This window comes from Pseudomonas sp. A125 (assembly GCF_055409485.1).
The window spans coordinates 1-57,671 of sequence record NZ_JBUZVP010000028.1 but is presented as its reverse complement, the minus strand read 5'-3'; the positions used below and the strand labels follow the sequence as shown (position 1 = coordinate 57,671).

General features: G+C 58.9%; 47 protein-coding genes and 9 pseudogenes (1 of these 56 running past the window's edge). 34 read left to right on the top strand and 22 right to left on the bottom strand.

Features of this window, described 5'->3' with window-relative positions:
- The 3 genes in view from ACZRN6_RS28820 to ACZRN6_RS28810 are tightly spaced (at most 3 nt apart) and all read left to right on the top strand, a layout consistent with a single transcriptional unit that may run on beyond the window.
- Positions 1–138, top strand: partial view of a sarcosine oxidase subunit delta gene (locus tag ACZRN6_RS28820; protein ID WP_322144584.1) — the end only. Its footprint begins 162 nt before the window's first position; only the last 138 of its 300 coding nucleotides appear in the window; its start codon lies off the left edge, out of view; its stop codon occupies positions 136–138.
- Complete coding sequence (locus tag ACZRN6_RS28815) at positions 135–3,032, top strand: 2Fe-2S iron-sulfur cluster-binding protein (RefSeq protein WP_464009426.1); 2,898 nt, start codon at positions 135–137, stop codon at positions 3,030–3,032. Before ACZRN6_RS28820 ends, ACZRN6_RS28815 begins: the two co-directional genes overlap by 4 nt.
- Before the next feature lie 3 nt (positions 3,033–3,035).
- Positions 3,036–3,599 (top strand): sarcosine oxidase subunit gamma, encoded by a 564-nt coding sequence (locus tag ACZRN6_RS28810; RefSeq protein WP_464009425.1) that lies wholly within the window; start codon positions 3,036–3,038, stop codon positions 3,597–3,599.
- A 90-nt stretch (positions 3,600–3,689) separates the two neighbouring features.
- Here the strand turns inward: ACZRN6_RS28810 and ACZRN6_RS28805 are convergent, their stop codons facing one another.
- A complete protein-coding gene (locus ACZRN6_RS28805) occupies positions 3,690–5,096 on the bottom strand; it encodes a purine-cytosine permease family protein (protein WP_322144581.1) in 1,407 nt (468 codons plus the stop codon).
- 336 nt (positions 5,097–5,432) lie between these two features.
- Between ACZRN6_RS28805 and ACZRN6_RS28800 the strand changes: the two genes are divergently transcribed.
- On the top strand, positions 5,433–5,918 hold the full coding sequence (locus tag ACZRN6_RS28800) for a flavin reductase family protein (RefSeq protein WP_177089399.1): 486 nt from the start codon (positions 5,433–5,435) through the stop codon (positions 5,916–5,918).
- Between the two features lie 86 nt (positions 5,919–6,004).
- Here the strand turns inward: ACZRN6_RS28800 and ACZRN6_RS28795 are convergent.
- Positions 6,005–6,601: pseudogene (locus tag ACZRN6_RS28795) on the bottom strand (methyl-accepting chemotaxis protein); the annotation flags it as partial.
- A gap of 309 nt (positions 6,602–6,910) precedes the next feature.
- Positions 6,911–7,795, bottom strand: a pseudogene (locus ACZRN6_RS28790) (cache domain-containing protein); the annotation flags it as partial.
- Between the two features lie 343 nt (positions 7,796–8,138).
- Between ACZRN6_RS28790 and ACZRN6_RS28785 the strand changes: the two are divergent.
- The gene (locus tag ACZRN6_RS28785; RefSeq protein ID WP_322144579.1) at positions 8,139–9,182 is read left to right on the top strand and encodes an LLM class flavin-dependent oxidoreductase; all 1,044 of its coding nucleotides are present in this window, start codon (positions 8,139–8,141) and stop codon (positions 9,180–9,182) included.
- Between the two features lie 155 nt (positions 9,183–9,337).
- Here ACZRN6_RS28785 and ACZRN6_RS28780 read toward each other — a convergent pair.
- Positions 9,338–9,640, bottom strand: a pseudogene (locus tag ACZRN6_RS28780) (ANTAR domain-containing response regulator); the annotation flags it as partial.
- Positions 9,641–9,702: 62 nt separating this feature from the next.
- Positions 9,703–10,476 carry a GntR family transcriptional regulator gene (locus ACZRN6_RS28775; RefSeq protein ID WP_464009424.1) on the bottom strand — a complete coding sequence of 258 codons (774 nt, stop codon included), beginning with the start codon at positions 10,474–10,476 and terminating at the stop codon, positions 9,703–9,705.
- A gap of 70 nt (positions 10,477–10,546) precedes the next feature.
- Here ACZRN6_RS28775 and ACZRN6_RS28770 point away from each other — a divergent pair, with 70 nt between their 5' ends.
- The 8 genes and pseudogenes from ACZRN6_RS28770 to ACZRN6_RS28735 all read left to right on the top strand — a co-directional run.
- Positions 10,547–11,839 (top strand): M20 family metallopeptidase, encoded by a 1,293-nt coding sequence (locus ACZRN6_RS28770; protein ID WP_464009423.1) that lies wholly within the window; start codon positions 10,547–10,549, stop codon positions 11,837–11,839.
- Between the two features lie 96 nt (positions 11,840–11,935).
- Positions 11,936–13,507, top strand: coding sequence for an ABC transporter substrate-binding protein (locus tag ACZRN6_RS28765; RefSeq protein ID WP_464009422.1), 1,572 nt, complete (start codon positions 11,936–11,938; stop codon positions 13,505–13,507).
- Between the two features lie 15 nt (positions 13,508–13,522).
- Positions 13,523–14,470 (top strand): ABC transporter permease, encoded by a 948-nt coding sequence (locus ACZRN6_RS28760; protein WP_322144575.1) that lies wholly within the window; start codon positions 13,523–13,525, stop codon positions 14,468–14,470.
- Positions 14,463–15,293: an ABC transporter permease gene (locus ACZRN6_RS28755; protein WP_322144574.1), complete on the top strand. Its 831-nt coding sequence runs from the start codon at positions 14,463–14,465 to the stop codon at positions 15,291–15,293. Before ACZRN6_RS28760 ends, ACZRN6_RS28755 begins: the two co-directional genes overlap by 8 nt.
- Positions 15,293–16,918 carry a nickel ABC transporter ATP-binding protein NikE gene (nikE, locus tag ACZRN6_RS28750; protein WP_464009421.1) on the top strand — a complete coding sequence of 542 codons (1,626 nt, stop codon included), beginning with the start codon at positions 15,293–15,295 and terminating at the stop codon, positions 16,916–16,918. The genes ACZRN6_RS28755 and nikE overlap by 1 nt, the downstream gene beginning before the upstream one ends.
- Positions 16,918–18,141 (top strand): M20 family metallopeptidase, encoded by a 1,224-nt coding sequence (locus ACZRN6_RS28745; protein ID WP_464009420.1) that lies wholly within the window; start codon positions 16,918–16,920, stop codon positions 18,139–18,141. The genes nikE and ACZRN6_RS28745 overlap by 1 nt, the downstream gene beginning before the upstream one ends.
- 91 nt (positions 18,142–18,232) lie before the next feature.
- Positions 18,233–19,480, top strand: coding sequence for an OprD family porin (locus ACZRN6_RS28740; RefSeq protein ID WP_322144571.1), 1,248 nt, complete (start codon positions 18,233–18,235; stop codon positions 19,478–19,480).
- A 31-nt stretch (positions 19,481–19,511) separates the two neighbouring features.
- A pseudogene (locus ACZRN6_RS28735) lies at positions 19,512–19,874 on the top strand (conjugal transfer protein TraG N-terminal domain-containing protein); the annotation flags it as partial.
- A 2-nt stretch (positions 19,875–19,876) separates the two neighbouring features.
- Here the strand turns inward: ACZRN6_RS28735 and ACZRN6_RS28730 are convergent.
- Positions 19,877–20,008: pseudogene (locus ACZRN6_RS28730) on the bottom strand (integrase); the annotation flags it as partial.
- 609 nt (positions 20,009–20,617) lie between these two features.
- Here ACZRN6_RS28730 and ACZRN6_RS28725 point away from each other — a divergent pair.
- Both ACZRN6_RS28725 and rpe read left to right on the top strand, forming a co-directional pair.
- A pseudogene (locus ACZRN6_RS28725) lies at positions 20,618–21,001 on the top strand (ABC transporter permease); the annotation flags it as partial.
- A 145-nt stretch (positions 21,002–21,146) separates the two neighbouring features.
- Entirely contained in the window at positions 21,147–21,821 is a 675-nt protein-coding gene (gene rpe, locus ACZRN6_RS28720; protein ID WP_464009419.1) for a ribulose-phosphate 3-epimerase, read from the top strand.
- 217 nt (positions 21,822–22,038) lie between these two features.
- Here rpe and ACZRN6_RS28715 read toward each other — a convergent pair.
- Positions 22,039–22,445, bottom strand: a pseudogene (locus tag ACZRN6_RS28715) (IS1595 family transposase); the annotation flags it as partial.
- Positions 22,446–22,784: 339 nt separating this feature from the next.
- Between ACZRN6_RS28715 and ACZRN6_RS28710 the strand changes: the two are divergent.
- The 5 genes from ACZRN6_RS28710 to ACZRN6_RS28690 all read left to right on the top strand — a co-directional run bounded on the left by ACZRN6_RS28710 (position 22,785) and on the right by ACZRN6_RS28690 (position 27,011).
- Entirely contained in the window at positions 22,785–23,195 is a 411-nt protein-coding gene (locus tag ACZRN6_RS28710) for a hypothetical protein (protein WP_464009418.1), read from the top strand.
- A 388-nt stretch (positions 23,196–23,583) separates the two neighbouring features.
- Positions 23,584–24,168 carry a hypothetical protein gene (locus ACZRN6_RS28705; protein WP_464009417.1) on the top strand — a complete coding sequence of 195 codons (585 nt, stop codon included), beginning with the start codon at positions 23,584–23,586 and terminating at the stop codon, positions 24,166–24,168.
- A gap of 261 nt (positions 24,169–24,429) precedes the next feature.
- The gene (gene gpmA, locus ACZRN6_RS28700) at positions 24,430–25,122 is read left to right on the top strand and encodes a 2,3-diphosphoglycerate-dependent phosphoglycerate mutase (RefSeq protein WP_464009416.1); all 693 of its coding nucleotides are present in this window, start codon (positions 24,430–24,432) and stop codon (positions 25,120–25,122) included.
- 571 nt (positions 25,123–25,693) lie between these two features.
- Positions 25,694–26,566 (top strand): hypothetical protein, encoded by an 873-nt coding sequence (locus ACZRN6_RS28695; RefSeq protein ID WP_464009415.1) that lies wholly within the window; start codon positions 25,694–25,696, stop codon positions 26,564–26,566.
- Positions 26,567–26,684: 118 nt separating this feature from the next.
- Positions 26,685–27,011: a hypothetical protein gene (locus ACZRN6_RS28690; protein ID WP_464009414.1), complete on the top strand. Its 327-nt coding sequence runs from the start codon at positions 26,685–26,687 to the stop codon at positions 27,009–27,011.
- 208 nt (positions 27,012–27,219) lie between these two features.
- On the opposite strand, the gene ACZRN6_RS28685 is transcribed toward ACZRN6_RS28690, so the two are convergent.
- The 10 genes from ACZRN6_RS28685 to ACZRN6_RS28640 form a co-directional block, all read right to left on the bottom strand.
- On the bottom strand, positions 27,220–27,576 hold the full coding sequence (locus ACZRN6_RS28685; RefSeq protein WP_464009413.1) for a hypothetical protein: 357 nt from the start codon (positions 27,574–27,576) through the stop codon (positions 27,220–27,222).
- Between the two features lie 181 nt (positions 27,577–27,757).
- Entirely contained in the window at positions 27,758–28,516 is a 759-nt protein-coding gene (locus ACZRN6_RS28680) for an iron ABC transporter ATP-binding protein (protein ID WP_464009412.1), read from the bottom strand.
- A complete protein-coding gene (locus ACZRN6_RS28675) occupies positions 28,513–29,475 on the bottom strand; it encodes an iron chelate uptake ABC transporter family permease subunit (RefSeq protein WP_464009411.1) in 963 nt (320 codons plus the stop codon). Before ACZRN6_RS28675 ends, ACZRN6_RS28680 begins: the two co-directional genes overlap by 4 nt.
- Positions 29,468–30,460, bottom strand: a complete 993-nt coding sequence (locus tag ACZRN6_RS28670; protein WP_464009410.1) for an ABC transporter permease — start codon at positions 30,458–30,460, stop codon at positions 29,468–29,470. Before ACZRN6_RS28670 ends, ACZRN6_RS28675 begins: the two co-directional genes overlap by 8 nt.
- A gap of 2 nt (positions 30,461–30,462) precedes the next feature.
- Positions 30,463–31,386, bottom strand: coding sequence for a siderophore ABC transporter substrate-binding protein (locus ACZRN6_RS28665; RefSeq protein ID WP_464009409.1), 924 nt, complete (start codon positions 31,384–31,386; stop codon positions 30,463–30,465).
- A 96-nt stretch (positions 31,387–31,482) separates the two neighbouring features.
- Positions 31,483–32,154 carry a siderophore-interacting protein gene (locus ACZRN6_RS28660; protein WP_464009408.1) on the bottom strand — a complete coding sequence of 224 codons (672 nt, stop codon included), beginning with the start codon at positions 32,152–32,154 and terminating at the stop codon, positions 31,483–31,485.
- Between the two features lie 161 nt (positions 32,155–32,315).
- Positions 32,316–32,468, bottom strand: coding sequence for a hypothetical protein (locus tag ACZRN6_RS28655; protein WP_464009407.1), 153 nt, complete (start codon positions 32,466–32,468; stop codon positions 32,316–32,318).
- A gap of 205 nt (positions 32,469–32,673) precedes the next feature.
- The gene (locus ACZRN6_RS28650) at positions 32,674–33,060 is read right to left on the bottom strand and encodes a hypothetical protein (RefSeq protein WP_464009406.1); all 387 of its coding nucleotides are present in this window, start codon (positions 33,058–33,060) and stop codon (positions 32,674–32,676) included.
- Positions 33,053–33,298 (bottom strand): hypothetical protein, encoded by a 246-nt coding sequence (locus ACZRN6_RS28645; RefSeq protein WP_464009405.1) that lies wholly within the window; start codon positions 33,296–33,298, stop codon positions 33,053–33,055. Before ACZRN6_RS28645 ends, ACZRN6_RS28650 begins: the two co-directional genes overlap by 8 nt.
- Before the next feature lie 241 nt (positions 33,299–33,539).
- Positions 33,540–35,798 (bottom strand): TonB-dependent siderophore receptor, encoded by a 2,259-nt coding sequence (locus ACZRN6_RS28640; protein WP_464009404.1) that lies wholly within the window; start codon positions 35,796–35,798, stop codon positions 33,540–33,542.
- A 552-nt stretch (positions 35,799–36,350) separates the two neighbouring features.
- Between ACZRN6_RS28640 and ACZRN6_RS28635 the strand changes: the two genes are divergently transcribed.
- The 4 genes from ACZRN6_RS28635 (at position 36,351) to ACZRN6_RS28620 (ending at position 42,774) form a co-directional block, all read left to right on the top strand.
- On the top strand, positions 36,351–37,496 hold the full coding sequence (locus ACZRN6_RS28635) for an efflux RND transporter periplasmic adaptor subunit (protein WP_464009403.1): 1,146 nt from the start codon (positions 36,351–36,353) through the stop codon (positions 37,494–37,496).
- A gap of 12 nt (positions 37,497–37,508) precedes the next feature.
- A complete protein-coding gene (locus ACZRN6_RS28630) occupies positions 37,509–40,601 on the top strand; it encodes an efflux RND transporter permease subunit (protein WP_464009402.1) in 3,093 nt (1,030 codons plus the stop codon).
- Positions 40,588–42,069 carry an efflux transporter outer membrane subunit gene (locus tag ACZRN6_RS28625; protein WP_464009401.1) on the top strand — a complete coding sequence of 494 codons (1,482 nt, stop codon included), beginning with the start codon at positions 40,588–40,590 and terminating at the stop codon, positions 42,067–42,069. Before ACZRN6_RS28630 ends, ACZRN6_RS28625 begins: the two co-directional genes overlap by 14 nt.
- A 123-nt stretch (positions 42,070–42,192) precedes the next feature.
- On the top strand, positions 42,193–42,774 hold the full coding sequence (locus ACZRN6_RS28620) for a Fur family transcriptional regulator (protein ID WP_464009400.1): 582 nt from the start codon (positions 42,193–42,195) through the stop codon (positions 42,772–42,774).
- A gap of 176 nt (positions 42,775–42,950) precedes the next feature.
- On the opposite strand, the gene ACZRN6_RS28615 is transcribed toward ACZRN6_RS28620, so the two are convergent.
- Both ACZRN6_RS28615 and ACZRN6_RS28610 read right to left on the bottom strand, forming a co-directional pair.
- Complete coding sequence (locus ACZRN6_RS28615; protein ID WP_464009399.1) at positions 42,951–43,745, bottom strand: SDR family NAD(P)-dependent oxidoreductase; 795 nt, start codon at positions 43,743–43,745, stop codon at positions 42,951–42,953.
- Positions 43,746–44,011: 266 nt separating this feature from the next.
- The gene (locus ACZRN6_RS28610) at positions 44,012–44,869 is read right to left on the bottom strand and encodes an AraC family transcriptional regulator (protein WP_464009398.1); all 858 of its coding nucleotides are present in this window, start codon (positions 44,867–44,869) and stop codon (positions 44,012–44,014) included.
- Between the two features lie 142 nt (positions 44,870–45,011).
- On the opposite strand from ACZRN6_RS28610, the gene ACZRN6_RS28605 reads away from it, so the two are divergent.
- The 6 genes and pseudogenes from ACZRN6_RS28605 to ACZRN6_RS28580 form a co-directional block, all read left to right on the top strand.
- On the top strand, positions 45,012–45,494 hold the full coding sequence (locus tag ACZRN6_RS28605) for a hypothetical protein (RefSeq protein WP_464009397.1): 483 nt from the start codon (positions 45,012–45,014) through the stop codon (positions 45,492–45,494).
- A gap of 265 nt (positions 45,495–45,759) precedes the next feature.
- Positions 45,760–45,867, top strand: a pseudogene (locus tag ACZRN6_RS28600) (PFL_4669 family integrating conjugative element protein); the annotation flags it as partial.
- 230 nt (positions 45,868–46,097) lie between these two features.
- Entirely contained in the window at positions 46,098–47,603 is a 1,506-nt protein-coding gene (locus ACZRN6_RS28595; RefSeq protein WP_464009396.1) for a CoA-acylating methylmalonate-semialdehyde dehydrogenase, read from the top strand.
- Between the two features lie 62 nt (positions 47,604–47,665).
- Complete coding sequence (locus ACZRN6_RS28590) at positions 47,666–48,724, top strand: enoyl-CoA hydratase/isomerase family protein (RefSeq protein ID WP_464009395.1); 1,059 nt, start codon at positions 47,666–47,668, stop codon at positions 48,722–48,724.
- A 48-nt stretch (positions 48,725–48,772) separates the two neighbouring features.
- Positions 48,773–49,924 carry an acyl-CoA dehydrogenase family protein gene (locus tag ACZRN6_RS28585; RefSeq protein WP_464009394.1) on the top strand — a complete coding sequence of 384 codons (1,152 nt, stop codon included), beginning with the start codon at positions 48,773–48,775 and terminating at the stop codon, positions 49,922–49,924.
- Positions 49,925–49,933: 9 nt separating this feature from the next.
- A pseudogene (locus ACZRN6_RS28580) lies at positions 49,934–50,518 on the top strand (enoyl-CoA hydratase); the annotation flags it as partial.
- 165 nt (positions 50,519–50,683) lie between these two features.
- Here ACZRN6_RS28580 and istB read toward each other — a convergent pair.
- Complete coding sequence (gene istB / locus ACZRN6_RS28575) at positions 50,684–51,487, bottom strand: IS21-like element ISPsy20 family helper ATPase IstB (protein ID WP_464009393.1); 804 nt, start codon at positions 51,485–51,487, stop codon at positions 50,684–50,686.
- A complete protein-coding gene (gene istA, locus ACZRN6_RS28570; RefSeq protein WP_464009439.1) occupies positions 51,480–52,979 on the bottom strand; it encodes an IS21 family transposase in 1,500 nt (499 codons plus the stop codon). Before istA ends, istB begins: the two co-directional genes overlap by 8 nt.
- A 302-nt stretch (positions 52,980–53,281) precedes the next feature.
- Between istA and ACZRN6_RS28565 the strand changes: the two genes are divergently transcribed.
- The 4 genes from ACZRN6_RS28565 (at position 53,282) to gfa (ending at position 56,093) form a co-directional block, all read left to right on the top strand.
- Positions 53,282–53,683, top strand: a complete 402-nt coding sequence (locus ACZRN6_RS28565) for a DoxX family protein (RefSeq protein WP_464009392.1) — start codon at positions 53,282–53,284, stop codon at positions 53,681–53,683.
- 322 nt (positions 53,684–54,005) lie between these two features.
- Positions 54,006–54,281, top strand: coding sequence for a formaldehyde-responsive transcriptional repressor FrmR (gene frmR, locus ACZRN6_RS28560; protein ID WP_200656216.1), 276 nt, complete (start codon positions 54,006–54,008; stop codon positions 54,279–54,281).
- 65 nt (positions 54,282–54,346) lie between these two features.
- Positions 54,347–55,456, top strand: a complete 1,110-nt coding sequence (locus ACZRN6_RS28555) for an S-(hydroxymethyl)glutathione dehydrogenase/class III alcohol dehydrogenase (protein WP_200656217.1) — start codon at positions 54,347–54,349, stop codon at positions 55,454–55,456.
- Positions 55,457–55,523: 67 nt separating this feature from the next.
- On the top strand, positions 55,524–56,093 hold the full coding sequence (gfa, locus tag ACZRN6_RS28550) for an S-(hydroxymethyl)glutathione synthase (protein WP_200656218.1): 570 nt from the start codon (positions 55,524–55,526) through the stop codon (positions 56,091–56,093).
- A 42-nt stretch (positions 56,094–56,135) separates the two neighbouring features.
- Here the strand turns inward: gfa and ACZRN6_RS28545 are convergent.
- Positions 56,136–57,355 (bottom strand): IS3 family transposase gene (locus ACZRN6_RS28545; RefSeq protein WP_464009391.1). Its coding sequence is split into 2 segments (ribosomal slippage): positions 56,136–57,010 and positions 57,010–57,355, totalling 1,221 coding nucleotides; the frame shifts between segments, so codons are not numbered across the junction.
- Positions 57,356–57,671 lie beyond the last annotated feature (316 nt).

Below are 57,671 nucleotides of genomic sequence, written 5' to 3'. Positions count from 1 at the left end.
TGGATGCACACGCCATCGAGCTATTGGTTCCTCGCCGAGCGCCACACCGTCACCGATGAGATCCAGCGCACCTTCGACCCCAAGGAACTGTTCAGTACTCGCGTCGACTTCAACACCGCCCAGGAGATCGCCGGATGAACCGCCTACCCGCCCCCATGGGCTTGCTGATCCAGCGCGATCAGTTGCTCGACTTCAGCTTCGACGGCCAACGCTACCAGGGCTTGCAAGGCGACAGCATCGCCAGCGCGCTGTTGGCCAACGGGCGCTTCCTGATCTCCCGCTCGTTCAAATACCACCGCCCGCGCGGCCCGTTGACCATGGCCGGCCAGGACGCCAACAGCCTGGTGCAGTTGCCCCAGGAGCCGAACGTGCTGGCCGACGCCCACCCCTTGTCTGGCGGCTTGCAGGTGAGCGCGCAGAACGTCAACGGCTCGCTGGACAACGACCGCGATGCCTACCTGGGCAAGTTCTCCAAATTCATGCCGGTGGGGTTCTACTACCGCTCGTTCTACAAGCCCAAGGGCATGTGGAAGGTATGGGAACCGATCATCCGCAAAAAAGCCGGCCTGGGTGTGCTCGACCTGAAGTTCCAGCCCGAGTACTACGACAAGGCCTACCTGTTTACCGACCTTGCGGTGATCGGCGCCGGCCCCGCCGGTTTGCAGGCGGCCCTCACCGCCGCGAATGCCGGGGCCAAGGTATTGCTGATCGAGCAGCAGCCGATCCTGGGCGGTTCGCTGGCCTATGCCCGCTTCGATATCGAGGGCACGCGCGCCGAATCCCTGCGCCGCGAACTGCTCGGCGCGGTGCAGCAACACGCCAATATCCAGGTGCTCACCGAGGCCACCTGCAACGCCTGGTTCACCGACAACTACCTGCCGGTGATCCAGGGCAAGCGGATATACAAGGTGCGCGCGCGCCAGTGCCTGGTGTGCAGCGGCTCCTTCGACCAGCCGGTGATCTTTCGCAATAACGACTTGCCGGGCGTAATGCTCACCAGTGCCGCGCAACGCCTGATGAAGCTGTACGCGGTCAAGCCCGGCAAACGTGCCGTGGTGCTGACCGGCAACGATGACGGTTACCTCGCAGCCCTCGACCTGCACGACCAGGGCGTGCAGGTGGCTGCCGTGATCGACCTGCGCCAGGCCCCCGCCGACAAAGCGCTGCCAGCCGCGCTGGCCCTGCGCAACATCCGTTGCCTGACCAACAGCACAGTGTTCGAGGCCTTGCATGAAAAGGGCATGCGCCACGTGAAGGGCGTCGACGTACGCCAGATCACCGGCCAGGGCCAGGTCAGCGACAGTGGGCAACTGATTGACTGCGACCTGTTGTGCATGTCGGCCGGCTACATGCCGGTCTATCAACTGCTGTGCCAGGCCGGCGGCAAGCTGGCTTACGACGACCAGCGTGCAGCGTTCAGCCTCAGCGGTTTGCCGCACAACCTGAACGTGGCGGGCTCCGTCCACGGTCGGCATCAGTTGGACAACGTATTGGTGGACGCAACCAATGCCGCGGCCAACAGTGTGCTTGCCCTCGGCTTGAGTACCGCCAGCCCTCAGTTGCCGTTGCGCAGCGAAGCCCAGGTGAATTTCAACTGGCCGATCTTCCCGCACCCCAAAGGCAAGGATTTCGTCGACTTCGACGAGGACCTGCAAGTGGCGGATATCGTCAACGCCACCCGCATCGGTTACCGCGACGTGCAACTGGTCAAACGCTACTCCACCGTGGGCATGGGCCCGTCCCAGGGCCGCCACTCGGCACTGCCCACAGCGCGGCTGGTGGCGTGGGCCACCCAACGCAACATCAGTGAAACCGGAGTGACCACCGCGCGGCCGCCGTTTGTGGCGGAAAAACTGGCGCACGTCGCCGGGCGCGCCTTCGACCCTTACCGTCAAACACCGATGCATGCCAGGCACCTGCAGGCAGGGGCGAAGATGATGCCCGCCGGCATCTGGCAACGCCCGGCGTATTACGGCAAACCCCAGGACCGCGAGGCATGCATGCAGGCCGAAGCCCTGCATGTGCGCAACAAGGTCGGCCTGATCGATGTATCGACCCTGGGCGGCCTGGATGTACGCGGCCCGGACGCCGCCGAATTGCTTAACCGGATGTACACCTTCGCGTTTCTCAAGCAGCCGGTGGGCCGTTCCCGCTATGCACTGATGACCAATGAGCACGGCGTAGTCATCGACGATGGCGTGTGCGCGCGGCTTGGCGACAACCACTTCTACGTCACCGCCACCACCAGCGGCGTCGACCGGATCTACCAGCAAATGCTCAAGTGGAATGCACAATGGCGCCTGGACGTGGATGTGGCCAACGTCACCGCTGCGATTTGTGCCGTGAACGTCGCCGGGCCGGATTCGCGCAAAGTGCTGGAGCAGGTGTGCACCGACCTCGACCTGAGCGCCGAAGGTTTTCCGTATCTGGGTGTACGCCAGGGCACCGTCGCCGGGATCAAGGCCCGCTTGCTGCGGGTGGGTTTTGTCGGCGAGCTGGGCTATGAAATCCACGTGCCTGCACGCCATGGCCTGGCGCTCTGGGATACATTGATGGCAGCGGGCAAAGCCCATGAGATTCGCCCCTTCGGCGTCGAAACCCAACGCCTGCTGCGCCTGGAAAAAGGCCACGTGATCATCAGCCAGGACACCGACGGCATGACCCACCCGGCAGAAATCGACATGGGCTGGGCGGTGAGCCGCAACAAGCCATTCTTCGTCGGCCGCCGCTCGGTGGACATCCTCGAAGCCCAGCCGTTGAAACGCAAACTGGTGGGTTTCACCTTGCCCCAGGGCAGCGTGCAACCGCTGGAAGGCCACCTGGTGCTTAACGGCCCGGACATCAGCGGCAATGTCACCTCCTGCGAGTACTCAAGCTCCCTGGGCAAAATAGTCGGCCTGGCCTATGCCGGTATCGACCAGAGCACGCCGGGGCAGCGGATTCCGATTCGCGTCGAGGGCGGCATTGTCGTCCAGGCCGAGGTGGTGCCACTGCCCTTTTTCGACCCTACCAACCAACGCCAGGAGGGTTAAGCCATGACCAGTCTGAAAGCACACGAGATATTCACGCCGCCATGCCGCCTGGTCGACCAGACCGACCTGCCAAGGGTTGGCTTTCGCGGCAGCCAGAGCGCCGAGTACCTGAGCGCGCGCGGTTTCAGCCTGCCGGAAGCGCCCAACCAGGCCACCGCGCAGGCGGACGGCAGTTGGGTAGCGCGCCTGTCACAGAGTGAATACCTGGTGTTGGGCAGCCCGCTGGACCAAGGCCAGCGCATCGCCGATGAAGAAGCACGCTGGGAGCTGGACCACCGCGCCAACTACCTGCTGCCCCGCCAGGACAGCCACGCCTGCGTATTGTTCAGCGGCGATGTGATTGCCCAGGTGATGGCGAAGCTCTGTGGTGTCGACCTCAGCGCTGCGGCCTTCAAGCCGGGGGCAGTGGCGCAGACGTCGGTGGCGCGGGCCAATGCGATCGTCATCCACTCGGGCAGTGTGGATGCACCGGCGTTTCATATCCTGTGGGATCGCGCCTCGAAGGAATACTTCATGAGTGCACTGCTGGATGCATTGGAGGAGTTTGGCGGGGGTAATGTGCTCTGAATATGCAGCGGGTTTGAAGTCGACCCCGACCAAAAATGTGAGAGCGGGCTTGCTCGCTCCTACATTTGGACCGCGCGGCACTCGCCAGGGTCAGTCGGTATAGCCCAACCTCGCCGCCCTGACCTTTTGCGTGCGTTGACGTGTCGCCAGGCAGTAATACAACGGGCACGTCACCACCAACCCCACCAGCCACGACAGGTCTGCGCCTTCCACCAGGTTGGCGTAAGGCCCCACATACAGCGACGTATTGGCAAACGGCAGTTGCACGATGATGCCGATGAAATACGCCACGATCGCATGCAGGTTAAAGCGCCCGTAGATCCCGCCGTCCGCCTGGAAGATCGAGGCAATGTCATAGGCGCCACGCTTGATGAGGTAGAAGTCGATCAGGTTGATCGACGCCCACGGCACCAGCACCACCAGCAGCGCGAGGATCAGGCCGATGAACTGCGAGATGAAGTCCGCCGACGCGCCCAACGCCACCACACAGCAACCGGCGAGTACCACGCTGGACAGCATCACGCGCACCTTGATGCTGGGCGTCCAGTGGCTGGCGAAGGTCTGGATCGACGTGATGATCGACAGCACCGCACCGTACAGATTCAGGGCGTTGTGGCTGATGATATTGAGCAGGAACAGCACCATCAGGATCGGCCCAAGCGTGCCTGTGGCCTGCTTGACCGCGACCATCGCTTCAGTGCCTTCGGGCGTTGCCAGGGCGGCAACCAGGCCAAAGGAGAACGACAAAATGGTGCCGAGGGTGGCGCCCAGGTAGGTGGCGACAAAGGGCCGGGTGATGCCGATATCCGCCGGTAGGTAGCGCGAATAGTCACTGGTATAGGGCGAAAAGCTGATTTGCCAGATCACCCCCAACGACACCGTCGCCAGCCAGCCGGCCAGGTTGAAGCCGCCACGGGTGAGGAAGTCTGCCGGCAGGTCATGGGCAAAAATGTAGAGAAAGCCCGCCAGCAATGCGCTGCCCATCACCCAGGTGCCGATGCGGTTCAGTGTATGGATAAAGCGGTAGCCGATCACGCCGATGGCGGTGGCACTGAGCGCGCCAATCAGGATGCTGGCCGGCACCGGCACGGACGGCACGATGCCGACGATGGACTTACCGGCCAGCACGATGTTGGAGATAAAAAAGCCGATGTAGATCAGCGCCGCGAAAAACACGATCAGCAGTGCGCCGAAACGCCCGAACTGGCCCCGGCTCTGCACCATCTGCGGGATGCCCATGCGCGGGCCCTGGGCCGAGGCGAGGGCAATCACGATGCCGCCGAGCAGGTGCCCGAGGGCAATCGCCAGCAGCCCCCACACCAGGTTGAGATGGAACACCTGGGCCACCATGGCGCCGGTGACGATGGGCAGCGGTGCAATGTTGGTGCTGAACCATAAGGTGAACAGGTCGCGGGCCTTTCCATGGCGCTCCGCGAGGGGGACGTAATCGACCGTGTGATTCTCGATCAGGGGGTCTTGCCGGGACATTTGGGGCATGGAAATGCACTCGCGTTGGTCTGATCTTATAGTTGTTTGACGCCAAACCGGGGGCGCTCTCTGGCCGCCCCTCAGATGAACACCATATTATGGTATTCCAACATTTTCACAAGACTGATCCGTAGTCTCAAGCTGCATCTGATCCGTAATTGTGCCACATGCCCCTTCACCTATTCTCGCCTCAACCCCCGTATTTATTGGTTATAAGACCAAAGGCCAACGTTTGTCGGCGGTTTTAAAAAGCTCTTGATTTGATTGTATTACGGTATACCATCAGACCTACAAAATCATAAAACCCGCTTTGCCGTCCCCACTCCACCTCAAGAGGACTGTCCCATGATCGACGCCGCCATCTACAAACAAGTGATGGGCTCGTTCCCGTCCGGGGTCACCGTGATCACCACGCTCGACGACGACGGGCAAATTGTCGGTCTGACCGCCAGCGCTTTCAGCTCGTTGTCCATGGACCCAGCCCTGGTGCTGTTTTGCCCCAACTACAGCTCCGATTCCTACCCGGTGCTGATCAAGAACAAACGCTTTGCCATTCATGTGCTGTCCGGCGGGCAGCAGAGCGAAGCCTATGCCTTTGCGCGCAAGGGCAAAGACAAGGCGCAGGGCATCGAATGGACCTTGAGCGAACGGGGCAACCCGATACTGGCCAATGCCACGGCGGTGATCGAATGCGAGTTGTGGCGTGAATACGAAGGCGGTGACCACGCGATCATGGTCGGTTCGGTGAAGAACCTGATCGTGCCCCAGCAGAACGCCGGGCCACTGGTGTATTGCCACGGCAAGATGGGCGCGTTGCCCATGCCGGCCTAAGCAACACCTGAATCCAATGTGGGCAATGTGGGAGGGGGCAAGCCCCCTCCCACATTTGGATTGCTGTGTGTCAGTTCCATCTGTTGTCAGGTACGAAAACGGCTGACCAACTGATTCAACGTCTGCGACAACGCCGTCAATTGCTGCGCATCCTGGCGCGTGGAATCGGCCAGGCTCGCCACCAACTGCGCATCCCCGTGAATTTGGCTGATATGCCGATTGATGTCTTCAGCCACCTGGTGCTGCTCTTCGGCGGCCGTGGCAATTTGCGTGTTCATGTCGCGGATCACGTCCACCGACTCGCGAATCAACCCAAAGCTGGCCCGTGCCTCGTTGATCGACACCACCGTTTCCTGGGAAACCTCCAGGCTGGCATGCATCTGCTTGCCCATCTGATGAGTGCGCCGCGCCAGGTTGCCCAGCAGCCCGTCGATCTCGCCGGTGGAGTCCGAGGTGCGCTTGGCCAGGGCGCGCACTTCGTCCGCCACCACGGCAAAACCACGGCCCTGTTCACCGGCACGCGCTGCTTCGATGGCGGCGTTCAGCGCCAGCAGGTTGGTCTGCTCGGCGATGGAACGGATGGTGCCGAGGATCGACTGGATGTCGTTACTGTCTTTTTCCAGTTGCTCCATGGACTGGGCAGAATGGCCGATTTCTTCGCTCAGGCGCCCTACGCTGTTTACCGCCGCGTCGATCTGCTGCTGGCCGGTGTGCGCCTGGCGCTGGCCGTTGTCGGCCGAATCGGCGGCCTGGCTGCAGGAACGCGCGACTTCATTGGAAGTGGCGACCATTTCATGAAACGCGGTGGACACCATGTCAACGGCTTCGCGTTGGCGCGAGGCGACTTCGGCCATTTCCACCGAGACCTCCATGGCGCTTCCCGAGCTGCTGTGGATCTGCCCGGCGGCCTGGCCGATGCGCTGGATCAGCGTACGGATCGCTTCGAGGAACTGGTTGAACCAGCCGGCCAGTTGCGCCGTCTCGTCGCGGCCCTTTACCGGCAGGCGCGCCGTCAGGTCGCCTTCGCCCTGGGCGATGCCTTCCAGGCCGCTGGCCACGCCACGAATCGGCTTGACGATCAGCCCGGCAAACCAGGCACCCACCACGGCAAACAACACGGCGCATACCAGCGCGATCGCCGCGATCAGCCAGGTGAGGCGCGCCGCGCCGGCCATCACCTCGCTTTCGCGCACTACCCCAACGAACCGCCAGCCCAACGCCTTCGACGGCCAAACAAACGCCATGTAGCGTTCCCCGGCCAACTCGACCTGCACCAAACCTTGGCCGGCCTCGCTCAACTGCCGGTAACCCTCGCCCAACTCACTGAGTTTTTTGAAGTTGTGGGACGGGTCATTCGGGTCCACCAGCACCGTGTTATTGGCCTCCATCAACATCAGGTAGCCGCTGTCACCCAACTTGATCTGTTTGACCAGGTCGGTCAGTTGCTTGAGGGACACATCGATGTTCACCACCCCGCCGGCCTTGCCCTGGCGATCGTTGAAGCTTTGCACGGTGCTGACCAGCACCACGTCATCGGCAGCCCAGTAATAGGCTTCGGTGCGCAGCATGGTGCCCGGGTGCGCCATGGCCGTCTTGTACCAGGGCCGGGTGCGCGGGTCGTAACCGGCAAGCTTGGGGTCGCCGGGCCAGAACACATAACCGCCGTCTTCGGTACCCAATGACAAGTAGGTGTAGGCCGCATGGCTTTTGGCCAAGCCCTCGAACAGCTTGAACAGCTGCTGGTCGCGCTCGCCGGGCGCGACCTGGGCCGCGTCGCTGGCCAGATAGCGTTTCACGTCGCCATTAATGCTCTGCAACTGCGGGTGCGCCGCCAGGTACGCGACATTCTGGCTGATGCCTTCAAAGAACAGCTGCATCGCGTTGTCGACCTGGCGAATCTCACGTTCGCTGCCGTCGATAAAGCCGTCACGTGCCTCATGGCGCACGTTGAGGATGATCATCACAGCCACCAGAATGACCGGTAGGCTGGCGATCACCGCAAACGCCAGGATCAATTTTTGTTTTATGTTCATCTAGCTCGCCTTCCTTGTGAGGTGAGTGTGCGACCGTTGGAGAGAAAAGTTTTGCGGATATTCCGTATTATGGTATACCAACAATCAATCCGCCGAATAGCCGTCATTACTGGCACGCTTCACATTGGCGAGAGCACTTAAGGGCCGCAGTCGACAGGCCGATCACAATAGATCCGAGGTAAGCGTCATGAAATTTTCCCTGTTCGTGCACATGGAACGCTGGGATGAAAGTGTCAGCCATCGCCAGTTGTTCGAAGACTTGACCGAACTGACCCTGATGGCCGAAGCGGGTGGTTTCAGCACCGTCTGGATTGGCGAACACCACGCCATGGAATACACCATCTCGCCCAGCCCGATGCCGCTGCTGGCTTACCTCGCGGCCAAGACCACGACCATTCACCTGGGCGCCGGTACCATCATCGCGCCGTTCTGGCACCCGTTGCGGGTAGCGGGCGAATGCGCGCTGCTCGACGTTATCAGTAACGGGCGCATGGAAGTCGGCCTGGCCCGTGGCGCCTACCAGGTGGAGTTCGACCGCATGGCCGGCGGCATGCCCGCATCTAGCGGTGGCCAAGCCCTGCGCGAGATGGTGCCGGTGGTGCGTGCACTGTGGAAAGGCGACTACGCCCATGACGGTGACATCTGGAAGTTCCCGACTTCCACCAGCGTGCCCAAGCCGATCCAGCAGCCCAACCCGCCGATGTGGATTGCCGCGCGCGACCCAGACTCGCATAACTTTGCGGTGGCTAACGGCTGCAACGTCATGGTGACCCCGTTGATGAAGGGCGACGAAGAAGTCCTCGACCTGAAGAACAAGTTCCAGGCCGCGCTGGACAACAACCCGGATGTGCCACGCCCGCAACTGATGGTGCTGCGCCACACCCACGTGCATGCGGTGGACGACCCTGAAGGCTGGAAAGTCGGGGCCAAGGCGATCGCCCGGTTTTATCGCACCTTCGATGCCTGGTTCGGCAACAAGACCGTGCCGGTCAACGGCTTCCTCGAGCCGAGCCCGGAAGAAAAATTCGCCGCCCGCCCGGAGTTCGAACTGGAAAGCCTGCACAAGACCGCGATGATTGGCACGCCGGAAGAAATCATCCCGCGCATCCGGTACTACCAGGAACTGGGAGTGGACGAGTTCAGCTTCTGGTGTGACAACAGCCTGCCCCACGCAGAGAAGAAAAAGTCCCTGGAGCTGTTTATCAAGCACGTGGTGCCGGCGTTTCGCTGAGGATAAGCGTTGAAACAACAACGCCGGCATTTGCCGGCGTTGTTGTTTCAGCAGACGACGAAGTCTGCAGATACCGAGGGATGTTCAGTGGTGGCAAAAAACAGCCCATAGCCAAATCGGCTCTCATTAGCGAGTTGTACTGCTGGCGTACTAACTCAAGAAATTAACTTAACACGCCAGTAACAGAGCACCCGCACCAGCCGAAACCAGGCCCGCAACTCGTGGGCCTTGACCAGCGCTTCAGCGATTTTTTCCACCGGCTCGCGTTTGGCCATGGCTTGATCTCGCAACGCGTTGTAGGCGTCGGTCTCCGACATGCCCTTGGTTTCGATGAGGATTATTTTGGCCTGCTGCACGGTGCGCATTACCGCCATGCGCCCTTCCAGGCGCTTGACGTGCCTTTCCCGTTCGCGGGCCTTGCGTGACTGACTGAGCGTGATCGCCAAAGCGGTGAGAATGGCCGTTCGCGAAATCTCAGCTGCGCGACTCCAGCAATGCGGCTCAAGCAGCCGCAGCTTCCTTAGCGTATTTCGTTAACATACATGAAGTGCTCAGTGCTGACACGCTGGTGGGTCATCATCACCGGCGTTGCAGCCTGATCGAACGATACTGCGTCGATAATCATCACCGCGTGTGGCGCGGTCAGTTCCAGCAGGCGGCAATCCTCCTCATTGGCCAACCCCGCAGTCAGTTGCTCGCGCACGGCAGCCACCCTTAGCCCGTACTGCTCAAGCAGGTAACGGTAAAGCAGCTCCGGCAACTCGTCGGGGCCAGGGAAGTCCGGCACCTTGCTGGCGACCACGGTAAAGCGCTCGTGCATCGCTGCCACGCCTTCAATGCTGCGCAAGCGGTGCAAGCGATAGACCGGGCTGCCCTCTTCGATCAACAGCTTTTGCGCGTCCAGCGCAGTCGCCTCGCCGAGCTGGTAATCGAGCAAGGCGGTGCGCGATTTCAGCAGTGCGCCTTCCTTATTGTGCAAACGGAAATACTGAAAGAAGTAGCGCAGGTTATGCAGCGGCGCCCAGCCCGTCACTACCGTGCCGGTCTTGCGCCGGCGCATCAGCATCCCCTCCGACACCAACTCCGCCAGCGCACGCCGCACAGTCCCTACGGACACGCCAAAATCATTGGCCAGGGCATTTTCGCTGGGTATCACCGTGCCGCTGGGCCACTCCCCGATCAGGATCGCTTCCGAGATATGGCGCTTGACCACTTCATACAATGGCGCGCTGTCGTGCTCGCTCAGGCGCGAAAAAGAACTGGCAGGCGCAGACGGCGCGTTGCTATCGGTCATATTTTTTCCTTGACGGGCAATATCGAGATACTTAACTATAAACTATATAGAAATACAACGAGACCCAAAAATGCCCATCCATGCAGCTCTGACGCAGGCACTTGAGTCGATCGAGGCGGATCATGATTCGCTGATCGATGATCTGCAACGAATGATCGCAGTCGACACCTGTTTTCCACCCGGCGCAGGCTACGGCGCGTTTGCCGACCTCATGGAAACGCTGGTGGCACCGCTGGGTTTGCAGACCCGCCGCGTCACGGTGCCAGAAGCCTTGTGGCAGACCCGCAGCGGTGAAGCCCATGGCGAACGCATCAACCTGATCGCGCGCCAACCGGGCGAACAGGAAGTATGCAGCCTGTATTTTCACGTCGACACCGTACCGCCAGGCGATGGCTGGACCCAACCACCGCTGCAATTGACTGAAGTCGGCGGCAAGCTCATCGGGCGCGGCACCGCCGACATGAAAGGCAGCGTGGCCGCCACCCTCGCCGCCCTGCGCGCTGCCCAACGCTTCAACCTGCCGCTGCGCTTCTGCCCGTCGCTATTGCTGTGTACCGATGAAGAAGGTGGTCTGTACCCCGGCATTCGCTACCTGGCCGAACAGCAACTGGTAGAAGGCCACATCCTCAGTTTTAACGGAGGCGCCGCGCCGCGTATCTGGGCGGGTTGCTTCGGCAGCATCGACCTGAAGATTACCGTCAAGGGGCGCTCATCGCATTCCGGCGAACCGGTGGATGCCATTAACGCTATCGAACAAAGCCTGCCGCTGCTCAACGCCCTGAACAGCCTGAAACACCAGGTGCAGCAACGCAGTTGGCCGATGCCGGCGCCGCCCCACTACCACGGCGCGCCGCTGATTTCACGCATGACCCTGGCCGCAGCTCACGGCGGCAGCAAGGGCTCGACCATCCCGGCGCAGTTCGAAATATTGATCAATCGCCGCTACGCGCCCCAGGAACCGTTCGAGTCGGTGATGGCCGAGCTGCAACAGTGCATCGACACGGCCATGGCCGGTACCGAAGCGTTGTCCGTAGAACACGAAGTGATCGGCCATCTGGCGCCGGTCGCCGACCCCACCGGGCCGCACTGGCCACGCTGGCAGGCGGCGCTGGGAGTTGGCTTCGGTTTTACCCAGGAGCAATTCCAGTGCTACGGCTCGTCCAGCAGCTCGGACATGGGCTGGGTCCAGCAAGCCGGGATTCAGGAAATCCTGCTGGGCGGGCTGATACGCCCGGAAAGCCAGATCCATGCCGCCGACGAATACACCACGCGCAGCGACCTGGTCGCCCTGGCGCAATCGATCCTGGCCTACCTGGCTGAAGATTTCACCCCGCAATCGAGCACCACCGCCCAGCCTGGCTGAGCAAAATACCCCCCCGAAGACTGGCGCCAAGACTGGTCATCGGCTTTTTTTACGTAGCTGCCCCACGCTTCTCTCATTGCCATGTGGAGTATTGCCATGAATACCGTCTTCAGGCTGAATCGCCGTCGCTTTCTGACCACTTCCGCCATCGTCACCGGCGCCGCCATGCTGCCGTTTTCCAGCACCCTGTGGGCCGCTGCGGCCGCGCAAAAAGGTGGGACCTTGCGCATCAGCGTCGACCAGGCGGTCGGCATGCTCAACCCGCTGCTGGCCAGGGTCAACCCCGAGTACTTGCTCAGCGAACTGCTCTACAACGGCCTCACCCGCCTGAGCCAGGACATGCAAGCCGAGCCCGACCTGGCGCAGTCCTGGAGCCATAACGCCGACCTCACCGAGTGGACCTTCACCCTGCGCGGCAACCTGAAATTCCACGATGGCAGCGCCTGCACCGCTAAAGACGTCGCCGCCAGCCTGCAAGCCGTGCTCGACCCCAAAACCGCCTCCCCCGGCCTGCGCAATATCGGCCCGATCAAAAGCGTCGAGGCGCTGGACGACCTGCACATCAAGCTGACCACCACCGCCCCCTATGCCGACTTGCCGGTAAGCCTTGCCTACCCGGACGCCAAGATCGTCCCGGCCGCGATCCTGCAAAGCGACATGACGCGGCTGTCTCGCGAAGCCATCGGCACCGGCCCATTCAAGCTGGTGTCGTTCGAGCCGGAACGCATGGTGGTAGTCACTCGCAACGAACACTTCTACGACCCGCAACGCCCGCACCTGGACCGCGTCGAAATCCGCGTCTACCCAGACCCCGCCTCGGAAGGCTCGGCACTGATGTCCGGCGACATCGACCTGATGCTCTCGGCCCAGGCCACCGAATTCACCCGCCTCAGTGAGGCGAATGGCGTCAAGGGCCTGCGCGTGGCGTCCGGGCAGTTCCTGAACATCAACATGGGTTGCGATCAACCACCCTTTAATGACGTGCGCGTGCGCCAGGCGTTGTCGTTGTGCGTCGATCGTTCGGCCATGGTGGACTTTGTCGCAGAAGGCTTTGGCACACCGGGCAACGACACGCCGCTGAATGCCGCCTACCGCTACTACAGCGACATTGAGCTGCGCCAAGCCAACCTGACCCAAGCGAAAAAACTGCTGGCCGACGCCGGCTACCCCAACGGGCTGGACATCACCCTGGTGGCCTCGGACAAACCGTCTACCCGCACCCAACTGGGGATTGCCGTGCGCGAAATGGCCAAGCCTGCCGGTTTCAACATAACCGTTGCGACCATGGCCAACAGCACCTACCTGGACCAGGTGTGGAAGAAGGGCAACTTCTACGTCGGTTTCTACAACATGCAGCCTTCGGCCGATGCGGTGTTCTCGCTGCTCTACACCTCCGATGCAGCATGGAACGAAACCCGCTGGAACAACGCTGAATTCGACGCTGCCGTGGCCGCCGCCCGTGGCACCGACGACCCGGTCAAGCGCAGCGCGCTGTACGCCAAAGCGCAACAGTTGATGCACGAGCAAGTGCCCTCGCTGATCCCGACCTTCTTCGACGTGCTGGCCGCCCAGCGCACCTATGTTCAGGGCTACCAACTGCACCCACGCGGCGCAGTCTTCCGTCTGGACCAGGCCTGGCTTGACGACAGCGCTCCGAAGCGCGGATGACCCGAGGATGAACCTGTGACTGCTGCTTACCTGACCAAGCGATTGCTGTTGGTGGTGTACACCTTGCTGATCGTTTCGCTGTTGGTCTTCGCGATTACCCAACTGTTGCCCGCCGATGCGGCGGTGACGCTGCTGGGCCAAAGCGCCACGCCCGAAGCCCTGGCTGCCCTGCGCGCCAGGCTCGGCCTGGACCAACCCGCCTGGGTGCAATTCAGCCATTGGCTGATGGCGGTGCTGCACGGCGACCTCGGCGTGTCGATGCGCAACGGCCAGCCGGTGCTCGGCTCGCTGCTGGATGCCCTCGGCCGCTCACTGTTACTGGCGGGTTGCTCGTTGCTGTTGATGCTGCTGATTGCAATCCCGCTGGGCATCGTCGCGGCCGTGCGCCGTGGCCGTCCGGTGGACCTGATTATCGGTGTGCTGTCGTACATCGGCGTGTCATTGCCGGAGTTTGTGACGGCCACGCTGCTGGTCCTGCTGTTCGCGGACTTCTGGCAACTGCTGCCGGCCACCGGCTATGTGCCTCTTGCCGATAATTTCGGTGAAGGCATTCGCCACTTGATCCTGCCGACGCTGACGGTGTCGATGATCATGGTCGCCCATGTGTCGCGCATGGTGCGCTCGGAAATGATCGACGTGCTGGAAACCGACTACATCCGCGCCGCACGCCTCAAGGGCCTGTCACGGCGCCGGGTGCTGCTGCGCCATGCGTTGCGCAACGGCTTGTTGCCGACCATCACCATTGTCGCCCTGGATGTCGGCTATTTGCTGGGCGGAATTGTGGTGGTCGAAGAGATCTTCAACATCCCCGGCATCGGCCGCGAACTGCTGGTAGCGGTCGCCGCCCGCGACCTGCCGGCGATTCAGGGGGGCGTGCTGATCCTCGCCGCCACCTACTGCCTGGTCAACTTCGTGGCTGACCTGGCCTATGCCTATCTCGACCGGCGAATTCAATATGCGTAATGTTTTCTACCGCCTGCTGGCGACTCCCCAGGGTTTGCTGGGCAGCCTGATCCTGCTGCTGGCCGTGGTGCTGGTGTGCGCCGGCCCCGCATTGGCGCCCTTCGACCCGGAAGCCATTTCGATTCTTGCGCGCTACAAGGCGCCAAGCCTGGTGCACTGGTTTGGCACGGACCAACTGGGCCGCGACATCTTCAGCCGCCTGCTGATCGGCGCCCGCGCAACAATCTCGCTGTCGGTCATGGCCACCGCCATGGCGATGCTGGTCGGTGCGCTGTTGGGCACCGTCAGCGGCTACCTCGGCGGGCGCATCGACGAAGCGCTGATGCGTACCCTGGATGCGGTGATGTCGATCCCCACCCTGCTGTTCGCCCTGCTGATCGTCAGTACTCTGGGCCGCAGCGACTTCAACGCGGTTTTGGCGATCACCATTGCCTTTGTTCCGAGCATGGCGCGCATCGCCCGCAGCGTCGCCCTCGCCGCTCGGCGCCAGGACTACGTGAATGCCGCGATCGCCCGTGGAGAATCGACGGTGTACATCGTGGTGCGCGAAATGCTGCCCAATATCGTCGCGCCGATCATCGTCGAAGCGACCATCCGCGTGGCCTTCGCCATCATGCTCTTCGCCACCCTCAGCTTCCTCGGGCTGGGCGCACAACCGCCGCAGCCGGAATGGGGCCTGATGGTCGCTGAAGCGCGGCGCTATTTCTTCCAGGCACCGTGGATGATGCTCATGCCAGGCCTGGCCATCGCCACCGTGGCGATCGGTTTCAATCTGTTGGGCGATGGCTTGCGCGATGCCCTCAATCCAAAGGGGCAGCGCTGATGAGTACCGTATTGAAAGTGGCTGATTACAGCCTCGACTATCAATTGCCCGGCGGCGCGCTGCACGTCCTGCAAAACATCGACTTCAGCGTGGCCGCTGGTGAAGTGGTCGGGCTGGTGGACGAGTCCGGCTCGGGCAAGACCACCCTCGGCTGGGCAATCATGCGCTACCTGGCCGGCAACGCGCGGGAGATCGGCGGCAGCATCAGCTTGCAGGGCGAGAACCTGCTACAGATGCCGCAACGCCAGGTCGAACAACTGCGCGGTGGCCGCCTGGGCATGATCTTCCAGGACCCCAGCGCCTCCCTCAACCCGACCCTGAGCCTGGGCGAGCAGGTGGTGGAAGTCCTCACCCGCCATCGGAACCTGAGCTACCGCGACGCCTGGGCCCTGGGCGAACAGCTGCTGGCTGACGTCGACCTCAAAGACCCGGCAGCCATGATGAAGCGCTTTCCCCACGAAGCCTCGGGGGGCGAAAAGCAGCGCGTGCTGATTGCGACGGCCTTTGCCTGTCGCCCGCAATGTTTGATTTTTGATGAGCCGACCACTGCACTCGACGTGATCAGCTCGGCGCAAATCCTGCAACTGTTCCGCCGCCTGCGGGAAGAAACCGGGGTCGCCTCGCTGTACATCTCCCACGACCTGGCGCTGGTGTCGCGGGTGGCTGACCGGGTGTGCGTGCTCAACCAGGGACGCATCGTCGAACAGGCCCGTGGCGGGCGGATTTTCAGCGCGCCGAAGGATACCTACACCCAACGCCTGGTGGCAGCGGTGCCGGCCGCCGACAAACGCCTGCTGGACGAACCCACCGCCAGCGGCGAACCGCTGTTGCGCGTAAGCGACCTCAACGTGCGCTATGGCCGCCCCGCCCTGCTCGACAGCCTGTTGCGGCGCAAATCGGCGCCATCCATGGGCGCTCGCGACATGAGCCTGAGCATGGCGCGCGGTGAAATCCTTGGCATCATTGGCGAATCCGGCTCCGGCAAATCCACCCTGGCCAAAGCCCTCACCGGCTTGACTCCGTTCACCGGCGCGGTGCATTTCGACGGTGCGCCGATCCACGGTCCGGCGCAGATGAACCGCGACTACCGGCGCAAGGTGCAGATCATCTTCCAGCACCCGGACGCGTCGTTGAACCCACGCCAGACCATCGGCCAGATCCTCTCGCGACCATTGCGCCTCTACGGCCTGGCCGAGGGTGAAACCGAAGTCCAGGCGATTGCCCGCCTGCTGCGCGAGGTGCGCCTGCCCGAAGACTTTGCCAGCCGCTATCCCCATGAGTTGTCCGGCGGGCAAAAGCAGCGCGTGGCGATTGCCCGCGCCTTCGCCGCCCGCCCGGAACTAGTGATTTGCGACGAAATCACCGCTGCGCTGGATGTCTCGGTGCAAGCCACGGTGATCGAGCTGCTGCTGGAACTGCGGCGCCAGCACGGCACCGCCTACCTGTTCATCACCCATGACCTCAACCTGATCCGCCAGATCGCCCACCGCATCGGCGTGATGTACCGCGGCGACCTGCTGGAGATTCTGCCGGCGGTGGGCATGGCCGCCCAAGCCACTCACCCCTACACCCGCGCCCTGCTCGACGCAGTGCCGCAGCCCCTGACCGAACCGGAGCCGATTTGATGACGCCTGAAGCGCTACTCGACCGTATTGACGAGGCGTATTGCCTGGATTTTCTCGCGCGCATGGTGCAGCACAAAAGCTACAGCGCCACCCCGGAAGAACGCCAACTGGCCGAATACATGGCCGGGCAGATGCAGGAGCTGGGCCTGCACGCCGAACTGATGCCGGTGCCCGGCGGGCGCCTGAATGCCATCGGCACCCTGAAGGGCCAGGGCGGTGGCCACAGCCTGTTGTTCAACGGGCACCTTGATACCAACCCGGTCACCGAAGGCTGGACCGTAGACCCGTGGGCCGGAAAGATTGATGACGAGTTCATCTACGGCATCGGTGTGTCGAACATGAAGGCCGGCGACGCCGCCTATTTCTGCGCGCTGAAGACCCTGATCGATGCCGGCATCAAGCTCAAGGGCGACGTGGTCCTGACCTATGTGGTGGGCGAGTTGCAGGGTGGCATCGGCACCATCGCCGCCATCGAACAGGGGGTGAAGGCTGACTACTTCATCAACTCCGAACCCACCGACCTGCAAGCCGTGACCCTGCACGTAGGCTCGCTGATGTTCGTCATCGAACTGACCGGCGACACTCGCCACCTGTCCAAGCGCGAAGAAGCAGTCGACGTCATCACCGCCGCCGTGCAACTGATTCCGCAGATCAACGGGATCACCTTCAGCGGCGCCCGCTCGCCGGAACATGCCAAGGTCAATCGTGGGCACATCGGCGTGATCCGCGGTGCCCTTGGTCGTGACCTTGAAGAGTGGCGCCCACCGCAAGTGGCGGATTTTCTGCGCCTGCGCGGCTCGGCCCGCTACACGCCGGGGCAGACCGTGGAATCGGTATTGGCAGACTTGCAACACCTGCTCGACCAGCTCTGCGAGCAGTTTCCCGGCCTGCAGGCAACGCTGATCAATGACAGTGACAACCAGCCGCTGATGCCACCGTTCGAGGTGTCCCACGACTCGCCGATCGTCAAAGCGGTGAACGCTGCCTATCAGCGGGTACGTGGCGAACCACAGGCCACCGGCATCATCACCCCGCCCTCGTATTTCGGCACCGACGCCGCGCACTTTTACCAACGCCTGGGCATGCAAGGCGTGGTCTGCGGCCCTGGCGGCAAGTTCAACACCATGCCGGATGAGCGCGTACACAAACGCGACTATCTGGACATGGTGCGCGTTTACATCCTGGCCATTCTGAGCATCTGCGAGGTGGCCGAAGCACCCTGATTCATAAGCGAGAAGCACGGATGCCAATAACAAAAACAACACTTTTATGACTTCGCCATCTGCTGATTATTTTTTGATAAGGGCTTAAACCATGAGATCAGCTTTCAAGCTTGGCAGTGCAACGCTGTGCGCGGCTATTTCCTGCGCAGCGTTTGGGGATGACGTTCAGGACAATCCGTTCTTCAAGGACAGCACCACCTCGGTGCTCGCGCGAAACTTCTATTTCAACCGCGACTTCCGGGATGCGGCGCACACCGCACAAAGCTATCGCGGTGAATGGGCACAGGGTTTCATCGGTACATTCACCTCGGGGTTCACCCCCGGCACCATTGGCCTGGGTATCGATGCTATTGGCCTGTATGGCATGAAGCTCGACAGCAGTTCGGACCGCATCAACAGCGGCCTGCTGCCCAGCAGCGGTAACCATGTTCCCGGTGTGGACCATGCGGCGGATGACTACTCGCGGGCGGCAGTGGCGGTGAAGATCAAGGTCTCCAAGACCGTGCTCAAGTACGGCCAGCAAACGCTCAACCTGCCGGTGTTCTCAACCGGCGACAGTCGCTTGCTGCCGGAAACCACCGAAGGGTTCTACCTGAGCAGCAAGGAGATCGACAACCTGCGCGTGGACGTGGCGCACCTCACTTCCCTGAGCACCTACAACCAAAGCGCGCACAACGCCGGCGCCATGACCAAGGCGGATGTGGTCGGCGCCACCTACAACTTCACCCCCAACCTCACCGGCGCGCTGTATGCCTCTGAGGTCGAAGACCTGTGGAAGAAGAAATACGCCGGCCTGAGCTGGGTCAAACCGATCGATGCCAAGCAGACGTTCTCCACCGATTTTCGCTTCTATAACCAGAAGAGCATCGGTGCGGAAAATGGCGGTGTGATCGACAGCAACGCGTTCAGCATCAAGGGCGCCTATGCCTATGGCCCGCATAAAGTGACCCTGGCTTACCAGGCAATCACTGGCAAGAACGGCTACGTGTTCTACACCGACGGTGGCAACACCGACTACCTGGCCAACTACGTGCAATACGCCGAGTTCACCCGTGAGGACGAGCGCTCGTGGCAAGCGCGCTACGACTTCAACTTCGCGGCGTTCGGCCTGCCAGGGCTGGACGTGTTTGCCCGCTACATCAAGGGCAGCAACATCACCTTGGCCAACGGCACCACCAACCAGAACGAATGGGAGCGTGACCTGGAAGCCGCTTATGTGATCCAGAGCGGGCCATTGAAAGACCTCTCGTTCCGCTTGCGCCAAGCGACCTATCGCAACTCGTTCAATAACGATGTTGACGACGTGAGGTTCATTACGCAGTACCCAATCAACCTTTAAGGTGAAGGCCCGGCGGCGGTCGCCTCCGGGCCACTTCCAGGCAATGAATGCACTACGCGCCGCCTTGCCAATGGTGCAGGCCTCCCTGACCATGGGCATCATCATCAGCTTGCCGCTGATCCTGCTGGTCAGTACCTATCAGCTGAAGACCGTCATGACCGTGACGTTCGCGCTGTTCACCTTACACATGCTGACCTTCTGGTGGGAACTGGCGCGCTGGGTCGACTCCAGCATGCTCGACAGCTTGTACAACCAAGTTTTGAGCTGGGCAGGATATAGCGTTGGCTCAATTGCCGACGGCATGCTTGGCAAAGGCGCGGCTCAAGCGCAGGACGCTGGTGCAAGGGGCGCTGGAGCTCTGATGTCTGCTGGGAAGGCCTTAAGGAAGGGGTGAAGCTGTTCGATCCTGCTCAACAAATCCAGCAGATCGTGACGATTGATATCGTAGACGGACCGCCCACCAAGCGATGGCAGGATGTCTTTATTGAAGATTCTTAAGATTTGCGAGAGCGTGCTCTGGCGGCCTTGCGAGCTCCTGAACAGAGTCAGGGCCAGATGCTCATTTCGCTATCCAACTGTTCCAGCAACAAACCGATTCATTACTCATCCAAATTCAAGATTCCCATCGGGACTTAAATCGGGACTTAAACGCACCGGATAATGCTGGATTTCAGTGGTTCCCGCCGGAACGAAAAAAGGACCCGAAGGTCCTGATTTCAATCACTTACAGAATTCAGTGGAACTCTGCAGCGCAATATTTGGAGCGGGAAACGAGACTCTAATCTAGCCCCTAACCATTTGATTAACAAAGGGTTTCCAGCTTTCCTATCTCAGGAATGGACGCAATTCTGGACTTGTTTGGCAGGTCTGTCAACAGCCCGGGGGAAATTATTCCAAGCTGCACCACTTGGCGCCACCCGCAACCAGTCAATGTCACACCCAGGCCGACGCTATCGATAATTTGGATCCCATAGAGAAACAGGAACTGTCGGAACACATACTTCTTACTCGTCTGCCATAGCTCAAACTGAATCATCTCCGAGTGGTTGACGAGCTCCGCAGTAGGCGGACAGATTACTAGGAGATAAAACTGCTCATGCACTCGGTACTCCCGCCCTAAATCGGGCACCAGCTGTCGTGTTGGGTCTGCCGTTTGTGATCATTACCGTGTCGGTCTCGTTGCAAGGCTTTAACCATAACCTGCCCCGTGCTGCGGCCACCCTTGGGGCATCGCCGCTGACGGCGTTCCACCCGTGTGACGTTGCCGCTGATCGCACCAAGGATGATTCCTGTGCGCTGTTCGCCTTTGCGACGTCGTTCGATGACATAGTGGTGACGCTGTTTCTCGCCGCGCCCGGATAAACCATGCTGCCGCCTCGGATGTTTAGCAGTATCCGGGAAAACCTCAGCCCGACCATTGCCGCTGCCGCGACTCTGCTCATCGGCTTCTCGGTAGTGCTGTTGCTGGCGCTGGAGTGGTTACGCGTTCGCAGTGAAAAGTTGCGTATCTTGGTGGTTTGATCGCACTCGACTGCTGTGGCGGTGTAATGGACAATCGTTTGAAGTGCTGGGGCATGACCCAGGGCAAGTCTTATGTACTGCGGCGCGGCATTGGTCCTGGAGTACAATTTGCGCGACCGTGATTCTGCTCAAAAATAGGTGCGTCATGCAGCCCTTCGTTATTGCTCCGTCGATTCTCTCCGCTGACTTCGCCCGTCTGGGTCAGGAAGTCGACACTGTTCTCGCCGCTGGTGCGGACACCGTCCACTTCGATGTCATGGACAATCACTACGTACCTAACCTGAGTATCGGTCCGCTGATCTGTTCAGCGCTGCGCAAATATGGCATTACCGTGCCCATCGACGTCCATCTGATGGTCAGCCCGGTCGATCGCACCATCGGCGACTTCATCGAAGCTGGCGCCACATACATCACCTTCCACCCGGAAGCGACGCAACATGTCTACCGTTCGCTGCAACTGATCCGTGAAGGCGGTTGCAAGGCGGGCCTTGTATTCAACCCAGCAACACCGCTGAACCTGCTCGAATACGTGATGGACAAGATCGACAGGATTTTGCTGATGAGCGTCAACCCCGGTTTCGGTGGTCAGAAGTTCATCCCCGGTACGCTGAACAAACTGCGCGAAGCGCGGGCCTTAATCCAGGCTTCGGGCCGGGAGATCCGCTTGGGGATCGACGGTGGGGTCAACATCAATAACATCCGCGAGATCGCTGCCGCCGGCGCTGACACGTTCGTCGCAGGCTCGGCGATCTTCAATGCCTCGGACTACAAGGAAGTGATCAATGAAATGCGTGCCGAGCTGGCGTTATCACGGGCATGAGTGGCTTCGAGCTGTTGTTTGCAGGCCAACTGCCCAAGCTGGTCATGTTCGATCTGGAAACGCCTACGCCGACAACGATTTGCCTCAACTCGTGATCAAGATCAACTGCGACCACTTTCCACAGTGCCTGTAGCCCAAGGATTTGGGCATATAAATCGATATTTCTCATGGGCAAGAGAATAAATTACCCACTGAAAACGGTGAAGCCCCGGCTTCCATAGCGTTCAAGCAGGCGCCGCCAGCCCAGGTAATTGGCCAGATGAATGGATGCAACCAGCCTTTCAGGCGGCTGTGATAGGCATTGACGCTCTGGATATAAAACGCGCCGTCCGTTCGAGTCTTTTGACGTAAGTTCAGGCAATGATGAGTGATGCCTCCGGCCCTGGCAGAGCCGTGGTAGATCGCTGCGCTATCGGTGCATAACATGGCATCAGGGTCGATTAGGGGCTTCAGCGCCCTTCCTACATGGACGCCATCAAGCCTTTCCAACTGAAAGTCCGCATGCTGCCCACTGCGATCGCGCACCACCAGAACTGGCACCAATTCATCGCTCATGCCTTTGCTTTTCGCCTTGCCCCCTCGTTTGCGAGCGGGGCAAGGCATTTGTCGCTGCCCCTTGAATGAATGCTGTCGCTCGCATTGCACACCTCCAGAGAGGGATGTCGTACTCTGCAAGTTTAGCCTCTAGCAATACTTAACGCAGGCATAGGCTCGACATTCGAAACCGCAACCGCAACCGTAACCTGCCCTATAAATACAGGGTCTGCCTTACGTGAATTGAGCCTCGAATTAACGTCATCGGCCTGAGGCCGATTTGAACAATATTATGGCCAGCTTGTGCAATGACGTCCAGACGCTTGCTGGTTATCGTGAGATTGATCGTGCTACTTGCCCTGTTCGGTCTCACCTCCGACTGGGCGAGGCTACCAGCAATTTCTCACTAAGTTCCGAAGGAGTATCGACGTGCTTATAGATGCCACCGAGTTCCCACTCGTTTGGATGCAAATCGCCGCGCCCAGTAACAAACCAGAAGACTCGCCATTTGCCGAGTTTGAAGCATTGCTCGCTCGTAAAGAGGTATTCGTTCTCCTCAACGACGAAGGCCTCGATACAGGCGACCATGAGCATTCGCCGGAAGAGATGAAGCAGACATCCCTTTGGATGAAGCGCCACAAGAGTGATCTGCGGATCTTCGTCAAGGCCTCGATTCACATCGAACCGAGCACCGCAAAACGACTGGCGTCCAAAGCGTTTACTGTCGTATATGAAAAATTCTGGGGTTACCCCATGCTCATTGCTGCCACCAAGGAAGAGGCCCTGGTAATGGCACAGAACCTGTTGGCAGGCGAACCCGTGAGGGCCCGGTGGCTCTAGTTCCGCAGGCTGAAACCTAGGGCTGCCAACGTAGAGGGAGAGTGATAAGTCCCTTGGCGGCTTTCGACACGATAGGGGGCTGGCTTGCGGAAGTTTCCAAGGCTTTATTGCGATTGCGCTCTAAAACAGTAGTAGCTTATTGGCCTCCTGCATATCGCGTGCGGGATAATCACTTTCGCCAGAGCCTCCTGTCCAACACCAGATGCGAGACATGTGACATGGAATTATGTCGCTTGCGTTGTTTCGCCGTGCTTGCTGAAGAACTGCACTTCACCCGCGCGACTGACCGTCTACACATTTGATCTACCGTCGCAAACTGTCCTACCACACCATGAGTGTAAAACGTGAAAAGTGATCTGAAAGTTCTGCGTACGCCTTTTTGCGCTTCATGATCCTGATTGCCCTGGTCCTGTTCGGGATAGGCATGATCTTCATCGATATCTTTATCGCCAACACCAGGATTCTGGAAGTATCGTTCACTGAAATCAGCCAGGAGCTAATTCTGGCGCTCATCGCAGGCCAGTTCTGGATGAGTTCGCGTCAGCCGGGTCAACGCGGGATTGGCATCCTGGTCGGCGGTTTCTTCGCCTGTATGTTAATTCGCGAACTCGACGGGCTGTTCGACCCGATTAGCTATGGTTTCTGGCTGTGGCCTGCGCTGACGATGGCAGGTATATGCCTGTTTCTGGCGTTCGGCAAAGAACACGCACAGCGCGAAACTCTATCGAGCCTAGCCGAACTCTCAACCCGCCCAAGCGTTGGCCTGATCATGGGCGGCCTCGCGGTCTTGGTTTTCTCCCGCCTGTTCGGTATGGGCTATTTGTGGCACGGCATCTTGCACGATGGTTACGCCCGCCTGGCGAAAACCACCGTGGAAGAAGGTATCGAATTGCTGGCCTACTGCATCAGCCTGGGCGGTACGCTTGACTATTACCGAGAATACCGCTCCGTTGCCGCGAGCTCTAAAACGTAAGCCTGCAACCCCATCCGACTTAGCAAACTCACGAACAGCGCGGTGGCGTTCAAAAAATCCCGGACCAATAGGTCAGGTACGCCAGCAACGGCAATGAACATCGCCAACTGAGCCTGACTACAACCTCAGTTTTGCTTGATACAGCGAATGGGGCCTGAATGACTGAACAAATTCGCAAAGGCCTCACCCGGCGCCACCACCCTCGCCGCGGGCGAGCCCCTAGGCCACTTGCACAAGTTAAGAAGAAACGAGGGACTCACCATGTACAGATTGATATTGGTCCGCCACGGTGAGTCACTGTGGAATCAGCGCAATCTCTTTACCGGTTGGGCGGATGCAGACCTGAGCGCCCAAGGTATCATCCAGGCAACAACCGCCGGTCGCCGACTACGCGCTGCAGGCTTCACTTTCGATGTGGCTCATACGTCAGTGCTCAAGCGAGCGGTACGCACGCTTTGGGGTATCCAAGACGCGATGGACCTGATGTGGCTTCCGGTATCCACTACCTGGAGACTTAACGAGCGTCATTATGGCGCGCTCACTTCAATGAACAAGGACGACGCCGTTGCCCGTTTCGGTGAGGAACAAGTGCATATCTGGCGACGCAGTTATGACATCGCACCTCCGCCCTCGCCGTCAGGGCCACTTGAATCGAGACCTGACCGCCGATACGTCAATCTCGCCCCCAATGACATCCCCCGAAGCGAAAGTTTGAAAGATACCCAGGTTCGCCTCCTCCCCTATTGGCATGAAACCCTGGGGCCGCAAATCCTGGCCGGAAAACATGTATTAATCGTCGCGCATGGCAACTCCCTGCGCGCCCTGATCAAGTACTTGGATGACATTTCGGATCAGGATATCTCTAACCTGAATGTCCCCAATGGCGTTCCATTGGTTTACGAATTCGATGAAGGGTTAACTCCTCAGCGGAGCTATTATCTTGACGATCAATAGCGTAAAAAATTGGACAGGAAGACTTTCAGTCTCGTAAACCAATGGCCGGCTAACATTGTAGTGTTTGAGCAGTAAGTGCCAGCGTACAACAGCAATCGTCACTCAACGAGTGAAAGCGCTAGGTCGATACCTGCCCACCTCGGTGGGTCTGCAAACGAGCCCGTCGCCTCTCGCGATCGCCCCATTGATGCAAATGAGCCTGGAGCACTTTGTGTGCCTTGGCCTAACTCCTCAGACACATCGATAAAACTAGGGCAATTCAAACAAAATTCATCCAGCGCTGGGATCCAGATATGTATTATTCGACCTATGTCTCGGTCCGCCCAAGGAAGACGCTGTGCATGGTAATCAAATCCCCTTCGGCGAACGTGAAGGTATCCTTTTCAGAGCGTATGAAGTCGAAAACGGGCTACGATGCAGCTGTGTATGTCCTGGATGCAAGCAGCCATTGAACGCAGCCAATCAGGGTGAAAAGGTTTCACCCTACTTTCGACACGCCCAAGCCGTGGACTGTACCTCAGGCTTTAAGGAGGGGGTCCGTAGGGCAGCTGTGGCGTTAATCGCGGAGAAGATGGAATTGACGCTCCCGGCATTCGAGGGCAAAGCGTCAGCAACAACAGCCAGTGGGAGGACGTTGACCAGATCGGTTCTACTCAAGCCGAAGATAGCAACCGCTGAATCGGTATTGCGGTTCGTCGACCTCGGTGGGGTTCGGGCGCATGCGGTCCTAAAGAATTCCGGCCGCCAACTGCTGGTACGCATCAAGCTGTCTCCCAGAAGTGAGCTTGAACGCAATAAAAGATTGCGGGACATAAATCACTCCAGCATCGAAATTGATCTTCATGCGTTGAGATTAGAGCAGATCAATAGTCCGACGGATTTTGAATATTCCGTTCTTCACGACCCTGATAACCGCTCCTGGATCAGATCAATTCGGGCAGAGAGAATACAGCTCCATACCGAGCTAGAACTGCTTTCAGAAGTGCAGGCATTGGATGCACAGTGGGCTGCTGAAGAATTCGAACGTGAACGCGCGGAAATTTCTCGCCAGCGTGCGCTAAAGGAACGGCAAGCAGCAAGAGCACTCGCGCTAGCCGCCCACCGTAATACTCAACGTGAAACTGCTGCCCAGAATTCTGCTGAGAACGCGCAGTGCGCGGACTCAAGTAATGCGCTTGAGCAACGAAAAAATTTGATCATGGCCACTCGATTGAAAGCCGCGCGTGATTGGGCAAATGAAGGGGTTGAGTGCTCAGCCTGCTATTTGTTGAGTCCTCCAGGAACGCAATTCTGTCTTTATTGCCCATCTGACAGTAGCGAGATGATTGCAGTGACCATTGCGGCCGATGTGGCCCGCACCATCCACCATCAAATGCGAAGCTCAGTGAAGCCTGTGAGGTCCATCAGTGCGGTACCTGCACTGATCGTTGTTCCGAAACCTTGATCAACGCTGGCGTATTCTGATCATCGCGATTGGTAGCCAACAGCTAACAGCGAAGGCTGGTAAAATCAGGCCATTATAAAATGCCCAATTTCTTACATCCGTTAACGAGATATCCACAGTGAACGCAGAACTGAGTGAGGAGGAAATGCGCTTCGCGCTGTTTGGTACCTCAACGCCGTCTAGCCAACAGTCGCAGCATGAAGAGCCTGAAGTCACAATCGTTTCACCTCCGCAGTTCGACACCAAAGCTCGATCCGTTGCAAAGCCTCTTTCCCCAAGGCTGAGGGTGACGCTACACGTGACTAAGGTTTTTGAGGGCGCTATCGAGGTGTTTACCTATGACGCAAATACCCTAAGCACACTCATCGCTGAGCAAGAAGCCAAGAATGAGGCTAAAAAGAAGAAATTTAAATATTTTGAAGTAGTGTCGATCAAATCAATCTAGTCGTCGATCATCCAATCTGACCGTGTGTAGTTGACCCTGGCCTATGCTCGGGGAGTTTGATATATGACCTTTCGTTGGAAACCCTCGCTGCCGTGGCGACGCTTGGTCCAAGCCAGTTTAGTCAAGGGTTTCAAGTGGAAACCGGGCAAACGCCCGCAGAGCTATTGAAGGACCCAGTGTGGAAGCTGCCCGATATTAATGAGAAATTCTACGTGGAGAGCCAAAACGTGTGTTTTTTTTGTGCTTTAAGCTGAAGCCGCGATGAATTGGTGAGACTCCATGCCGCAGATATTGCGGTTGAGTTTTCTGCATTTTGTCTGATCGGCGGGCCGGTGGGCTCAGGTATTTTCGAGCGATGGTTTTCGACCGTCCCCGCCGCGATAGTGTGCAGCGTCGGTTTCCACACATGAGCGGAATCGCGGTCGATGAACGTGATCGTCGGCACTTCTTGACTCTTGCCACGCGGCCGACGCCCCCTCCGCCCGAGCGTGGAGACGATCTCCAGGCCTGCCACGCCGCCGCCCACGATGACAATCCGATGCGGTTGTTGTCCTTTGCTTGCCATGACGTGAATCCTCTCGATGAATTGCGACGACCTGCGACGCGCGCAAGCGGATGTCCCAGGGCGAAGCCTTCCGAGGGCTGCATATGATCGAGCGCGCCTCAGCGGTGACTGTAGTTGTTGACCTTGAATTCCACACCCAGTGTCTTCGCAGTAGAAGACCGTTTGCTTTGCAGCTTCCCCGTCACTCGTAATAGATAATGATCTTGCGATCTCCCAGCCCGTGAACTCCGATGTGCATGTCATATAGTTGGCTCAGCGCGTCCGTCTGTATGACGTGATCCGGCGTTCCTTCCAGCACGACGCGACCCGCACTCATCGCGATGATGTGGTCCGAATAATGCGCTGCGAAGTTGATATCGTGCAGCACTAATATGATGGTCTTGCCAAGATCATCTGCCGCGCGCCGGAGTATCTTCATCGTCGCGGCGGCATGCTTGAGATCGAGGCTGTTCAGTGGCTCATCCAACAACAGATAGTTCGTGTCCTGGCAGAGCACCATCGCAATGAAGGCCCGCTGGCGCTGTCCGCCGGAGAGCTCGTCGATGAAACGCGCCTCCAACGCGGTGATGTCCAGGTAATGCAGCGCACGCTCAATGTGGTCGCGATCCTCGACGGTGAGGCGGCCTTTCGAGTACGGATAACGACCGAACGCGACCAGGTCGCGAACGGTCAGCCGCACGCCGATGTGGTTGTCCTGCCGCAGGATCGCCAGCCTTTGCGCCAAGGTATTGCTCGGGGTCGTCGCCACATCCATCCCATCAATCATGACGCGGCCGCTGGACGCGGGCAGAAGGCGACTGACCAGCATCATGAGCGTGGATTTTCCCGCACCGTTGGGGCCGATAATTGACGTCAGTCCGCCTTGGGGAATCGCAACTGAGACGTTGTCCACGACGGTGGTTGCACCATAGCGCTTGGTGAGTGCGTGTGTTTCGATCATCGTGCATTTCTCATGAGCAGAACGATAAAGGTGATGCCGCCAATGAACTCGATCACGATGCTCAGGCTGGTGTTGAAGCCCAATAGCCGTTCCAGAAGGAACTGCCCACCCACAAGGCAGATGATGGCAATCAGCGCTGCCGCCGGCAGCATGAGAGCATGGCGGGTATCGCCCACGAGGCGATATGCCAGATTGCTCACCAAAAGTCCGAAGAAGGTGACGGGGCCAACCAGGGCGGTCGATACCGATACCAGCACTGCGATCAGCATAAGGATGTTCCTGACCGTACGCGGGTAGTCCAGGCCGAGACTGATAGCGGTCTCACGTCCCAGCAGCAGCACGTCAAAGCGGTCGCGCATACGCCAGCCCACGATGGATGCCCCGAGGATCAGCACGGCGGCGACCGTGAGCAAGCTGGAATCGATGAGATTGAAACTGGCGAAAAGGCGATCCTGCAACACCGCGAACTCGCTAGGGTCGAGCACACGTTGCAGAAAGCTCGACAGGCTGCGCAGCAGCCCCCCAAAGACTAGACCGGCCAGAGCCAGGAACAGCAGATCGCGCCCCCCGCCCTTGAACAACCAGCGATAGAGGATCGTCGAGGCGCCGACCATCAGGGCGGCATCCGCCGCGAAGTGCAGACGAGGATCGATTGCACCTGCCTTGACGAAGCCCAGGCTCGCGGCCAGTACGGTCTGGATCAGCACATACAGCGCATCGAACCCCATGATCGACGGTGTCAAGATGCGGTTTTGCGTGAGGGTCTGGAACAGCACTGTCGACACCGCAATCGCATACCCGACCAGCACCAACCCTGCAAGTTTTTGCCCTCGCAGTGCCAGGACGAAGCCCCAGCGCCCCTCGACGCGGACGGTCATGAAAACGACCCCGATCGCCAGCACGAGCAGGCCGAGCAGCGCCAAGGTCGCCGCCGGGTGTCTCTGTTTGCCTTCAGCCAAAGCGAATCCTCCCCCGTCCCATGAGCAACAGGAAGATCCCACTACCGACGATGCCGATGATCGGCCCGACCGGGATCTCATAGGGCCATATCACCGCACGCCCGATCAGGTCGCACGCAAGCACGAAGCCGGCCCCAAGCACAGCGGTCCATGGCACGGAGCGGCGCACGTTGTCGCCCACCACCAGGCTGACGATGTTGGGCACCACCAGGCCGACGAAGGGAATCGCCCCGACGGTGGCGACGACGGTGGCCGTGACGATTGAGACGATGACCAGGCCAGTGAATAGTGTGCGACGGTAGTTCAGGCCCAGGTTGCTCGCGAAGTCCTGGCCGAGTCCCGCCACCGTGAAGCGGTCAGCCGTAACGAACGCGGCAGCCGCAGCCGCGAACGAAACCCACAGCAGTTCAAAGCGGCCGCGCAGCACAGTGGAGAAGTCGCCCGATGACCAGGCGACGAGGGACTGCAACAAATCGAAGCGGTAGGCCAGGAAGGTTGCCGCGGCATTGATCACGCCGCCCAGCATCAGTCCGATAAGCGGGACCAGCAGCGGAGAACGCAGGGGCACCCGCTGCAGGATCGCCAGGAACAGCAAGGTCCCTATGAGTGCGGTGGTACAGGCAACGAGCATCTTGGCAATGATTGGTAGGCCAGGCGCCAGCAGCGCGACGAGCAACAGACCAAGCGTGGCTGATTCGATCGTCCCTGCGGTACCGGGCTCGACAAAGCGATTGCGCGAGAGCATCTGCATGATCGACCCGGCAACCGCCATGGAACACCCGGCAAGCACTAGAGCGACCATTCGCGGAATGCGGCTGGCCAGTAGAATATTCAGGCTGCGGCTGTTCTCTCCGAGCAGGAGTTCGGTGGGCGACACCGTCGTGGCTCCGACGAAAAGACTGCCCAGCGCCATCGCACCGACGATCATCCCAGTGAGCGTGAGGGCTTTCGTCGATTTGCTGCCTTCAACATCTGTTACCAACACCACTATTGAGCCGATGGCAGGGCGTGGTCGAATTGATCGACCATCGTCTGCAGCGAGGTCAAGCCGTAGAGCACGATGTACCAGTTCACCGGGTCGAGGTAGACGACATGGCCGGCCTTCCAGGCCTTGCTTTGGCGTACCACTTCGTTATCCAGCAGTTGCTTGGCCGACGCGCCGGTCTCCCCGATCGCCGCGTCCCGATCAATCACATAGATCCAGTCTGGCTGAGTATCCAGGATGAACTCCGAGGAGATGACCTGCCCGTGCGGTCCGCTATCGTCAATCTGGCGGGCAATGGGCTTGACGCCGAAGTCCCGATACAACATGCCGAACCATGAGCCGGGGCCTAGCGCCATCATTCGCCCGCCGCTCGTCATGACCAGCAGACCGGTGCCCGCCTTCGCGGTCTTGAGGCGAAGCGCCGCGATCGATTGGCGCAGCTTATCCACAAGGGCAGTGGCCTGCGCCTCCTTGCCGAAGACGCGGCCGAGTTCCTCGGCATATTCGATTGAACTGTCAAGCGTCCGGTTCTTGTCGGGCGACAGGTCGATTGTCGGTGCGATTTTCGCGACCTGCGCATACTTCGGTGCAGAGCGCCCTCCCACAAGAATGAGGTCCGGCGCCAAGGCGTTGAGCGCCTCGTAATCCGGCTCGAACAGGGAGCCTACCTTGCGATAGCGATCAGTCCCGAATTTAGCGAGATAGGGAGGCAGTCCGGAATTTGGAACCCCCGCCACTTCGACCCCCAACGCCGAGAGAGTATCGAGCAAGGCGAAATCGAGGGTTGCCACAACTTTGGGGTGGAACGGAACGCGGGTTTCACCCTGCGCATGATGAAACATGATTTCTTGTGCATGCGAAGCCATCGGGAGGACGGCAAGACATGCAATCGCCAGCCTGGCGAACAAAGAGGTCAGCATAGGCATCGAGGGGGCTTCCAGTGACGTAGTAGTGTTTGTGTGGCCTGGCGCGCCACTTAATGGCGGCAGCGATGGGTTATCAGGCGTGCTTGCGCAACCGGCTCATGCTTCTTCGTCTCGGTGGTCGACCTCACCGCGCTTCCAGTAACCGGCAGCGTGCAGGCAGGTGCGATCGACGCCGCGCTCCTTAAGCAACAGCTTGCGCAGTCCGACGATCTGCGTGGACTCGGCCGCGGCCCAGATCGCTGTAGTGTGAGCGGGGATGTCCATCGCCCTGGCTGCGGCTTCCAGCGCTGTCGATAAGGCCGGCGTATCGTCTTCACGGTGCAGCCAGGTGACGGACAACAACGCCGGGCTAGTCAGCTCCTGATACTCGGCCGCGTTGGTCACCTCGACGAAGACCTGCGCCTTGACGTGCGCCGGCAACGCCTCCAGGATCGCGCCGATCGCGGGCAAAGCCGTCTCGTCGCCGAAAAGCAGGTAGTGTTTCTTGTCAGGCTCGATAGAGACGCCGCTGCGCGGATGCACATCACTGATCTCGAAGGCGTCCCCCACTTCAGCGCGTTCGGCCCAGGCCGATACCGGCCCGTTATCGCCGTGCAGGACGAAGTCGATATCGAGTTCTAGGGTCACCGGGTCGAAGCGGCGAACCGTGTAAGCACGTCCGCTGCTTCGTTGCCCGTCCTGCAAAGCGACGAAGACCTTCAACCATTGGGCTGGTAAAGCTGCTTGCAAACCGGACAGACGACTGCCGTCGATGGTGATGCGCTTCATGTGAGGCGTTACCAGTCGGGCATGCCGGATCGTGACAGTGTGCAGGGGATAGGGAGGGCGTTGGGATGACACAAACATTCTCTCCATGACAGCTAATAGTGGGCACAGGATGCATGCGCGTTAATTCGCCGACCGGCGCTAAGCCACCGGCGAAGACGTGATCAGTATTTGTAGCTCAAGGTCGCCACCATATTCCGCAGCTCGCCGTAGGACACTATGTCGAAATCGACTTTCTGCAACGCGTATTTCTTGTCCAGCAGATTGTCGACGTTGAGACCCAGATCAACCTGTTTGGCGATGGCGTAGCAGGTCATTAGAGAAACCAGCGACCCGTTTAGCGCAATTTGCACTTCGTGCGCCGTTGATCCAGAGCACAACTCTTCCCGGTGGACAAATGGCGCTTGCATTGATTTCGATTGCAAAGGACCGCCAAGTCTGGTTTCGTAAGATTTACCACTCCCTTTAAAATCAAGATGATCCAGCACTCTTGAGGAAGTTGAGCAGCTCGGACACTTCGATTTATAGGGATTTAACAGACAGCAATTTTTCCGCAATAGCCATTGCTTCCTCTCGTGACGAGGCGAGCATCAGCGGATAGCCCCAGAACTTCGCGAAGACCACAGAAAACGCCTTAAATCCGAAACGTTTCGCAGTGTTGGGCTCGATGAGAATCATCGCCACGACCAACTTACGAAGTTCGATCTTGTGCTTTTTCATCCACAGCGAAGTACGCTTCTTTTCCTCCTGCGTATGCTCATGGTCTTCGCCCGGAGCAGACGCACTCAAGAGAACAAATGGCTCTTCGCGTTTCAAATTGGTTTCGAATTCTTCGAAGTCCTGCTGGGAATCGTGCCCCTGCCCTCCCCCAAAGTCTATCCAGACAAAAGGGAAACTTGCGCTATTCATCGACATAAAATTCTGCAGACGTGCCGATCAATGCGAGCAGCACTGGGACAATCCAGGCACCATAGAAAATGGATACCATCCACAACGTATTTGCGTCGAACGTGATCATCGGCATTGCGCCGCCCGCATTGATATAGTCGCTGACGTAAGAAAACGACTGGATCGTTACAAACAGCACAGCACCGACTGCAGTCGTCAGCCAGAACAGAGCGAGTCTATTGTGCTCCTTGGTAACCATATCGGAATTCTCCCAGCGTTATAACAGAAGTAAAAAGATGTGAAGGCACTCCACTCTTTTGAGTTCGACAAGTGTGAGACGACCACTCGAGCGAGGCATTACCAGTTGGACATGGCCGGACCGTGACGGTATGCAGGGGCTAGGGATGACACACACATTCTCTCCATGACAGCTAATGGTGGGCGCAGGGTGCATGCGCGTTAATTCGCCGACTGGCGTGAAGCCAGCGGCGAGGACGTGATCAGTATTTGTAGCTCAAGGTCGCCACCATATTGCGCGGTTCGCCGTAAGACACGGTGTCAAAGTCCCCTTTCTGCAGCGCGTACTTCCTGTCCAGCAGATTGTTGACGTTCAGACCCAGATCAACCTGTTTGGTGATGGCGTAGCGGCTCATCAGCGAAACCAGGGCATAGGAGCCCTGCTCCCCGCCCAACGTACTGGTGCTGACGCCTGGCGACTCGTAGATGCTGCTCTGCCAGTTGACGCCTCCGCCCACTGTCAGCTTGTTCCACTCTCCCGGCAGCCGGTAGGTGGTGAACAACTTCGCCGTAGTGCGCGGCAATTGCGAGTTCAGGCGCACGCCATCGCCGTCTTCAGCGGTGAACAGGGCGATACCAGCATAAAGGTTCCAGCCGCTGGCCAATTCACCTTGCACGTCCAGTTCAACGCCACGCGACTTGGTGCCATCCGAACCTTTGTAGGCTTGTGTTCCACCTGTCGTGTAGACGCCTGGCTCAATCTGCGCCGCATTGTCCAGCTTGGTTTCGAACAAGGCGATCGAAGCGTTTAATCGCCCATCCAGATACTCACCCTTCAGGCCGATTTCCTTGGTCTTGCCTTTGCTGGGTGTGAGTACGTTGCCGTTGCTGTCCCGGTAGGACGTCTGCGGGTTGAAGACTCCGGTGTAGCTGACATAGACCGAATAGGTCTTGTTGATGTCGTAAATCAGGCCGGCATAGGGAGTGAATTCCCCGGTTCTCTTGTAGTGGAAAGGGGACGTTCCGCTCACTGTCTCATCAATCTTGTAGTTGCTGAAGCGGCCACCGACGATAAGTTTCCAGGCATCGGCCAGCGAGAAGCGCGCCGCAGCGTAGACACCGCTTTGCTTGATCTTGGTGTCCGTCGTTGTAGAGGGTAGGGAGTTGAAATCGGGCTCGGCAAAGGGCGCACTCAACTCATAAACGTTTTGCGGGCTGGCGCTTGGGTAAAAAGGCGCCACTTCGTCTTTACTCGCAGTACGACGCGAGCCCATGGCCCCCACAACCAGATCATGCTCACGGCCCAGCAGCTCAAAAGGGCCGTTCGCCATCACATCAAGGGTGCTCTGACGGCTGTGCCCCTCGGCAGCCAGAGCCACCGGATAGGCACCATCGGGATAGGTGCCTAACCCCGTAGCGCGGTCAGGGTTACCTACCAGGCCCATCAGCTTGGCATCGTATTCGGTGCGGTACTGATTGCCGACAGCCCGGACCTTCCAACCATTATCGAAGCGCTGCTCAATGTCGACGAAAGCGGTCTTGAGGGTGTTGTTCCAATAGCTCCAGCTCTGCGCATAGTTTTTTGAACGCGAATACGTCGCCTGCGTGCCGTCACTGAACCACAGAGGCATGCCACCCCATGTGGACCCGTTCGGTGTGCTGTCCTGATAATCGTAGCCCAGACTCAGGGTAGTGTCGGGGGTCAGGTCTGCCTCGACGACGCCGTAGAACGCCTGTCTCTGCGGCTTATAGCCATCGAGGTAGGAGTGAGCGTCCTGATAGGTGCCCACCATACGCGCACGGATGCGCCCGTCTTCGGTCAAAGGCGTGGAGATGTCGCCCATGCCCCGGTAGTTATCCCAGCGCCCCGCGCTGAGCGAGGCGTTAGCCGAGAACTCGGGGGTCGGTTTTTTGCGCACTAGGTTAATGGCAGCCGAAGGATTTCCCGTCCCGGTCAGCAGGCCACTAGCGCCGCGCACGACTTCGACGCGGTCATAGAACGCCGTGTCGAGCGAACCTACCCCGCTACCGTTGATGATGTCACCAAGATCAGTGGGGATGCCGTCGTACTGGATGTTGTCGATCAGGAAACCCCGTGAATAGAAGCTTGTCCGTTCACTGTCCGACTGGTAAGAGGAAATGCCTGGGGTGTTCTCCAGCACACCCTGCAACGTATCCAACTTTTGATCATCCATACGCTGGCGCGTCACCACAGTGACCGACTGCGGGGTTTCCCGCAGCGACAGTGGCAGACGGGTGGCCGTACTGGTCTGGCCGGTGGTGTAGGACCCCGTGCCCTCGGTCGTGGCGTCATCGGCATCGGCCGTTCCCGTAATCGTCGAAGATGGCAAGGTCATCACGCCCTGAGGGGAAGCACCTTCATCCGTGCCAGGTGCTTCTTGTGCCATCACGACGCTCGAACCACCAAAAACGAAAAGCAGTGCTGCGGCAACTGGCTTAGTAGCTAAACGTCGAGGCAAACCGCCGCGCCTCTCACCGCAACACATCAATGAATCCCACATCACCCACTCCTTGCAAACGAGAAAAATTAATCAGCGTTCAGGCTGCTCACGCCTGCCCAACCCGCTGTAGAAGCCACCGACGTAGTGGAGACGCCCGCAGTCGACGCAGACGAAACTGGCAGCGCCTATGTATGGATTTGGATAGCGGCCCAAACCTGGCCCATGGGACCGATCCTTAAGCGGGAAGAGACAAATCGATTGTCAAATAAAATTGATTTTCATTCGTAATGAGTGAATTTAACAATTTGCCTCCACAGTCAGATAGCGAGATTTGGCAATATTATTATCCAATCCAGCCAATAGTTTTGATTGTCATTTGCTTGGCCGGATTGAAAATTAAATTGACCAGATTTCGCAATGTAGAAGTTATTGGACACCGGTAGGATTTATCTCACCGTGGCCTGTCATGCGCCGACCCTCGTCGCTTGGGTTGGCCGACCGAGCACTTCTTTCCACAAGGAAATTCCCCATGCATTCACTTAGTCTTGGCGAGTCGGCACCGCAAAGCGGATCCCGCGCCGTCTTGAGCGCCGCTGTTCAAGGGATACGCTCATGAGCACTGCTGTCACCCGCCATGCAAAACCCATCGCCATCAGCGTGATCGGCCTCGTCGTAGTCTTTAGCCTGCTGTACACATGGCGCACCACCCGCAACGGTGCGGCTGAACCTCACGCCTTCCCGCCCATGCCTGTCTCGACGATCCGCGCCGAACCTCGCAGCGTGGCAGAGGAACTGCAGGCCGTCGGCAACCTGCAAGCAGTGCGCGAGGTACTGCTGGCCCCCGACACCTCGGGGCGCGTGACCGCCATCAATTTCGAAGCAGGTCAGACCGTCAAAGAAGGGACGGTGCTGGTCCAGCTTTACGACGCCCCGGAACAGGCGGATCGCGCCGCCGCTGCCGCCAAGGCCGATTTCGCGCAGCTGCAACTCAAGCGTTCGCAAACATTGGCTTCAACGGGTGCCGAGCCCCGCGAACTGCTTGAACAGCGCAAGGCTGAGGCCGCACAGGCGGTTGCGGCGGTTCAACAACTGGACGCGCGCATCCAGCAGAAGACCATTCGTGCGCCGTTCTCCGGCCAGATCGGCATACGCAAGATCAATCCCGGTCAGTACCTCACGGCCGGCGACGCCATCGCCACGCTGACCCAGCTCGACCCGCTGTACGTCAACTTCACGCTGCCCCAGCAGGATCTGCCCAGGCTGACCTCGGGAGCCACGGTGCAGGTGACCGTGGATGCGGCGCCGGGCCAGGTATTCAGTGCCAAGGTCAGCACGATTGAGCCACGCATAGATGGCGAGACCCGCAACATTGTTGTGCAGGCGCTACTGCCTAATGCCGAGCGGATTTTGAAGTCCGGCATGTACGTGACGACGCGACTGACACTGCCCGCGACGACCAACGCCATCGTATTGCCGCTGACGGCTATTCAGACCTCGGCCTCCGGCGACAGCGTGGTACTCGTGCAAGAGGCTAACGCGGAAGGAATCGGTAAGGCGGTAGCGATGCCGGTCATTACCGGCCGCCGGCTCGGCGAGGAGGTCCTGGTAACACAAGGCGTGAAGTCGGGCGATACCGTGGTGACAGCTGGCCAGAACCGGCTGCCACCCGGTGCGACTGTGAAAATCAGCACCGACGCTCCCCCTACCACAGCGACTCATGCAGCCCCGGCGGTTGCATCCGCCGCCAGCGAACAGTAGGGAGACGTCACCATGCATTTCACCGATATCTTCATCCGCCGACCGATCCTGGCACTGGTGGTCAGCCTGCTGATCCTGCTGATGGGCGCCACTGCCTTGTTCCTGCTGCCCGTGCGGCAGTACCCCTTCCTCGAAAACGCCACCATCAGCGTGAGCACCACTTTGCCGGGCGCGACTCAGGAAGTGATGCAGGGCTTTGTGACCACGCCGATCGCGCAATCGATCGCGACTGCCAGCGGTATCGAGTACCTGAGCTCGACCACTACGCAAGGCAAGAGCGAGATCAAGGCGCGCCTGGTGCTCAACGCCAACGCCGACCGTGCGATGACTGAGATCCTGGCTAAGGTGCAGCAGGTCAAGTACCAGTTGCCAGCAGGCGTTACCGATCCGGTCATCAGTAAGTCCACCGAGGGTGGAACGGCAGTGCAGTACGTTGCCTTCTACAGCGACACGCTGACCATCCCGCAGGTGACCGATTTCGCCACCCGGGTGGCGCAGCCGCTGTTCACAGGCATTCCCGGCGTGGCCTCAGCGGACATCATGGGCGGGCAGACGCTGGCGATGCGTGTATGGATCGACCCGGTCCGACTCGCCGCGCGCGGCTTGTCCGCCGGCGAAATTTCGGCCGCACTGCGCGCCAACAACGTGCAGGCCGCGCCTGGCCAACTCAAGAGCGCGCTGACCATCACCAATATCAGCGCCGCCACTGACCTGCATGGCGTCGAAGACTTCCGCCAGATGGTGATCAAGTCCAGCCCTGAGGGTGGCGTGGTGCGGTTGTCCGATGTCGCCACGATGGAGATCGGTGGCCAGAACTACAACAACGCTGCGTTCGCCACCGGCAAGCCGGCGATCTTTATTGGCATCCAGCCCACACCCGACGGCAATCCGCTCGATATCGTCAAACAGGCCAGCGAACTAATCCAAAAGATCCGCGAGATGGCGCCACCTGGACTGACGGTCTCGCCCAACTATGACGTCGCGCGTTTCGTCAACGCCTCCATCGAAGAGGTTAAGCACACGCTGGTCGAAGCCATCGTGATCGTCATCGTGGTGATCTTCCTGTTCCTCGGCACCTTCCGCGCGGTGATCATTCCGGTCGTCACCATTCCACTGTCGCTGGTGGGCACCGCCGCATTGATGATGGCCTGCGGCTTCTCGATCAACCTGCTGACCCTGCTGGCCATGGTGCTGGCGATCGGCCTGGTGGTGGACGATGCCATCGTGGTCGTGGAGAACATCCATCGTCATATTGAGGACGGTCTGACGCCAGTGCGAGCGGCATTGCTGGGCGCACGCGAGATCGTCGGGCCGGTGATCGCCATGACCATTACCTTGGCCGCCGTGTATGCGCCCATCGGCATGATGGGTGGACTGACCGGTGCGCTGTTCAAGGAGTTCGCCTTCACGCTGGCCGGCTCGGTGATCGTCTCGGGCGTGGTCGCGCTGACGCTTTCGCCGGTGATGAGCTCGATGCTGCTGAGTGCGAAACAGGGCGAGGGACGGCTGGCGAAACGGATCGAGCACACCATGCAGGGGCTGACCGCTGTCTATGGACGCCTGCTGGCACACACGCTGGCTGCACGCGGGGCAGTGTTGCTCGTCGGCGCGGTGGTGCTGGCAGCCATCGTCGTGTTGTTCAACGGCACCCGACACGAATTGGCGCCGACCGAAGACCAGGGCCTGGTCATCGTCGTCACCAAGGCACCGCAGTACGCGGGGGTAGGCTATACCGCCCACTATGCGGCGCAGATCGAAAAATTGTTTGAGTCGATTCCAGAGTTTGACAGCAGTTTCATGCACATTGCCGGCATCGCCGGCGGCCAGAACCAGATGCTCGGCGGCGCGATCCTCAAGGATTGGTCCGAGCGCAAGCGTTCGGCTACCGAGATCCAGGGCCAGATCCAGGCCGCTGGCGGCGCCATCGATGGGGAAACAGTCACGGCCGTGCAATTGCCTCCGCTGCCTGGTTCTGCTGGCGGCCTGCCCGTGCAGATGGTGCTGCGCTCACCCGACGACTTTAAAACGCTGTACGAAACGGCCGGGAAGATCCAGGCCGCCGCTTATGCCAGCGGCCTGTTCCTCTACGTGCAGAACGACCTGGCTTACGACAGCTCACAAGCACACATCAGCATCGACAATGCCAAGGCCAGCGAAATGGGTGTGACCATGCAGTCCGTCGCCGATACCTTGGCGGTGTTGGTCGGCGAGAACTACGTCAACCGCTTCAACTTTCACGACCGCTCCTACGACGTGATCCCTCAGGTACGCGGCAGTGAACGCATGACACCGGAAGACCTCGGACGCTTCTACGTCAAGGCGACTTCTGGGGCGCAGGTACCACTGTCGACCGTAACCCGGGTCGAAATGCGGCCCCAGGCCAACCAGCTCACCCAATTTGGGCAGATGAACTCGGCCACGCTGGAAATGCTGCCGGCGCCGGGTGTGAGCATGGGCGAGGCCGTGGCCTTCCTGCAGTCGCAACCCCTGCCACCGGGCACCAGTGTCGATTGGCTCAGCGACAGCCGCCAGTTCGTGCAGGAAGGTAACCGCCTGCTGGTGTCCTTCTGCTTTGCGCTGGTGGTCATCTTCCTGGTGCTGGCCGCGCAGTTCGAAAGCCTGCGCGATCCGCTGGTGATCTTGGTCACCGTGCCGCTGGCGGTTTGCGGCGCACTGGTGCCGCTATGGCTGGGCTACGCGACGCTCAACATCTATACACAGATCGGGCTGGTCACACTTATCGGACTGATCTCCAAACACGGAATCCTGATGGTCACGTTCGCCAACCATATCCAGCACCACGAGAACCTCAGCCGCATCGAGGCCATCGAGAAGGCCGCGGCGGTGCGTATGCGTCCCGTCCTAATGACCACGGCGGCGATGGTAGCCGGCCTGGTGCCATTGCTGTTCGCCGACGGTGCGGGCTCGGCCAGCCGTTTCTCCATCGGCATTGTGGTGGTGATGGGCATGCTGGTCGGTACCTTCTTCACTTTGTTTGTTTTGCCCACCGTCTACAGCTTCATCGCCCAGGATCACCGGGCGGCGGCACAAAGCCCCCGCGCCCGCGAACTCGCTACTGCGGAGGCACCCAATGTCGAACTCTAAGCCGTTTCCTGTCCGCAGCGACGCCATGACTATTACTTCGCGTCGGGCCATGTTTCCCGCCTGGCGTCCTACATTCCTGGCCATTGCCGCCGCAGCTTTCGTCACCGGCTGCGCCAGCGGGCCGGACTATCATGCCCCGGCCACCCCTGACACCGTCGCCGAGGACTTCGTTAGCCAGCCGGTCAAGACGGATTCTGCTGCCTCGTTGCCGACGCACTGGTGGAAGCTGTACGACGATTCCGTGCTCGACAGCGTGGTTCAGGAAGCTATTTCGGCCAATACCGATGTGCGCGTGGCGCTGGCGAACCTCGACCGTGCGCGAGCCATCTACACGGAAGCCCGCAGCGGCCTTTACCCCTCGACCAGCGTATCGGGTGGTGTGGGCTACGGACGTGACCAGACCACCTGGAATGGCACCGGCCAAGCGCCCAAACAATGGAGTTACAGCGGAGGGCTTGACGTCTCCTACGAACTCGACCTGTTCGGCCGCGTCAGACGCGACATCGAAGCTGCACATGACGACACCGACGCGGTTGCCGCCGCCTACGATATCGCTCGGGTAGTGGTGGTCGCCGAAACCACTCGCGCCTATGTGGACGCCTGCGCCTACGGCGAATCCGTTGACGTGGCCCGCTCATCCATCGAGCTGGCGAGGCACAGCCTTGACCTCATTAGCAGCCAGGAGCAGGCAGGCTCGGCGTCGCGTCTGGATGTTGAGCGGGCCGCCGGCACGCTAGCTCAGACCGAAGCGGCCTTACCACCGTTGCAGGGTCAGCGGGACAGCGCGCTCTTCGAGTTGGCGGCACTGATGGGACGCACCCCGTCGCAGGTACCGAAGGCGGCACGCGCCTGCGTCAAGGCGCCAGAGTTAGCCAGTGCGCTGCCGGTCGGCGACGGCACCACGCTGCTGCGCCGGCGCCCCGATGTGCGGCAGGCCGAACGCCAACTGGCGGCCGACACCGCTCGGATCGGCGTCGCCGTAGCCGACCTCTATCCGCGCGTCTCACTGGGGGCTTCGGGCAACTACTTGCGCAACGACTATCTGAAAGGCAATCGCGCCTGGTCGTTCTCGATTGGCCCGCTGATTTCCTGGACGTTCCCCAACACGATGGTCGCTCGCAGCCGTATCGCACAGGCGAAGGCGCAGAGTGCGGCATCGCTGGCCAGCTTCGATGGCACCGTGCTCAATGCACTCAAGGAGTCCGAGCAATCGCTGAGCGCCTACGGTGCGGCGATGGAGCAACGCGAGGCCCTGATCGAAGCGCGCAACCGTACCGAGAACGCCTTCCAGCTGGCTGACCAGCGCTACCGTGCCGGGTCCATCAGCTACCTGGATGTCATCGTGGCGCAGACCAGCCTGATCGATGCCAAATCGCAGGTAGCCGCCGCAGATCAAAGGGTGGGTTCCACACGGGTCAGCGTGTTCAAGGCACTGGGCGGCGGATGGGAGCAGGCCAGTATGCAATAGACCCGATGACACCCACGCGGTGAACGCATGTCATCGCGTCGGTGCTCATCACGCAACCACCCGCCACGCAGCCCCGGGTACTTCATTGACGCCACCGGTAGCAGCATAGCTATGGAAACCAACATGACTGAACACGACCGACCTTCCCAAGTGATGGATTTGATGGCTGCCTTCGGACGCAGGAACAAAACCAGCCCGACATCAACGCCTGCAGGACTCGACACGGACCTCGCCGCCAGTCATGAGGCAAGCGGAGTTAAATTCGAGCATGCAGAACGACTAAGGGCCAATCGCCTTCGATCAACGGTAGCGCGGGTCAACATCCTAACGGTGTTGGAGAATGCTGCACCTCAGTGCCTAGATGCCGCTGAGCTGTATCGCACTCTCGATCTGCAGGCGGCGCATATGGCACCGGCCACGATCTACCGGGCACTGAATGATTTGTGGGGAGCCGGGTTACTGATACGCAACTGGAGCGAACATGGCCGTGCCCACTACGGAATCAAGCTAGACAAGCAAAGCCCCCCCGTGGACACCTTGGAATGCCATTGTGGAAAACGACTGGTGCTCATTGAGGATCAAAACTTGCGCGAGCACCTGCGTTCGTTCGCAAGCGAAGCGGGCTTCGATATCGAGAAAGAGCTGGCCTTCACGATCTCCATGGTCTGCGCAGGATGCAGGAAAAGCCATCAGGATGGCCCGTGATCGGCTATGCACCAATGAGCGTCCACGAGCCCGATCCGGGCGAGAACTTCGTCCGAATACGCTATGCGTTGCACTTCTAGCACATCCTCTCAACGGCTACATGACGCATACAGCCTGCGCGATAGTGGATCACCTTCGCCAGAGAAGGCCAGCATTGCTACACAGGCAGGGCCTATCTATGCGATCGCTCGTACCACGCCGCCGTCAACCCGAAGCGCAGCGCCGGTGGTTGCCGATGCTGGTACGCCGCAGACATAGGCGATCATCGCCGCAATCTCGTCCGGTGTGGCGAAGCGCTGAAGTATCGAAGATGGGCGTGCTGTCGCGAAAAATTCACGCTCCACGGTCGCGGTATCGACGCCACGGCTTGCAGCCATCTGCGCAACGAATCCACCAACACCCTCCGAGGCGGTGGGCCCGGGCAGCACGCTGTTTACGGTAATACCAGTACCCGCGAGCGTCTCAGCGAGCCCGCGCGCCACAGCGAGTTGCGCGGTCTTGGTCATGCCGTAATGGATCATTTCAGCCGGAATCTGCAGGGCGGATTCGCTCGACACGAACACGATCCGTCCCCAGTTGCGTGATCGCATCCCGCGCATATAGTGACGCGAGAGCCGAACTCCACTGAGAACGTTGGTGTCGAAGAAACGGGTCCAATCTTCATCCGATATCTGGTCGAACGGTTTCGGCTCGAAGATACCGAGATTGTTGACCAGCACGTCGACGTCAGAAAGCTGGCCGACCAGCGCCTCGCAACCTTCGCTGCGGCTCAGGTCAGCCGCAATCCCGGAGATGGTCGCGCCGGGAAACTCGTGTTTCAGTGCATCCACCGCCTTGTCGACGCGGGCCTGGGTCCGGCCATTCACCGTAACGCAAGCGCCCTCGGCCGCCAGCGCACGTGCGGTGGCGAACCCGATGCCAGCCGTTGACCCAGTCACAAGCGCCCTCTTTCCTTTCAGTCCGAGATCCATAGCAAACCTCCAATCTATTTTTCAAACGTTGAATCTATCGGTCTCGTGTGTGACTCGATAGCGATGTTTGGTCAGATCGTAGTTCAATCCAGCCAATCTCCGATATCAGTGCAGGCTAGCTCCAGACAAAAGCGCACTGAGCGTTCGGCAAGACGGGGCGTCGGGTGCCCGTCACCCGGATGCGCTCGTCAGGTGAACTACGAGACATCCCAATGCTCTACGAGGCTCCGCACTGTTGAAGATGAACATGCCCACAGGCCGGTCCGCTAGACTTGGTCGGGAAGCACAATACCTGGCACGGCAGTGAATTCGCCTCCGATCGTGGCGCTGGCCATGCGGTCGGAGAGGTAGCGCGCCGGCGGCTTGCCTACCGCCTTGCGGAACATGGTTACGAAACCGCTAGCGTTCTCGTAACCCAGTTCCAGCGCAACCGTCTGCACACTCTCGCCTTTGGTCATACGCTGCAGCGACAGAATCACATGCAGTTGCCGACGCCAGCGCCCAAAGCTCATCCCGATTTCTTGCAGCAACAACCGGCTCATACTCCTCTCGCTCATTCCGATACGAATAGCCCAATCGCCCATCGCGGTCTTGTCGGTAGGATCTGCCAACAGCATTTCTGCAAGCCGACGCAGCCGCGGATCACGCGGTATCGGCAAATGCAGATCTTCCACGGGAGCAATGGACAGCTCGTCCAGCAATGTAGCGATCAGCCGGTCCTCCCGCCCCCCGGACGCGTATAGCTCGGGGAAGCCCGCCGCCCGCAATAGCAACTCACGCAGCAACGGCGATACGGAGATCGTGCAGCAGTTCTTCGGCAGATCCGGCGCGGCATCGGGCTCAACGAATAGGCAATAGCACTCTGTCTCACCCGAACCCCGCGCCGAATGTGGCAGGTCCCCCGGTATCCATACCGCGCACTGCGGCGGCACGATCCAGACACCATCTTCTATCTCGCAGTTAAGAATGCCGCGTACGGAGTAGAGCAGTTGCGCCTTGCGATGATGATGCTTGGCCTGTTCCCAGTCCTTGCCCACCATCGAAGCGCTCAGGGCGGCAACTGGCCGGGGGATGCTGTCGACATCCCAAATCGCGACCGGGTCTCTGAATACAGTGTCTGACATGGGTGGGTTGAGCCTCAAACTAAAGCCACATGGCTGTTTTGAACAATATTATGGCCAACTTATGCAATGACGTCCAGTCACCGGCTGAATACCATACAATCGTGCTGGTTGTCCTGCTCGGTCAGGCCGCTGCCTCACCTTAATGGACGCCGATGTCTCTTCTCCGAAACGCGAGACCGCCAGCGATTTTCACCACGTTCCGGAGAGTATTGACGTGCTTATAGATACCACCCAATTCCCACTCGTGTGGATGCAAATCGCCGCGCCCAGCAACAAACCAGGAGACTCGCCGTTTGCCGAATTCGAAGCATTGCTTGCTCGTAAAGAGGTATTCATTCTCCTCCATGAGGAAGACCTTGTTGAAGGCGAACACGAGCATTGCTCTGAAGAGATGGAGCAAACATCCCTTTGGATGAAGAGCCACAAAGATGAGCTACGGGCCTTCGTCAAAGCCTCGATCCATATCGAACCAAGCACCGCAAAGCGACTGCCATCCAAAGCGCTGGCAGTCGCATATGAAAAATTCTGGGGTTACCCCATGCTCATTGCTGCCACCAAGGAAGAGGCTCTGGCAATGGTACAGAAACTGTTGGCAGGTGAGCCTTTGAAGGCCGGGATGCTCTAGTTCCGCAGCCTAAAAATGAGGGCTGCCAACATAGCGAGGTGATAAGCAAGGTTGGCGGCTTTCTGCACGATTGAGGCTGGCTTACAGAAGCTTATAAAACTTTATCGCGCTCAAAAAAGTAATGGCTTATCCCATCCCTGGCACCATCCGCTCCATCCAAAGGTTCCAACAACCGACCCAAACCGAACAGACACATTCAGCTTTTGGCTGCCCCTGAACATCATCTGTCGCATCTTTTCGCCCAACTTTATGCTAGGACAGCACCGTGGCCGATCATTACCAACCCAATCTGGGTTCATTGCGCAGCAATGCTACCCTGACCCTGCACACCCAAGATGCCGCAGATGTTTGGCAAGACCGGACGGCACGCGAATCCGGAGCAGCTTTTTGCGCCCAAAGAAATATATTTTTCCGCCTAATTAAGTTCATTGACTCTGCAATGTGCGACGAGAAACCCATGCATAAATACAGATTAGTTTTGCATTTATTCGAATACAACAAACAAATTTGCACTGCTAGGATCACTTCATCAGTTGGCTCGATGCGACCCTCGCGTCAAGGCCTCTTATAAAAACAAGAGGCCTGACACAGGCCGGAGATCCCATGACAAGTGCAGTCCCCACCGTCAAATTGCTGATCGGCGGCCAATTGGTCGAGTCCACCACCACGCAATGGCGCGATGTAATCAATCCAGCCACTCAGGAAGTTCTCGCGCGCGTCCCTTTCGCCACTCTGGAAGAAATGAACGCTGCCGTTGCCAGTGCCAAGGAAGCCTTCAAAACCTGGCGCAAGACGGCGATCGGTACTCGTGCGCGCATCTTCCTCAAATACCAGCAACTAATCCGCGAGAACATCAAGGAGCTGGCAGCAATCCTTACTGCCGAACAGGGCAAAACCCTGCCGGACGCGGAAGGTGATGTGTTCCGCGGCCTGGAAGTGGTCGAGCACGCAGCCAGCATCGGCAACCTGCAGTTGGGCGAGTTGGCCAACAACGTGGCCAGCGGTGTCGACACCTATACCTTGCTGCAACCGCTGGGCGTATGCGCCGGTATCACCCCCTTCAACTTCCCCGCGATGATCCCACTGTGGATGTTCCCGATGGCCATCGCCACCGGTAATACATTCGTCCTCAAACCGTCGGAGCAGGACCCCATGGTTACCATGCGCCTGGTCGAACTGGCTATGGAGGCCGGTATACCGCCAGGCGTTCTGAACGTGATCCACGGGGGGGTGGAAGCGGTCAACCTGATCTGCGATCACCCGGATATAAAAGCGGTGTCCTTCGTCGGCTCGACCAAAGTGGGCACCCACGTCTACAACCGTGCGACCCAGAACGGTAAACGTGCGCAGTGCATGATGGGCGCAAAAAACCACGCGATCGTCCTGCCAGACGCGAACAAACAGCAGACACTGAACAACCTACTCGGCGCCTCGTTCGGTGCCGCTGGCCAACGCTGCATGGCATTGCCCGTTGTCATCCTGGTGGGTGAAGCACACAGCTGGCTGCCGGAGCTGATCGAAAAAACCAAAACGCTAAAGATCAACGCTGGCGCTGAAGCGGGTACCGACATCGGTCCGGTGGTTTCCTGTGCGGCCCTGGACCGCATCAGCGGCCTGATCGCCATGGGGATCGAGGAAGGCGCGACATTGGAACTCGATGGTCGCAACCCCGAGGTTAGCGGCTACGCCGAGGGCAACTTTGTTGGCCCGACCATCTTCTCCGGTGTGACCAAAGACATGATCATCTACCGTGAAGAAATATTCGGCCCGGTGCTGTGCGTGCTGCAGGCCAAATCGCTGGATGAAGCCATCGAAATCATCAACGCGAACCCGAACGGCAACGGCACCGCCCTGTTCACCCGCTCCGGCGCTGCGGCTCGGCACTTCAAAGAAGAGATCGACGTCGGCCAGGTTGGCATTAACGTACCGATTCCGGTGCCCGTACCGATGTTCTCTTTCACGGGATCCCGCGCCTCCAAACTGGGCGACTTGGGCCCGTACGGCAAACAGGTGGTGCAGTTCTACACCCAGACCAAGACCATCACTGAACGCTGGTTCGATGAGAACGAAGTCGGTGGGTCAGTCAACACCACCATTACGTTGAAGTAAGCATTCAAGAACGCAGTCGCTGTTTCAGCAATCATCGATATGTATCGCAAGGACACTGGAGCATGAACCAGGAAGAAGACCCGGTACTGGCGCACGTCAGCAATCACCTGGGCTACCTGACGCTCAACCGTCCCACTGGGCTCAACGCGCTGAACCTGCCCATGATTCGTCTGTTGCACAAACATCTTCACCGATGGGCTGGCGATCCGGACGTATACGCCGTGGTGCTGCGTGGCAACGGCGAGAAAGCTTTCTGCGCAGGCGGTGATATCCGCTCGCTCTACGACAGCCATCAAGCCGGTGAAAACATGCATCACGTATTTTTCGAAGAGGAATACGACCTTGATCAGTACATCCATGCCTATAGCAAACCCGTCCTCGCATTGACCCACGGCTTCGTCCTAGGTGGTGGCATGGGTTTGGTCCAAGGTGCGCAGTTACGTGTCATCAGCGATGACACGCGCATGGGTATGCCGGAAACCAGCATCGGCTTTTTTCCAGATGTCGGCGGCAGCCACTTTCTGACTCGCCTGCCTGGCGAGCTGGGAACGTACCTGGGAATCACCGGTTTGCACATCCGACCGGCCGATGCCTTGTTCACCGGCCTGGCGGATTGGTGCCTACCGCGCGATCAATTTGCAGAGTTTGAAAGCCAGCTGAATACCCTGGATTGGAACATGCCCGCCATGGACTGCCTAACCAGCCTGCTGGCATCCATGGCATCCATGAAGCTGCTGGGCGCCGAGCTCAAGGCCATGTCTGCAGCCATCGATTTGCATTTCTCGTTCGACACGATCGAACAGATCTGCAATTCACTGAAACACGAAGAGCGCTATGCGTTTCAGGACTGGGCCGAACAGACCCTGAAACTGATTAACAACCGCTCTCCCCTGGCGGTCAGCGTCACCCTTGAATTGTTACGCAGAGGCCGGACGCTATCACTGGCCGACTGCTTCAGGCTGGAGAAGCACCTCAGCGGGCAGTGGTTCGAGAAAGGCGACCTCATGGAAGGTGTAAGGGCATTACTGGTCGACAAAGACAAGAGGCCGCAATGGAACCCGGCGACCTTAATAGAGATGACACCGCAACGCGTCGAGGCATTCTTCGCCGGATTTAAATAAGCCGCGACTACCGGAACCTCCCCCAACAAGAATACAAAAGAGAGCCCCATGCACGACATCGAATTGACCGAAGAACAACGCATGATCCGCGACATGGCCCGTGACTTCGCCGGGGCCGAAGTCGCACCCAAGTCCCAGGCCTGGGAAAAGGCTGGCTGGATCGATGATCAGACGATTGCGCACATGGGCGAGCTTGGCCTGCTCGGCATGATCGTTCCTGAACAATGGGGCGGTACTTACATCGACTATGTTGCCTACGCCTTGGCGGTCGAAGAGATTTCGGCAGGCGACGGCGCATTAGGCGCAGTGATGAGTATCCACAGTTCCGTGGGTTGTGGACCGATCCTCAAGTACGGCACTGCGGATCAGCAACAGACCTGGCTACCTGATCTTGCTGCGGGGCGCAGCATTGGTTGCTTTTGCCTGACCGAACCTCAGGCGGGTTCCGAAGCGCATAACCTACGAACCCGCGCCGTGATGGAAAACGGTGAATGGGTGCTTAACGGCGCCAAGCAGTTTGTCAGCAACGCCAAGCGCGCCAAGCTGGCGATCGTGTTCGCAGTGACCGATCCAGAGTTGGGCAAGAAAGGTCTCTCGGCGTTTCTGGTCCCCACCGACAACCCGGGTTTTGTGGTCGATCGTAGCGAACACAAAATGGGCATTCGTGCGTCCGATACCTGTGCAGTTACCCTGCGCGATTGCCGCATCCCTGAAGCCAATCTACTCGGTCTGCGCGGTAAGGGCCTGTCCATTGCCCTGTCGAACCTGGAGGGTGGCCGGCTTGGCATCGCCGCACAAGCGCTTGGCATCGCCCGCGCAGCTTTCGAAGCAGCCCTGGGTTATGCCCGCGAGCGCATACAGTTCGACAAACCCATCATCGAACACCAGAGCGTGGCCAATATGCTCGCCGATATGCACACCCGTCTCAATGCGACTCGCCTGCTGATCCTTCATGCGGCCCGCTTGCGAACGGCCGGCCTACCCTGCCTGTCAGAAGCCTCACAAGCGAAACTTTTCGCGTCCGAGATGGCCGAATACGTCTGCTCCAAAGCGGTACAGATCCATGGCGGTTACGGTTACCTGGAAGACTATCCGGTCGAACGTTATTACCGCGACGCCCGGATTACTCAGATCTACGAAGGCTCAAGCGAAATCCAGCGCCTGCTGATCGCGCGCGAGCTGCGCGACTATTCACTCTGAAACGGCAGCATGACCAGACTGGCAAGTGAACCGAACGTTGCCGAGTTGTTCAAGCGCACTCACAACAACAAACCTTCAGCCGGAGCCCATCACATGAACAACGACAAAATTTCAGTAGAACGCCGCGGGCACACTGCCTTGCTGACTATCGCCAATCCACCCGCCAATACCTGGGATATCCAATCCTTGGCCCACCTTGAGTCGCTTGTCGAAGAGCTCAATCAAGACAAGGATATCTACGCACTGATCATTACAGGGCAAGGAGAAAAGTTCTTCTCGGCCGGCGCTGACCTGAACCAATTTGCCAGCGGTGATAAACGCGTTGCCAAAGAGATCAGTGATTTGTTCGGTCGAGCCTTCGAGGCCCTGTCGAATTTTCGTGGTGTCTCTATTGCGGCAATCAATGGGTATGCCATGGGTGGTGGCCTAGAGTGCGCACTGGCGTGCGACATTCGCATTGCCGAAGAACACGCCCAAATGGCCTTGCCAGAAGCCAAGGTCGGACTCCTGCCCTGCGGTGGTGGAACCCAGAACCTGGCATGGCTGGTGGGCGAAGGTTGGGCGAAACGCATGATTCTTTGTGGAGAACGGATTGGCGTGTTGGCGCTGATTGAAAACTGACCCACCCTGCCGATTGAAAATTGACCCAGGACGGATTGCTGATTTTTGCCCCAGCAATTGTGGATAAGCTTAGCAGCAGTGTTCCGATTGAAGACGCATCAAGCCCCACCGCATGCAGCAGGGCATTTATGGTGCGGATTAAAATGGCTCATCGTCCTCGACATCATCTCCGTCCTTGCGCTTTCGTTCCCGTGACTTGATCTTTGTCTGGGCGGCCAAGGTGCTTTGTTGCAAGCGGTAAGACTCGTTGCCCGTTTCGACGATGTGGCAGTGATGTGTCAGCCGATCCAGCAGCGCCGTAGTCATTTTGGCGTCGCCAAACACACTCGACCATTCCGAGAAGCTGAGGTTGGTGGTGATGACCACGCTGGTGTGTTCGTACAGTTTGGACAGCAGATGAAATAACAGGGCACCGCCGCTTTGACTGAAGGGCAAATACCCCAGCTCATCCAGTATCACTAGGTCTGTTCGTAGCAGTCCTTGGGCGATTCGGCCTGCCTTACCATCGTACTTCTCACGCTCCAGCAGATTCACCAGATCCACCGTGGAAAAGAAGCGCACGCGTTTGTTGTGGGCCGTGATTCCGGATACAGCCAAGGCACTGGCCAGGTGTGTTTTCCCGGTTCCAGGGCCGCCGATGAACACGACATTCTGCGCGGTTTCAGTGAACGCCAAGCTTGATAGATCGCTGACCAGCCGGGCATCAGCGCTGGAAGCGCTGAAGTCAAAGCCAGCTAAATCACGGTGCATGGGGAGTTTTGCCATGTTCATCTGATGATTCACCGAGCGCACCGCGCGATCCGCATGTTCCTGCTGAAGCAGATGTTCCAGCAGCCATTTCGATGAAGCCGTCGACGCTGTTCCTTGAGAGACCAGTTCTTCCCAAGCACTGGCCATGCCGTGCAGGCGCAGTTCTTTGAGTTCAGTCATTAGGTCACGCATTGCGATTCTCCTCATCGGTCGCACGGAGCCGGTCGTAGCGTGCCGTATTGGCAACAGGCGCGACCTTGAGTTGCAGGCTGGTTTCTACGCAGGGAGGTGGTGCGGTGGAGGTCAGGCGGGCAACGACATTGAGGATGTGATCGGCGCTCAGACTTCCCGATTCAAGTACCAGCTCCACCGCCACCAGCACTGGTTCGAGACCCGCAATTGGCACAGCAGCCAGTACCTGCATCATGATTCGATCACCGTTGGTGTGACGCCTCAGTCCTCGTTTGAGAAGCCGTAACGGTTTTGGCAGGTCGGCAAATGGCGCGCCATTGCGCAATGCACCAGGCTTGCGTTCGATGAGTGGGATGTAGTGCTGCCAGTCAAAACTGACCTGATCTCGATCAAAGAGGCGCTCATGGCTGGCGATCACCGTTTCGTCGGCAATGACCACGATCCGCGAAGGGTACAAACGGCTGCTGACCCACTGGCCGACTCGCTCACATGGCACTGAATAGCAATTTCGCGCCACGCTGATCAGACAGGTGCTGGAGACCCGCACGGTACGCTCGACGTAGCCATCAAATGCCGTCGGCATTGGCATCATTTCGACCTGCTCCAGCTCCAAGACCTCGGCCACCGTCAGCCCGTTGTACTGCGGATGCACCAGTTCGCTCCAGAGCGACCGGCAACGTTGGCCGAGCCAGACATTCAGTTCCTCAAAGGTATGGAACATGCAATTTTGAGCATCGAGCCAGATTCGCCTCCGGCTGTCCTGCACGTTCTTTTCGACGATGCCTTTCTCCCAGCCAGAGGCCACGTTGCAGAAGTCCGGATCGAACAGATAGTGCGCGCACATCACGGAAAACCGGGCGTTGACCGTGCGGCCTTTGCCTTTGTTAACCTTGTCGACAGCCGTTTTCATGTTGTCGTAGATGCCGCGACGCGGCACACCACCCAACGCTCCAAACGAACGGGTATGGGCATCAAACAGCATCTCGTGGCCTTGGCTGGGGTACGCAACCAACCAGAATGCGCGGCTGGCGCACAGCTTCATGTGTGAGACCTGGATACGTCGAAAAATACCACCGATCAGCAGACCTTCTTCGCTCCAGTCAAATTGAAAGGCCTCACCGAGCGCAAACGTCAGCGGTACAAAAGCGCGTAAAGACTTGCCTTGCTCGCCTCGCCAAGAGCGCACAAACGCCGTGAGCTGGCTGTAACCGCCGTCATAACCCTCGGCCTTGATCTGCTCAAAAAGTGCTTTGGCGCTCCTGCGGTTGTGTTTTGGCCGGAACGAATCGGCCTTGAGCGCCTGCTCCAGGGTCTCGTGAAAAGGGCTGAGCTTATTGAAGGTTGCGCACCGTTGGTACGCTGGCTGAGTGGCTTCGGGCGCTCTGACCCATTTTCGGATGGTGTTTCTAGACAGCCCGGTACGCTTGGCTATCTGATGCAGCGAGAGCTTGTCGCGGAAGTACATCCGCCGGATTTTTCCCAACATTTCCATGCTGATCACCCTGTGTTCTCCTGCTCGAAAAGTGAGCAGAAGCAGTTGAACACCTGGGTCAGTTTTCAGTCGGCAGAAGAGCCTCTACTGGGTCAGTTTTCGGTCAGCGGCAACATTGGCTGGCCCAACGTCTCGCCGTGGTTTGCACTACAGATATCACCGCCGGTACTGAAGCAAAATCGGCGATTGTCCCGATTATAGGAACTATTAATCACATTCAGGCTTATTTATCTCCAATTCAGGATCTATAAGATAGCCACATCCCAACCCAGTACGCTTATTAAACAGAAGGAAACAACACTATGATCGACTCACGCACCGCCCCCTACGCCGCACTGGTCATGCGCCTGGCACTTGGCATTATGTTTATTGCCCATGGCCTGACAAAGGTCCTGGTATTCACCCCTGCTGGCACCGCCGGATTTTTTGAGTCCATAGGGTTTCCGGGTTTCCTTGCCTATCCAGTCATGGCATTTGAAGTGGTAGGTGGCCTGATGTTGGTATTAGGTGTTTACGCCCGGTGGGTCGCCGCAATTGCGGTCGTACAGCTCTTCGTCGCTTCGACCGTGCACTTCAGCAATGGCTGGAGCTTCATCAACGCGAACGGCGGATGGGAATATCCCATTTACCTCAGCGTGACTGCATTGGTTGTAGCACTGCTTGGTGACGGGCCATTGGCTCTGAAGGCTGCCCGCAAAGCCTAAATCTGGAAAGGCAATCGCTGGTCGCCAAAGCGCGTCCAGCCCATCACATTACTACCCGGTTGAACGCTCCGCTCCCCTTTCCTCAACCGGGTTTTTTAATGTGCGAGTGCACAAGTTCTGTAACAAAATCTTGCCGATGCTTGCGCTGTCATGGGGCTACAGTCATTCGACGTTGACTAGCCGAGCTCATGGTGTGGCAGATTGAAGCACCCTACCCGGTATACTCCCCGCCAGTACCTAGATATACTCCCTACCAGTACCAGACATACTCCCTACCAGTACCCGCATAGACAGCTTGTGAGGCTTGACTAGGATTACTCCGATGCCACATTCACCTGAAGAGAAAAAACGCGTCCTGGCCAGAGTCCGGCGAGTTCGGGGGCAATTGGATGCTCTTGAATCAGCACTCCAGGCAGGAGCCGGGTGCGGTCCGGTGCTGCAGCAGATCGCCGCCATGAGAGGCGCCGTAAACGGGCTGATGGCCGGGGTACTGGAAAGCCATCTTAGGGAAGAGTTCACGACCTTAGTCAACACAACAGACGCCCAGCGGGCTTCGATCGATGAAGTGATTTCTCTGGTGCGCACGTACCTGAAGTAGCCGTCATTGGCCCATGCCGATGGCGGTACCCATCTCAATGAGCACTACCCTTTGGAGAAGACCTTATGAAATCTCGTGCAGCCGTTGCCTTTGAAGCGGGTAAGCCGCTTCAGATTGTTGAGATCGACGTAGCACCCCCTCGTGCAGGTGAAGTGCTGATCAAGATCACCGATACCGGGGTATGCCACACAGACGCCTTCACTCTGTCCGGTGATGATCCTGAAGGCCTGTTTCCTGTCGTACTCGGCCATGAAGGCGCCGGTATCGTGGTTGAAGTCGGCGAAGGCGTGACCAGCCTCAAGCCTGGCGATCACGTCATCCCCCTGTATACCGCGGAATGCGGCGAGTGCCTGTTCTGCAAGTCGGGTAAAACCAACCTGTGTACCGCCGTGCGCGCGACCCAGGGCAAAGGCGTGATGCCCGACGGCACCAGCCGCTTTTCTTACAACGGCCAACCGCTGTATCACTACATGGGCTGCTCGACCTTCAGCGAATACACCGTGGTCGCAGAAGTTTCGGTCGCCAAGATCAACCCCGACGCCAACCCTGAACACGTCTGCCTGTTGGGCTGTGGCGTAACCACCGGCATCGGCGCAGTGCATAACACCGCTAAAGTCCAGCCGGGCGACACCGTGGCCATTTTCGGTCTGGGCGGCATCGGTCTGGCTGCCATTCAAGGTGCTCGTCAGGCCAAGGCCGGTCGCATCATCGCCATCGACACCAATCCGACCAAGTTTGACCTGGCACGCCAGTTCGGCGCTACCGATTGCATCAACCCAAAAGATCACGAGCAGCCGATTCAGCAAGTGATCATTGAAATGACCGGCTGGGGCGTCGACCACTCCTTCGAATGCATCGGTAACGTTCATGTCATGCGTGCGGCGCTCGAATGCGCACACCGTGGCTGGGGGCAATCCATCGTCATCGGCGTCGCCGGTGCCGGTCAGGAAATCTCCACTCGGCCATTCCAGCTGGTTACCGGTCGTACCTGGAAAGGCTCGGCATTCGGTGGCGTCAAAGGCCGCAGCCAGTTGCCGAAGATGGTTGAAGACTCGATGAAAGGCGAAATCGAACTCGCTCCGTTCGTGACCCATACCATGCCGCTGGAACGCATCAACGAAGCGTTCGACCTGATGCACGAAGGCAAATCCATCCGTACGGTCATCAAATACTGACAGGTTGCCCGGGGCGCGAGCCCCGGGGAGCTTTTCGTATCAACCCTGAGCAATTCCGGAGATACACATGAGCAATGTAAAACTGCATCCTTCGCTGGACGCTGGTATCAAGCCAGCCGCTGCCGATTTCGCTGGTGGCACCTTGCAGTGTTTGTGCGCGACCAACAAGGTTGAGGTCAAGATTGACGCTCAAACCCTGCACAATCACGCATGCGGTTGCAGCAAATGCTGGAAGCCTGAAGGCGCGAAATTCGCGGTAATCGCGGTCGTTCCACGGGAAAAAGTCAGCGTGACTGCAAACGCAGCCAAACTGGCCATCGTCGATGAAAGCGCCACCATCCAGCGTCACGCGTGCAAAGACTGCGGCGCGCACCTGTACGGTCGCATCGAAAACACTGGCCATGCGTTCCACGGCCTGGATTTCGTACACACCGAACTGTCGCCACAAACCGGTTGGGCCGCGCCTGGCTTTGCTGCATTCGTGTCGTCTGTCATTGAAACAGGCACCCCGCCGGCCGAGATGGACGGTATCCGGGCTCGTTTCAGCGACATCGGCCTGCCGACCTATGATTGCCTGTCTCCAGCACTGATGGATGCCTTGGCAACTCACGTCGCCAAGCAGAACGGCGTACTCTGACCGAGTGGACTTGCCCCTACCAAATCGGACACCAACTCCCCGTTAAATTGATGCTGCTGCCAAGCGCCTAAACTCTCGCGGCGACCGATATTTCAAAGCGCTGTGCGGATGCTGTTCATTATAATGCTCGAAGGCAATCGTCAGATTGCACAACGCCGTTTCTCGATCCGGTTTGGGCATGTGCGCCACGTAATCACGCTTGATCGTCTTAACGAAGCTCTCCGCCATGCCGTTGCTTTGCGGGCTGCGTACCGGCGTCGTTACCGGCTGCAAGCCGATTTGTCGGGCAAACAGGCGCGTCTGCTCGGCGATATAGGCCGAGCCGTTATCGCTCAACCATTGCACCGGCGTGCTCGGTAGCTGATCGCCAAAACGTTTCTCCACGCTTTCCAACATCAAGTCTCGGATGTCATCGCCGCTGTAGCCCGTCGGGCTGGCGACCCAGCCGATAGCTTCACGATCACAGCAGTCCAGGGCAAAGGTTACGCTCAACTTTGCACCGTCGTCGCAGCGGAACTCGAAGCCGTCCGAGCACCAGCGGGTATCGCTGGTAGTGACGGCGATTCGGCCTTCATGCCGGCGCTGTACGCCTGGCTGCTTGATGCGTCGTTCTAGCAGCAGATTGTGATCACGCATGACGCGGTAGACCCGTTTCACATTGAGCGGAGCCAGCGACTGGACTTCACGCTCGCGGCGAAGCAAACCCCAAACCCGACGGTAGCCATAGCTCGGCAACTCACTCACTTGCTGCTTAATCTCGGCGACCAACTCCGTATCGTTGACGAGCCGAGGTCGCCGTACTTTGGGCGAAACCGATTGCTTGATTCGAACCGTTAATTGGGAGCGCGACACACCGAGACATTCGCTGACCAGCTTCACTGGTCGTCCCCCGGCAACAAGGGTGAGTGCGCAATCCATTTTCGCGAACGGGCGATCTCCACGGCCTCTCTGGGGACTTCCGCTTCCATCGTCGTCTTGCCAAGCATTCTCTGCAATTCGCGGATCTGCTTGAGCGCATCGCTCAGCTCGGACGCCGGTACCACGGCTTCGCCGGCACTGACTGCTGACAAGCTTCCGTCCTGATACAGCTTGCGCCACAGGAACAGTTGGTTGGCATTGATGCCGTTGCGTCGGGCAACCACGGACACGCTTTGTCCAGGTTCAAGGCTCTCGCGAACCATGGCCAGTTTCTGGTGGGTGCTCCAGCGGCGTCGGCGTTCCTGGCCGAGCAACTCGCCACCCTTATCGTTGCTGTTAGTCATAAACATACCCGTTTGCCTATCCCTTATCTTAAGGGGGGAACGGTGTCCTGTCTTTCATGGGGCTCGTTCACCGAGCAGCAATACCGTTAGCTTTTAGTAACAAACCCGATAGCACTTAGTGTTATCAGGCGTACCCGCTCGCCCTTCATAAAATCGGCGAGTGGGTACACCCTTTTTTCTCTACACACTTTCAAACTTTATTTAGGTAGTTCAATGATGGGAAATTGCACCCCATTTGACCAGTCGTTTGCATTCGACTTGACCAGTCGTTTGCATCGGACGTGACCAGGCATTTGCATTGGACTTGACCATTCGC

Coding starts and splice junctions, on each gene's coding strand:
- ACZRN6_RS28665 (WP_464009409.1), bottom strand. CDS start 31,386: ATGCCTATGCTGACCTCTTTGTTCGCCAGGCTGGCGATTGCATGTCTT.
- ACZRN6_RS28585 (WP_464009394.1), top strand. CDS start 48,773: ATGCACGACATCGAATTGACCGAAGAACAACGCATGATCCGCGACATG.
- ACZRN6_RS28815 (WP_464009426.1), top strand. CDS start 135: ATGAACCGCCTACCCGCCCCCATGGGCTTGCTGATCCAGCGCGATCAG.
- ACZRN6_RS28590 (WP_464009395.1), top strand. CDS start 47,666: ATGAACCAGGAAGAAGACCCGGTACTGGCGCACGTCAGCAATCACCTG.
- ACZRN6_RS28625 (WP_464009401.1), top strand. CDS start 40,588: ATGTCGAACTCTAAGCCGTTTCCTGTCCGCAGCGACGCCATGACTATT.
- ACZRN6_RS28635 (WP_464009403.1), top strand. CDS start 36,351: ATGAGCACTGCTGTCACCCGCCATGCAAAACCCATCGCCATCAGCGTG.
- frmR (WP_200656216.1), top strand. CDS start 54,006: ATGCCACATTCACCTGAAGAGAAAAAACGCGTCCTGGCCAGAGTCCGG.
- gfa (WP_200656218.1), top strand. CDS start 55,524: ATGAGCAATGTAAAACTGCATCCTTCGCTGGACGCTGGTATCAAGCCA.
- ACZRN6_RS28660 (WP_464009408.1), bottom strand. CDS start 32,154: ATGAAGCGCATCACCATCGACGGCAGTCGTCTGTCCGGTTTGCAAGCA.
- istB (WP_464009393.1), bottom strand. CDS start 51,487: ATGCGTGACCTAATGACTGAACTCAAAGAACTGCGCCTGCACGGCATG.
- ACZRN6_RS28770 (WP_464009423.1), top strand. CDS start 10,547: ATGCCCATCCATGCAGCTCTGACGCAGGCACTTGAGTCGATCGAGGCG.
- ACZRN6_RS28805 (WP_322144581.1), bottom strand. CDS start 5,096: ATGCCCCAAATGTCCCGGCAAGACCCCCTGATCGAGAATCACACGGTC.
- istA (WP_464009439.1), bottom strand. CDS start 52,979: ATGGAAATGTTGGGAAAAATCCGGCGGATGTACTTCCGCGACAAGCTC.
- ACZRN6_RS28615 (WP_464009399.1), bottom strand. CDS start 43,745: ATGGATCTCGGACTGAAAGGAAAGAGGGCGCTTGTGACTGGGTCAACG.
- nikE (WP_464009421.1), top strand. CDS start 15,293: ATGAGTACCGTATTGAAAGTGGCTGATTACAGCCTCGACTATCAATTG.
- ACZRN6_RS28645 (WP_464009405.1), bottom strand. CDS start 33,298: ATGGTTACCAAGGAGCACAATAGACTCGCTCTGTTCTGGCTGACGACT.
- ACZRN6_RS28800 (WP_177089399.1), top strand. CDS start 5,433: ATGATCGACGCCGCCATCTACAAACAAGTGATGGGCTCGTTCCCGTCC.
- ACZRN6_RS28765 (WP_464009422.1), top strand. CDS start 11,936: ATGAATACCGTCTTCAGGCTGAATCGCCGTCGCTTTCTGACCACTTCC.
- ACZRN6_RS28605 (WP_464009397.1), top strand. CDS start 45,012: ATGGACGCCGATGTCTCTTCTCCGAAACGCGAGACCGCCAGCGATTTT.
- ACZRN6_RS28785 (WP_322144579.1), top strand. CDS start 8,139: ATGAAATTTTCCCTGTTCGTGCACATGGAACGCTGGGATGAAAGTGTC.
- ACZRN6_RS28655 (WP_464009407.1), bottom strand. CDS start 32,468: ATGACCTGCTACGCCATCGCCAAACAGGTTGATCTGGGTCTCAACGTC.
- ACZRN6_RS28680 (WP_464009412.1), bottom strand. CDS start 28,516: ATGATCGAAACACACGCACTCACCAAGCGCTATGGTGCAACCACCGTC.
- ACZRN6_RS28555 (WP_200656217.1), top strand. CDS start 54,347: ATGAAATCTCGTGCAGCCGTTGCCTTTGAAGCGGGTAAGCCGCTTCAG.
- ACZRN6_RS28620 (WP_464009400.1), top strand. CDS start 42,193: ATGACTGAACACGACCGACCTTCCCAAGTGATGGATTTGATGGCTGCC.
- ACZRN6_RS28755 (WP_322144574.1), top strand. CDS start 14,463: ATGCGTAATGTTTTCTACCGCCTGCTGGCGACTCCCCAGGGTTTGCTG.
- ACZRN6_RS28685 (WP_464009413.1), bottom strand. CDS start 27,576: ATGGCAAGCAAAGGACAACAACCGCATCGGATTGTCATCGTGGGCGGC.
- ACZRN6_RS28650 (WP_464009406.1), bottom strand. CDS start 33,060: ATGAATAGCGCAAGTTTCCCTTTTGTCTGGATAGACTTTGGGGGAGGG.
- ACZRN6_RS28705 (WP_464009417.1), top strand. CDS start 23,584: ATGATCCTGATTGCCCTGGTCCTGTTCGGGATAGGCATGATCTTCATC.
- ACZRN6_RS28630 (WP_464009402.1), top strand. CDS start 37,509: ATGCATTTCACCGATATCTTCATCCGCCGACCGATCCTGGCACTGGTG.
- ACZRN6_RS28775 (WP_464009424.1), bottom strand. CDS start 10,476: ATGACCGATAGCAACGCGCCGTCTGCGCCTGCCAGTTCTTTTTCGCGC.
- ACZRN6_RS28810 (WP_464009425.1), top strand. CDS start 3,036: ATGACCAGTCTGAAAGCACACGAGATATTCACGCCGCCATGCCGCCTG.
- ACZRN6_RS28745 (WP_464009420.1), top strand. CDS start 16,918: ATGACGCCTGAAGCGCTACTCGACCGTATTGACGAGGCGTATTGCCTG.
- gpmA (WP_464009416.1), top strand. CDS start 24,430: ATGTACAGATTGATATTGGTCCGCCACGGTGAGTCACTGTGGAATCAG.
- ACZRN6_RS28640 (WP_464009404.1), bottom strand. CDS start 35,798: ATGTGGGATTCATTGATGTGTTGCGGTGAGAGGCGCGGCGGTTTGCCT.
- ACZRN6_RS28595 (WP_464009396.1), top strand. CDS start 46,098: ATGACAAGTGCAGTCCCCACCGTCAAATTGCTGATCGGCGGCCAATTG.
- rpe (WP_464009419.1), top strand. CDS start 21,147: ATGCAGCCCTTCGTTATTGCTCCGTCGATTCTCTCCGCTGACTTCGCC.
- ACZRN6_RS28565 (WP_464009392.1), top strand. CDS start 53,282: ATGATCGACTCACGCACCGCCCCCTACGCCGCACTGGTCATGCGCCTG.
- ACZRN6_RS28740 (WP_322144571.1), top strand. CDS start 18,233: ATGAGATCAGCTTTCAAGCTTGGCAGTGCAACGCTGTGCGCGGCTATT.
- ACZRN6_RS28610 (WP_464009398.1), bottom strand. CDS start 44,869: ATGTCAGACACTGTATTCAGAGACCCGGTCGCGATTTGGGATGTCGAC.
- ACZRN6_RS28695 (WP_464009415.1), top strand. CDS start 25,694: ATGGAATTGACGCTCCCGGCATTCGAGGGCAAAGCGTCAGCAACAACA.